The sequence below is a fragment of the Thalassotalea sp. PLHSN55 genome, assembly GCF_052030545.1.
Classification (GTDB): domain Bacteria; phylum Pseudomonadota; class Gammaproteobacteria; order Enterobacterales; family Alteromonadaceae; genus CANMXU01.
Genome location: NZ_JBPDIH010000003.1, coordinates 570610 through 628280, shown reverse-complemented (window position 1 = coordinate 628280; position 57671 = coordinate 570610). Strand labels below are relative to the sequence as shown.

Annotated in this window: 47 protein-coding genes (2 of these 47 only partly in view); 19 read left to right on the top strand and 28 right to left on the bottom strand. The window is 41.2% G+C overall.

Going from position 1 to position 57671, the window contains the following annotated elements; all coding sequences use genetic code 11:
• Positions 1 to 2248, bottom strand: the 5' portion of a protein-coding gene (locus ACRRSQ_RS08510; RefSeq protein ID WP_440875290.1) for a Tex family protein. Its footprint begins 80 nt before the window's first position; 2248 of the gene's 2328 nt are visible here — the first part of the coding sequence; it begins with the start codon at positions 2246 to 2248; its stop codon lies off the left edge, out of view.
• Positions 2249 to 2449: 201 nt separating this feature from the next.
• Here ACRRSQ_RS08510 and ACRRSQ_RS08505 point away from each other — a divergent pair, with 201 nt between their 5' ends.
• The 4 genes from ACRRSQ_RS08505 (at position 2450) to ACRRSQ_RS08490 (ending at position 6577) form a co-directional block, all read left to right on the top strand.
• Positions 2450 to 2911 (top strand): NfeD family protein, encoded by a 462-nt coding sequence (locus ACRRSQ_RS08505; protein WP_440875289.1) that lies wholly within the window; start codon positions 2450 to 2452, stop codon positions 2909 to 2911.
• Positions 2912 to 2978: 67 nt separating this feature from the next.
• Entirely contained in the window at positions 2979 to 3893 is a 915-nt protein-coding gene (locus ACRRSQ_RS08500; RefSeq protein WP_440875288.1) for an SPFH domain-containing protein, read from the top strand.
• Positions 3893 to 4825 (top strand): SPFH domain-containing protein, encoded by a 933-nt coding sequence (locus ACRRSQ_RS08495; RefSeq protein WP_440875287.1) that lies wholly within the window; start codon positions 3893 to 3895, stop codon positions 4823 to 4825. The genes ACRRSQ_RS08500 and ACRRSQ_RS08495 overlap by 1 nt, the downstream gene beginning before the upstream one ends.
• Before the next feature lie 261 nt (positions 4826 to 5086).
• Positions 5087 to 6577 (top strand): MFS transporter, encoded by a 1491-nt coding sequence (locus ACRRSQ_RS08490; RefSeq protein ID WP_440875286.1) that lies wholly within the window; start codon positions 5087 to 5089, stop codon positions 6575 to 6577.
• 312 nt (positions 6578 to 6889) lie between these two features.
• Here the strand turns inward: ACRRSQ_RS08490 and ACRRSQ_RS08485 are convergent, their stop codons facing one another.
• Entirely contained in the window at positions 6890 to 7912 is a 1023-nt protein-coding gene (locus tag ACRRSQ_RS08485; RefSeq protein WP_440875285.1) for a LacI family DNA-binding transcriptional regulator, read from the bottom strand.
• 394 nt (positions 7913 to 8306) lie between these two features.
• Here ACRRSQ_RS08485 and ACRRSQ_RS08480 point away from each other — a divergent pair, with 394 nt between their 5' ends.
• From ACRRSQ_RS08480 to ACRRSQ_RS08465, 4 genes are all read left to right on the top strand, one after another.
• Positions 8307 to 10808: a glycogen/starch/alpha-glucan phosphorylase gene (locus ACRRSQ_RS08480; protein ID WP_440875284.1), complete on the top strand. Its 2502-nt coding sequence runs from the start codon at positions 8307 to 8309 to the stop codon at positions 10806 to 10808.
• Positions 10809 to 10815: 7 nt separating this feature from the next.
• Positions 10816 to 12789, top strand: coding sequence for a 1,4-alpha-glucan branching protein GlgB (gene glgB / locus ACRRSQ_RS08475; protein ID WP_440875283.1), 1974 nt, complete (start codon positions 10816 to 10818; stop codon positions 12787 to 12789).
• A gap of 114 nt (positions 12790 to 12903) precedes the next feature.
• Entirely contained in the window at positions 12904 to 15075 is a 2172-nt protein-coding gene (gene malQ / locus ACRRSQ_RS08470; RefSeq protein WP_440875282.1) for a 4-alpha-glucanotransferase, read from the top strand.
• Positions 15076 to 15084: 9 nt separating this feature from the next.
• A complete protein-coding gene (locus ACRRSQ_RS08465; RefSeq protein WP_440875281.1) occupies positions 15085 to 16881 on the top strand; it encodes an alpha-amylase family glycosyl hydrolase in 1797 nt (598 codons plus the stop codon).
• A gap of 282 nt (positions 16882 to 17163) precedes the next feature.
• Here ACRRSQ_RS08465 and ACRRSQ_RS08460 read toward each other — a convergent pair whose 3' ends face one another.
• Positions 17164 to 20382: an amidohydrolase family protein gene (locus ACRRSQ_RS08460; RefSeq protein WP_440875280.1), complete on the bottom strand. Its 3219-nt coding sequence runs from the start codon at positions 20380 to 20382 to the stop codon at positions 17164 to 17166.
• Positions 20383 to 20979: 597 nt separating this feature from the next.
• Here ACRRSQ_RS08460 and plsB point away from each other — a divergent pair.
• Together plsB and ACRRSQ_RS08450 are read left to right on the top strand one after the other, a co-directional pair.
• On the top strand, positions 20980 to 23421 hold the full coding sequence (gene plsB / locus ACRRSQ_RS08455; RefSeq protein ID WP_440875279.1) for a glycerol-3-phosphate 1-O-acyltransferase PlsB: 2442 nt from the start codon (positions 20980 to 20982) through the stop codon (positions 23419 to 23421).
• Positions 23422 to 24023: 602 nt separating this feature from the next.
• On the top strand, positions 24024 to 26309 hold the full coding sequence (locus ACRRSQ_RS08450; protein ID WP_440875278.1) for a bifunctional diguanylate cyclase/phosphodiesterase: 2286 nt from the start codon (positions 24024 to 24026) through the stop codon (positions 26307 to 26309).
• Between the two features lie 91 nt (positions 26310 to 26400).
• Here the strand turns inward: ACRRSQ_RS08450 and ACRRSQ_RS08445 are convergent, their stop codons facing one another.
• Entirely contained in the window at positions 26401 to 27393 is a 993-nt protein-coding gene (locus ACRRSQ_RS08445; protein ID WP_440875277.1) for a GGDEF domain-containing protein, read from the bottom strand.
• Between the two features lie 227 nt (positions 27394 to 27620).
• On the opposite strand from ACRRSQ_RS08445, the gene ACRRSQ_RS08440 reads away from it, so the two are divergent.
• A complete protein-coding gene (locus ACRRSQ_RS08440; RefSeq protein WP_440875276.1) occupies positions 27621 to 30335 on the top strand; it encodes a patatin-like phospholipase family protein in 2715 nt (904 codons plus the stop codon).
• 53 nt (positions 30336 to 30388) lie between these two features.
• Positions 30389 to 32191, top strand: coding sequence for an oleate hydratase (locus ACRRSQ_RS08435; protein ID WP_440875275.1), 1803 nt, complete (start codon positions 30389 to 30391; stop codon positions 32189 to 32191).
• Positions 32192 to 32796: 605 nt separating this feature from the next.
• Here ACRRSQ_RS08435 and ACRRSQ_RS08430 read toward each other — a convergent pair.
• From ACRRSQ_RS08430 to ACRRSQ_RS08415, 4 genes are all read right to left on the bottom strand, one after another.
• Complete coding sequence (locus ACRRSQ_RS08430; RefSeq protein ID WP_440875274.1) at positions 32797 to 33264, bottom strand: hypothetical protein; 468 nt, start codon at positions 33262 to 33264, stop codon at positions 32797 to 32799.
• A gap of 103 nt (positions 33265 to 33367) precedes the next feature.
• Positions 33368 to 33835 carry a nuclear transport factor 2 family protein gene (locus ACRRSQ_RS08425; protein WP_440875273.1) on the bottom strand — a complete coding sequence of 156 codons (468 nt, stop codon included), beginning with the start codon at positions 33833 to 33835 and terminating at the stop codon, positions 33368 to 33370.
• A 228-nt stretch (positions 33836 to 34063) separates the two neighbouring features.
• Positions 34064 to 34921 carry a 4-hydroxybenzoate octaprenyltransferase gene (gene ubiA, locus ACRRSQ_RS08420; RefSeq protein WP_440875272.1) on the bottom strand — a complete coding sequence of 286 codons (858 nt, stop codon included), beginning with the start codon at positions 34919 to 34921 and terminating at the stop codon, positions 34064 to 34066.
• On the bottom strand, positions 34921 to 35496 hold the full coding sequence (locus ACRRSQ_RS08415; RefSeq protein WP_440875271.1) for a chorismate--pyruvate lyase family protein: 576 nt from the start codon (positions 35494 to 35496) through the stop codon (positions 34921 to 34923). The genes ubiA and ACRRSQ_RS08415 overlap by 1 nt, the downstream gene beginning before the upstream one ends.
• A 661-nt stretch (positions 35497 to 36157) precedes the next feature.
• On the opposite strand from ACRRSQ_RS08415, the gene ACRRSQ_RS08410 reads away from it, so the two are divergent.
• The gene (locus tag ACRRSQ_RS08410; RefSeq protein ID WP_440875270.1) at positions 36158 to 36547 is read left to right on the top strand and encodes a flagellar basal body-associated protein FliL; all 390 of its coding nucleotides are present in this window, start codon (positions 36158 to 36160) and stop codon (positions 36545 to 36547) included.
• Positions 36548 to 36567: 20 nt separating this feature from the next.
• On the opposite strand, the gene glpG is transcribed toward ACRRSQ_RS08410, so the two are convergent.
• The 5 genes from glpG to ACRRSQ_RS08385 form a co-directional block, all read right to left on the bottom strand.
• The gene (glpG, locus tag ACRRSQ_RS08405) at positions 36568 to 37434 is read right to left on the bottom strand and encodes a rhomboid family intramembrane serine protease GlpG (protein WP_440875269.1); all 867 of its coding nucleotides are present in this window, start codon (positions 37432 to 37434) and stop codon (positions 36568 to 36570) included.
• Between the two features lie 12 nt (positions 37435 to 37446).
• Positions 37447 to 37779 (bottom strand): thiosulfate sulfurtransferase GlpE, encoded by a 333-nt coding sequence (gene glpE, locus ACRRSQ_RS08400; RefSeq protein ID WP_440875268.1) that lies wholly within the window; start codon positions 37777 to 37779, stop codon positions 37447 to 37449.
• A gap of 45 nt (positions 37780 to 37824) precedes the next feature.
• Positions 37825 to 38850 carry an L-threonine 3-dehydrogenase gene (gene tdh / locus ACRRSQ_RS08395; RefSeq protein ID WP_440875267.1) on the bottom strand — a complete coding sequence of 342 codons (1026 nt, stop codon included), beginning with the start codon at positions 38848 to 38850 and terminating at the stop codon, positions 37825 to 37827.
• A 9-nt stretch (positions 38851 to 38859) separates the two neighbouring features.
• On the bottom strand, positions 38860 to 40053 hold the full coding sequence (locus ACRRSQ_RS08390) for a glycine C-acetyltransferase (protein WP_440875266.1): 1194 nt from the start codon (positions 40051 to 40053) through the stop codon (positions 38860 to 38862).
• A 185-nt stretch (positions 40054 to 40238) separates the two neighbouring features.
• Entirely contained in the window at positions 40239 to 41024 is a 786-nt protein-coding gene (locus tag ACRRSQ_RS08385) for a serine aminopeptidase domain-containing protein (RefSeq protein ID WP_440875265.1), read from the bottom strand.
• A 139-nt stretch (positions 41025 to 41163) separates the two neighbouring features.
• On the opposite strand from ACRRSQ_RS08385, the gene waaA reads away from it, so the two are divergent.
• Positions 41164 to 42465 carry a lipid IV(A) 3-deoxy-D-manno-octulosonic acid transferase gene (gene waaA, locus ACRRSQ_RS08380; RefSeq protein WP_440875264.1) on the top strand — a complete coding sequence of 434 codons (1302 nt, stop codon included), beginning with the start codon at positions 41164 to 41166 and terminating at the stop codon, positions 42463 to 42465.
• A gap of 16 nt (positions 42466 to 42481) precedes the next feature.
• Positions 42482 to 43225, top strand: coding sequence for a 3-deoxy-D-manno-octulosonic acid kinase (locus ACRRSQ_RS08375; protein ID WP_440875263.1), 744 nt, complete (start codon positions 42482 to 42484; stop codon positions 43223 to 43225).
• A 10-nt stretch (positions 43226 to 43235) separates the two neighbouring features.
• Here the strand turns inward: ACRRSQ_RS08375 and ACRRSQ_RS08370 are convergent, their stop codons facing one another.
• A complete protein-coding gene (locus ACRRSQ_RS08370; RefSeq protein ID WP_440875262.1) occupies positions 43236 to 43895 on the bottom strand; it encodes a TetR/AcrR family transcriptional regulator in 660 nt (219 codons plus the stop codon).
• Positions 43896 to 44065: 170 nt separating this feature from the next.
• Between ACRRSQ_RS08370 and coaD the strand changes: the two genes are divergently transcribed.
• A complete protein-coding gene (gene coaD / locus ACRRSQ_RS08365; protein ID WP_440875261.1) occupies positions 44066 to 44551 on the top strand; it encodes a pantetheine-phosphate adenylyltransferase in 486 nt (161 codons plus the stop codon).
• Between the two features lie 122 nt (positions 44552 to 44673).
• Here the strand turns inward: coaD and ACRRSQ_RS08360 are convergent, their stop codons facing one another.
• From ACRRSQ_RS08360 to radC, 11 genes are all read right to left on the bottom strand, one after another.
• A complete protein-coding gene (locus tag ACRRSQ_RS08360) occupies positions 44674 to 44895 on the bottom strand; it encodes a hypothetical protein (RefSeq protein ID WP_440875260.1) in 222 nt (73 codons plus the stop codon).
• A gap of 29 nt (positions 44896 to 44924) precedes the next feature.
• Positions 44925 to 45737, bottom strand: coding sequence for a hypothetical protein (locus ACRRSQ_RS08355; protein ID WP_440875259.1), 813 nt, complete (start codon positions 45735 to 45737; stop codon positions 44925 to 44927).
• A 213-nt stretch (positions 45738 to 45950) separates the two neighbouring features.
• Positions 45951 to 46766: a bifunctional DNA-formamidopyrimidine glycosylase/DNA-(apurinic or apyrimidinic site) lyase gene (gene mutM / locus ACRRSQ_RS08350; protein WP_440875258.1), complete on the bottom strand. Its 816-nt coding sequence runs from the start codon at positions 46764 to 46766 to the stop codon at positions 45951 to 45953.
• On the bottom strand, positions 46767 to 47645 hold the full coding sequence (locus tag ACRRSQ_RS08345) for an ATP-grasp domain-containing protein (protein ID WP_440875257.1): 879 nt from the start codon (positions 47643 to 47645) through the stop codon (positions 46767 to 46769).
• A 33-nt stretch (positions 47646 to 47678) separates the two neighbouring features.
• Positions 47679 to 48167: a hypothetical protein gene (locus tag ACRRSQ_RS08340; RefSeq protein WP_440875256.1), complete on the bottom strand. Its 489-nt coding sequence runs from the start codon at positions 48165 to 48167 to the stop codon at positions 47679 to 47681.
• 97 nt (positions 48168 to 48264) lie between these two features.
• Entirely contained in the window at positions 48265 to 48420 is a 156-nt protein-coding gene (rpmG, locus tag ACRRSQ_RS08335; protein WP_033078277.1) for a 50S ribosomal protein L33, read from the bottom strand.
• A gap of 9 nt (positions 48421 to 48429) precedes the next feature.
• Entirely contained in the window at positions 48430 to 48666 is a 237-nt protein-coding gene (gene rpmB, locus ACRRSQ_RS08330) for a 50S ribosomal protein L28 (protein WP_159822134.1), read from the bottom strand.
• 426 nt (positions 48667 to 49092) lie between these two features.
• Positions 49093 to 49566, bottom strand: coding sequence for a hypothetical protein (locus ACRRSQ_RS08325; RefSeq protein WP_440875255.1), 474 nt, complete (start codon positions 49564 to 49566; stop codon positions 49093 to 49095).
• Positions 49553 to 50221 carry an AAA family ATPase gene (locus ACRRSQ_RS08320; RefSeq protein WP_440875254.1) on the bottom strand — a complete coding sequence of 223 codons (669 nt, stop codon included), beginning with the start codon at positions 50219 to 50221 and terminating at the stop codon, positions 49553 to 49555. The genes ACRRSQ_RS08325 and ACRRSQ_RS08320 overlap by 14 nt, the downstream gene beginning before the upstream one ends.
• Positions 50222 to 50301: 80 nt before the next feature.
• On the bottom strand, positions 50302 to 50613 hold the full coding sequence (locus ACRRSQ_RS08315; RefSeq protein WP_440875253.1) for a PilZ domain-containing protein: 312 nt from the start codon (positions 50611 to 50613) through the stop codon (positions 50302 to 50304).
• 161 nt (positions 50614 to 50774) lie between these two features.
• Positions 50775 to 51449: a RadC family protein gene (radC, locus tag ACRRSQ_RS08310; protein ID WP_440875252.1), complete on the bottom strand. Its 675-nt coding sequence runs from the start codon at positions 51447 to 51449 to the stop codon at positions 50775 to 50777.
• 160 nt (positions 51450 to 51609) lie between these two features.
• Here radC and coaBC point away from each other — a divergent pair, with 160 nt between their 5' ends.
• The 3 genes from coaBC (at position 51610) to ACRRSQ_RS08295 (ending at position 54273) form a co-directional block, all read left to right on the top strand.
• Complete coding sequence (coaBC, locus tag ACRRSQ_RS08305) at positions 51610 to 52818, top strand: bifunctional phosphopantothenoylcysteine decarboxylase/phosphopantothenate--cysteine ligase CoaBC (protein WP_440875251.1); 1209 nt, start codon at positions 51610 to 51612, stop codon at positions 52816 to 52818.
• A 120-nt stretch (positions 52819 to 52938) separates the two neighbouring features.
• Positions 52939 to 53523 carry a nucleoid occlusion factor SlmA gene (slmA, locus tag ACRRSQ_RS08300; protein ID WP_440875250.1) on the top strand — a complete coding sequence of 195 codons (585 nt, stop codon included), beginning with the start codon at positions 52939 to 52941 and terminating at the stop codon, positions 53521 to 53523.
• 432 nt (positions 53524 to 53955) lie between these two features.
• Entirely contained in the window at positions 53956 to 54273 is a 318-nt protein-coding gene (locus ACRRSQ_RS08295; protein WP_440875249.1) for a hypothetical protein, read from the top strand.
• A gap of 69 nt (positions 54274 to 54342) precedes the next feature.
• Here ACRRSQ_RS08295 and flhA read toward each other — a convergent pair whose 3' ends face one another.
• The 3 genes in view from flhA to fliR are tightly spaced (at most 14 nt apart) and all read right to left on the bottom strand, a layout consistent with a single transcriptional unit that may run on beyond the window.
• On the bottom strand, positions 54343 to 56421 hold the full coding sequence (flhA, locus tag ACRRSQ_RS08290) for a flagellar biosynthesis protein FlhA (protein ID WP_440875248.1): 2079 nt from the start codon (positions 56419 to 56421) through the stop codon (positions 54343 to 54345).
• A gap of 14 nt (positions 56422 to 56435) precedes the next feature.
• Positions 56436 to 57563 carry a flagellar biosynthesis protein FlhB gene (flhB, locus tag ACRRSQ_RS08285; protein WP_440875247.1) on the bottom strand — a complete coding sequence of 376 codons (1128 nt, stop codon included), beginning with the start codon at positions 57561 to 57563 and terminating at the stop codon, positions 56436 to 56438.
• A protein-coding gene (gene fliR, locus ACRRSQ_RS08280) for a flagellar biosynthetic protein FliR (protein WP_440875246.1) crosses the window boundary here: on the bottom strand, positions 57564 to 57671 show its end. It continues 663 nt past the right edge of the window; the window shows 108 of its 771 coding nt (coding positions 664-771); its start codon lies off the right edge, out of view; its stop codon occupies positions 57564 to 57566.

Below are 57671 nucleotides of genomic sequence, written 5' to 3'. Positions count from 1 at the left end.
TTTTATGTTGCCCTTGATTATTTTTAGCGATAGGTTTTTTGTTCGCTGCAGGTTTTTGCTGGGCTTTGTTGGTATTGGGTTGCTCATCTAAACGCATGGTTAGGCTAATACGTTTACGCTCGGGTTCAACTTCTAATACTTTTACTTTAACCACTTCGCCGGTTTTAACCACTTTACGTGGGTCATCGACAAAACTATTGGTTAATGACGAAATATGTACCAAGCCGTCTTGGTGTACACCAATATCAACAAAGGCGCCAAAATTAGCGACGTTTGAAATTACGCCTTCTAATACCATGCCTACTTCAAGATCCGTTATTTTGTTAACACCTTCAGTAAAGGTCGCTGTTTTAAATTCTGGACGAGGATCTCGGCCCGGCTTGTCTAACTCTGCAATAATATCGGTTAGGGTAAGTTCGCCAACATCGTTGCTGATTAAGGCACTTTTATCGATTTTAGCTAATTGCTCACTACTACCAATCAGTGATGAAATATCAACAGACAATTGTTTGATGATTTGTTCAACCACAGGGTAAGATTCTGGATGAACACCTGATTGATCAAGCGGATTTTCGCCATTATTGATCCGTAAAAAGCCAGCGGCTTGTTCAAAAGCTTTAGGGCCAAGACGGGCAACCTTTTTTAACTGCTTACGGTTGCTGAAACTGCCATGTTCATCGCGATAATTAATGATGTTGGCCGCCATGGTTTTATTTAAGCCAGACACGCGTGTTAATAACGCCGCTGAGGCGCTGTTTAAGTCAACACCTACTGCGTTTACACAATCTTCAATAACATCATCAAGGGTTTTACTTAACTGACTTTGACTAACGTCGTGCTGATATTGACCAACGCCAATCGCTTTCGGATCTATTTTTACCAACTCTGCCAGCGGATCTTGTAGGCGACGGGCAATAGATACTGCGCCACGTATAGAAACATCTAATTCAGGAAATTCGTTAGCAGCAAGTTCAGAAGCGGAATAAACCGAGGCCCCTGCCTCACTGACAATCACTTTTGCTGGCGTTTTATGTTCAAGCTGTGTTTGTACTTCGGCCACAAGCTTATCGCTTTCGCGTGATGCGGTGCCGTTGCCAATCGCAATAAGTTCTACTTTATGTTGTTTGCATAAATTAACTAAGGTACGTACTGATTTGTCCCAATGGTTTTGCGGTGCGTGTGGAAAAATGGTTGCGGTTTGCAACAGCTTGCCGGTGGCATCAACAATGGCAATTTTACAACCGGTACGAAGACCGGGATCTAAGCCTAAGGTGGTTTTAGGGCCCGCGGGCGCAGCCATTAATAAGTCGCTTAAATTTGTTGAAAAAACTTTAATTGCTTCAGTTTCCGCTTCTTCGCGCAGCTTACCTAATAACTCAGTTTCAAGGGATACACTTAGCTTGGTTTTCCATGCTAAACGAACTACCTTGGTTAAATAGCTTGCGCCGGGTTGTTGCGCCAGTCTTAAGGTAAAGTGTTCTTTAATGATGTCTTCTGCTGAACAATAGCTGTTGTTGTCGCTGCTAGGGTCAACATTGATCGCTAACTGCAAAAAACCTTCATTTCTACCACGAAACATTGCTAATGCACGATGAGAAGGTACTTTGCTTAGTTTCTCACTGTGGTCAAAGTAATCGCGATACTTTGCGCCTTCTTTTTCTTTGCCCTTGGCAACCTTGCTGGTGAGATGTGCTTGTTTAAGCAGATGGCGACGCAGTTTTTGCAATAAGTTAGCTTGTTCGGCAAAGCGTTCAATTAATATTGAGCTGGCGCCATCAAGGGCGGCTTTTATGTCAGCGACATTTTTTTCGACATTAACAAACGCAGTCGCTTCTTCTTCGGGTGACAGCTGCCAATTATTAAAGAGCTTATCAGCCAGTGGCTCTAAACCTGCTTCAATGGCAATTTGCCCTTTAGTACGACGCTTAGGTTTGTACGGTAAATATAAATCTTCTAAGCGAGTTTTGTTATCTGCTTGCTCGATAGCTTTCGCTAGCGCTGGTGTTAACTTACCTTGTTGTTCGATGTTACTTAATACTAGCTGGCGACGGTCGTTCAATTCGCGCAAATAGGTTAATCGTTGCGCCAAGTGTCGTAAATGATTGTCGGTTAAGCCTTGGGTGACTTCTTTACGATATCGAGCAATAAACGGCACGGTAGCGCCGTCATCTAACAGCGTAATTGCGGCATTAATTTGGGTTGTGGTTACTTGCAATTCTTGTGCGATTTGCTCAGCAATTTGCGTCATAGGTCAAACATTCCAAAAGGTCATTGGGGAAACTGGCGCTAGTATAACCTCTATCTGCCAAAAAATGCAGATGGTGAGCTTAAGAGAATTGTAGCGAAAAAATTTTATGACATAATATGTCGACATTTGAAAATTTGCTGTTATATTAAATCTAAGCTGATAGTCATATTGGCTTGGTTAATCGTACTTACAGGAGGTTGTATGTCTTTATCAAATCCGGTCGCTATTTGGCTCACACTCGGCATTATATTGATGTGCGCAGAGCTGATTATTCCAGGCGGCATTGTCGTCTTTATTGGCTTAGGTGCGGTATTAACAGGTGTATTGTGGTTTTTAGGCATCACCACCACTTGGACAAGTGCTCTGGTCTTTTTCTTTATCGCGACCATGGTACTCGTGATGGCATTTCGCGGCGTTTCACAAAAGCTGGTTGGCGGCGATTCTCATATTGCCAATACCGATGAAAATTTAGATATTTATGGCAAAACGGCTCAAGTACTCGAAACCATCGGCCCAGGCGAGCATGTCGGTCGAATTGAATTTCAAGGCACACAATGGCCGGCCTTAGGTGATGGTCAAGAGATCCCTTCCGGTAGTGAAGTCACCATAGTGTGTCACGAGAATATTTCACTATTAGTTGAGCCTAAAAAGCACGTCAGCTAAGCGCTCCACTATTTCAACTTCATACTAATTTTAAAAATTACTCATTTATAAAAACAAGGAAAAACATATGGCATTTTTTACCATAGTTGCACTGTTTATCATGTTTATCGTGTATAAACTTTTGCTGGTTGTACCGATGCGCGAAGTCGCAGTGATTGAACGTTTAGGAAAATTCCGCGCGGTATTACAACCGGGATTTCACTTTCTTATTCCATTTTTTGATCGTGTTGCTTATGCACATGACACTCGTGAACAAGTACTTGATGTACCGCCGCAAAGTTGTATTTCAAAAGATAATATTCAAATTGAAGTAGACGGCTTGGTTTACATTAAAGTGATGGACGGCACCAAAGCCAGTTACGGCATTGAAGATTACCGTATTGCCAGTGTTAACTTAGCGCAAACAACAATGCGTAGTGAAATTGGTAAGCTGAATTTAAGCCAAACTTTTTCTGAGCGTGAAAAGCTCAATGAATCGATTGTGCGTGAAATTGATATCGCCTCTAATCCTTGGGGCATTAAAGTACTCCGTTACGAAATTAAAAATATTACCCCGTCAGAACATGTTGTTCATACCCTTGAAAAGCAAATGGAAGCCGAGCGTAGAAAACGTGCTGAAATTACCTTGGCGACTGCCGATAAAGCTGCGCGTATTAACCTTTCTGAAGGCGACCGCCAAGAGGCGATTAACTACTCTGAAGGTGAAAAAATTAAACGTATTAACGAAGCCAAAGGTAAGGCTAAAGAAATTGAAATTATTGCCAATGCCAAAGCGCAAGGCATGGCGCGTATTACTGAAGCGGTTAATATTAACGGCGGTTTAGATGCGATGAATATGCAATTAATGGAGCAGTTTATTAAGGAAATGGGCGGCATTTTAGCCAACTCAGACGTGTCAGTACTGCCAACAGAAATCGCCAAATTAGAAGGCTTTTTTAATGGCATGGAACAAGTGACAACTACAGTAAAAGGAGCGAAATAATGCCAATTGATTTAAATGAAGATATGTTTGTTTTAGGCGTATGGGGCATTATATTTATTATTTTTATCTATAATGTGTTTCGCTCTATTCGTCTTGTGCCGACTAAATCGGCCTATATTGTTGAGCGTTTAGGTAAATACCATTCAACCTTAGATGCTGGCTTTCATGCCTTAATCCCGTTTATCGACAAAGTTGCCTACATTCACGATTTAAAAGAAGAGTCGATCGACGTACCGCCGCAAGAGTGTTTTTCTTGTGACGAAGTCAATATTACCGTTGATGGCGTTATTTATATCTCAGTAGTTGATCCGGTTAAAGCAAGTTATGGCATTGTCGATTATCGATTTGCTGCCATGCAACTTGCGCAAACGACCACTCGTTCGGTTATCGGTACGTTAGAATTGGACCGTACCTTTGAAGAGCGCGACTTGATCAGTGCTAAGGTGGTAGACGTGCTCGATCAAGCGGGTGAAATATGGGGCATTCGTGTGCACCGTTATGAAATTAAAAACCTAGCGCCACCGTATACGGTGAAAAATGCGATGGAAATGCAAGTAAATGCCGAGCGTGAACGTCGTGCGGTTTTAGCCAAAAGTGAAGGTGACAAACAAGCGAAAATTAATCGTTCTGAAGGGGTGAAAATGGAAATGATCAACCTTTCAGAAGGTGAAATGCAGAAACAAATTAACGAAGCAGAAGGTAAAGCCGAAGAAATTCTCACCATCGCCAACGCGACTGCCGAGTCAATTGAAAAGCTGGCGGAGGTGATCAAAGCTCCCGGTGGTGAAAATGCGTTAAAAATGCAGCTAGGTGAACAATATGTACGCCAACTGCGCGGTCTAAATAAAGAATCGACTAAAATTGTACTGCCGGGCAATATGGCTGATTATAACCAATGGATCAATAACATAGGCATTAACAGTAAGGCATAGTTAAGCTGTATTAGTTTAGCCTCAATGGTAAAACTTCCTTAACAATAAAGCCTGAGCTTAGCTCAGGCTTTTTTTGTTAATATGGTAAGCAAACCAGTGAATACGTATGCAGCAACTTGTGATCATTCTCACCATATGAGTATGATGAAAGTGAAGACCGAGCCCCTATTGGTTTTCTTTGTTGTTTTTCCCTTAGCGAACAATGCAAAGCACACAACACCATTGTTGTGTGCCTTTTTTTTAAAATGATAAGAGTGACTTATGACGCACCACAAACCACAACTTAGTTTTTGGCAAATATGGAATGTAAGCTTTGGCTTTCTTGGCGTGCAATTTGGTTTTGCATTACAAAATGCGAATGTAAGCCGCATTCTGTCTGACTTAGGTGCAGACCTTCATTCACTTTCTCTTTTTTGGTTAGTTGCCCCAATTATGGGTTTGTTGATCCAGCCGATTGTTGGTTCTGCCTCTGATCGCACGTGGAATCGCTTTGGTCGCCGCAACCCTTATATTTTAATTGGTGCATTTTCAGCAACTATCGGTATGTTGCTAATGCCAAATGCACCATCGTTTGTCTTATTTCTTAGTCCGATGTTATTTGGCGCTATGATGCTTGCCTTAATGGACGCCTCGTTTAACATTGCCTTTCAACCGTTTCGCGCGTTAGTGTCAGACATGGTGCCCGACAAACAAATGAACTCGGGTTATGCCATTCAGTCGTTTCTCATTAATATTGGCGCTGTGGTTGGTTCAATTTTACCTTTTGTATTAACCAATGTTGTTGGCTTAGAAAACACTTCTAAAGCTGGCTCGATAGCGCCTTCTGTAGTTTGGGCATTTTATATTGGCGCAACGGTGTTACTAGGCTCGGTATTGTGGACGGTTTACCGCACCAAAGAATATGCACCAAAAGAATATTATCAATACAAAGGCATGGACGCAGAGCAAGTAGCACTTGAGCAAGCGCAAACTAAAAATGACAGCCTTTGGAAAAAACTATCGGCCTTTTTGGGGTTGATGAAAACTATGCCGCAAGTGATGAAGCGTTTAGCCTTGGTACAATTTTTCTCGTGGTTTGCGTTATTTATTATGTGGGTTTATACCATGCCGGCAATTGCTCAGCATATTTGGGGCATTGACGCTAAATGGTTTGATCCTACTTATTTAGCCAGTGTTGGCGGTGTTCCTGCCGACATAGCTGCTGCAAAAGGCGCTGCAGGTGATTGGGTCGGTATTTTATTTGCTGCTTACTCTTTATTTGCGGCGATATTCTCAGTATTTTTAGCAAAACTTGCCAATACCTTTGGTCGTAAATTGGTGTACGGCTTGTCATTACTGGCGGGTGGTTTTGGCTATTTAAGTTTTATGATGATAGGTCAAGGCGAACCGACCTTAGTGAATTTATTCATTACCGAAGTTACTGTGCCAGCGGGTGCGGTGTGGTTATTATTGCCGATGATAGGTATTGGTATCGCATGGTCTGCAATTTTGGCAATGCCTTATGCGATATTAGCCGGTTCACTTCCTGCTAATAAAACCGGTGTCTATATGGGCATATTTAACTTTACCATTGCCGCACCACAAATTGTTTCCGGTATTTTTGCTGGTTGGATTTTAAGTGCTGCTTTTCAAAACCAAGCGATTAATATTATTTTATTAGCGGGTACGTCGATGGTACTGGGTGGTTTGTCGGTCTATTTTGTTAAAGAAGATAATAGCTTGCCTGAAAGTAGCAAGGCAGTCGAAGCGTAAAGGTTATACCAAGCTGAGTGATTATTTAATAAAACTGGTATTAAAAGTCAGATACAAAAAAACGGTCGCACATTGCGACCGTTTTTTTGTAGAAATCTACTATTACCCAGCACCATGCTTTATAGCTTTTAACTTACCGCTTGCTACTTGTCTTTTTCACTTGCTACTTGTCTCTTGCTACTTATTTCTTCTAGCTTGCCACTTGTTTCTTACCGCTTTTCACTTGCAGCTTGCCATTTGTTTCTTACCGCTTTTCACTTGCAGCTTGCCACTTATTTCTTACCGCTTATAGCTTGCAGCTGCTTTCACAGCTTAACTACCGCAGGATTTTCTGATCACTAATTCTGTGGTCATTAATTTTGTTTCAGCTACTTCGCCGTTCACTAATTGCAGGAGTTTTTCTACCAATAATTCGCCGGCACGTAAGGTGTCTTGTTTGGCGGTGGTTAGTGGTGGAAAGGTATAACTGGCAATCGGAATATCGTCAAAGCCGATCACGGCAACATCTTCTGGTACGCGATAACCGTTATCCTGTAGTGCTCTCATAGCGCCTAAGGCAATTAAGTCACTTGCTCCCATTAAGGCATCGAATTTTTTACCTTGTTCGATTAATCTTAGTACCGCTTGGTAACCCGAGTCTTCGGTAGACACCGCATCAACCTGCAAACTTTTATCAACCACTAAGTGATGATTTTCTATCGCTTTGCAATGTCCTAAATAGCGATCTAAAAACTCAGGCGAACCGCTGGTTACGCCGCCAATAAAAGCAAAGTTTTTACGACCATTGTTGATCACATGTTCGGTAAGCTGGTAACCACCATGTAAGTTATTACAACCAACTGAGGTAACCGGTAGTTCTTTTACTTCGGCGCCCCAGCGGACAAAACACGTGTCTTGTTCAATCAGTTGAATGAGTTTTTCTTCATAGTCAGTGTAATCGCCGTAGCCTAATAAAATAATACCGTCGGCTTTACGGGTGTCTTCAAAGTCAGCATGCCAGTCGTCGCTCATTTGCTGAAAAGAGACTAATAAATCGTAGCCTTTATTAGCACATGCGCGGGTAATACTGCCTAGCATCGACATAAAAAATGGATTGATTAACGAGTCGTCATTGGTTGGGTCTTCGAACAGTAATAATGCCAAAGTACCACTTTGTTGAGTGCGTAAGCTGCTAGCATTTTTATCAACTTTATAGTTGAGCTCTTTTGCGATGGCTTGCACACGACGACGTGTTTCTTCGTTTACTAGCGGACTATTTCGCAAGGCGCGTGAAACGGTCGATTGCGAAACACCAGCCCGATAGGCAATGTCAAAAGATGTTTGTTTAGACTTCACATAAAACTCATTTATAGCAACTTCTTAGTTGATAGTAACCGAGGTCAATTCTTATGTACAACTTTTAATGTGTCTCAAGTTTGTACAGCAAAATTTTAACGAACAAATAACTTAGCTCGAATTTGGCGAAGTTGAATTTTAGTGACAAATCTCACCGATTTGCATACGTATGCATGGCAATTTAGCCCTTTTTACTACGATGCATACGTATGTAGAACATTGCCCTTAATACTGACATCGGCATAATTTAGTAAAGGATATATAACAAACAACTGTCATGAATTAGCAGTTGATAAAGCCAACGTGTTGGCAATAAAAGTTTTCGCAAGAAAAAGAAATTTACCGGTAATCAGGTTACCGAAAAACAAGAGTTAGAAGTCTCATGGTTACAAAAATGAAAAAACAAAATAAAGTTAGCGCAACCTCTCCTAGCAGCTCTGAGTTGAAAAAGCTCATCGAGCATCATTTGCAGTTTACCTTAGGTGACGGCTCTCATGTTGAAAACCACCAAGCCATGTGGAAAGCAACGTCGCTTGCGTTAAATGACATTATTGTTAAAAAGCTCGAAGCAACGAAACAGCAGCAACAAAAAGACGATCATAAAAGTGTTAACTACTTGTCACTTGAATATTTAATGGGTCGCCTGCTATCAAACAATTTACACAATTTGGGGTTGTATCAAAATACCGAACAAGCCTTAAAAGACATGGGTTATGAGTTAGCCGACTTATGCGAACAAGGTGCAGACCTTGCGCTAGGTAATGGCGGTTTAGGCCGACTAGCGGCATGTTTTTTAGACTCGCTAGCAACCTTAGATTACAACGCCATGGGTTATGGTATTCATTATCAACACGGCTTATTTGAGCAGTCGTTTGATAACGGTCGTCAAATCGAAGCTCCAGATATGTGGCGTGAATTTGGTAGCCCGTGGGAAGTGTGTCGTCCGCAGTCTAGCCAATTAGTGCCGCTTTATGGTCATGTTGAGCAAGTATTTCAAGCCGACGGCAGCAGTGAAATGGTGTGGCATGAAGGTAAACATTTAAAAGGTGTACCTTGGGATGTGCCAATTGTTGGCTACCACAGCGATACCGTTAATGTCTTACGTTTATGGGAATGTCGTGCTGATCACGCGCTTGATTGGGACTTATTCAATCAGGGTAATTATCTGCAAGCCCTCGATCAACAAGTACAAGCAGAAACCGTCTCTAAATTATTGTACCCCAATGACGAGCACCCTGCCGGTCAAGAATTACGTTTTATCCAGCAGTATTTTTTCTGTGCGTGTTCAATTAAAGACATTATTGCTCGATTTGAAATTAACCATGGCAAACTTGCGGAACTTGACAGTGAATTGTTTGCCTCCAAAGTGGCAATTCAATTAAACGATACTCACCCAACTATTGCCATTTTAGAATTGATGCGCGTTTTGGTCGATGAGCACCATTTTGCTTGGGACAATGCATGGGCGTTATGTCAGCAAGTGTTTGCGTATACCAACCATACGCTGTTACCAGAAGCGTTAGAAAAATGGTCGGTAGCGTTATTTGAGCGCGTATTACCACGCCATTTAACGATTTTGTACCGTATTAACGAAGCGTTTTTAAATGATGAAGTTTCAAAACAGTGGCCGGGCGATGATGAAATGCGTCGTAAACTGTCATTAATTGAAGAAGCTGATGAGCACAATGGTTATCAGCGTAAAGTTCGCATGGCGCACTTATGTGTTGTTACCGCTCATAAAGTGAATGGTGTTGCACAAATTCACTCTGATTTAGTGAAAAAAGATTTATTCCCAGAATTTCACCAGTTATGGCCAACCAAATTAACCAACGTCACCAATGGTATTACGCCACGTCGTTGGTTAAAAGCGTGTAACCCGCTGCTGGCTGATTTGCTTGATAAAAATATCAGTGGTGATTGGGCAAAAGAATTAACCTCGCTGTCTGCACTGGCGGCACAAGCTGATGATGCCAAATTCCAACAAGAATTCATGGCAATAAAGCGCAAAAACAAAGAAGTACTCACTGCTGAAATTAAAAAGTTAACTGGCGTGACCGTCAGCCCAGACGCAATTTTTGACGTGCAAATTAAACGCCTGCATGAATACAAACGCCAGCACTTAAACTTATTGCATATTTTAGCCTTGTACCGCCGTTTATTGGCAAATCCTGAATTGCCAATGCAGCCGCGCGTATTTATCTTCGGCGCTAAAGCCGCACCTGGCTATAAGTTGGCGAAAGAAATTATTTACGCCACCAATAAAATTGCTGAAAAAATTAACAACGACGCCCGTATTCAAGACAAGCTTAAAGTGGTGTTTTTACCTAACTATCGCGTCAGTCTTGCGGAAAAAATTATTCCAGCAGCAGATGTATCAGAGCAAATCTCAACTGCAGGTAAAGAAGCGTCGGGTACCGGTAATATGAAGCTCGCACTTAACGGCGCGGTAACGATTGGTACGCTTGACGGTGCCAATATCGAAATTGCCGAAGAAGTGGGCGACGACAATATCTTTATTTTTGGTTTAACCGTTGATGAAGTTAAAGCACTTAACGCTAATGGCTACGACTCGCATCAGTATTATCAAAACAATGAAGAAATTAAAGCGTGTTTAGATTGGTTAGATAGCGATTACTTTACTCCAGGTCATGCTGGTGAATTATCAGCGCTTAAAGAAAGCTTGTTAGCGGGCGGCGACCCATACAAAGTATTGGCTGATTTTCAGTCGTACTCTGACGCGCATCAAGCATTAGACCTTGCTTATCAGCAACCGAAAAAATGGGCGCGTATGGCGATACTCAATACAGCATTAATGGGTAAATTTAACTCAGATCGCTCGATTGAAGACTACGTTAATAATATTTGGCAGCTTAATGCTGGCCAAATAGCGAAGTAGTTACCACATGAGCCGCGCTAAACGCAACGACAAGCAGCTGGTATCAGCAACGCCTTTATTGAGCGTGGCTGATATTGGGCTGTTGAGTCAAGGTAAGCATACTAAGCCTTATCAGTGTTTGGGCGCGCATTTAACAAGTGCTGTAATTAACGGTAAAACGCAATCAGGTTGCACCTTTTCAGTGTGGGCGCCAAATGCCCGTTCGGTTGCTGTTATCGGCGACTTTAATCACTGGCAAGGTGAACAGCATTGTCTTAATAATATTGGCGATAGCGGCTATTGGTCGCTGTTTGTTGCCGGTGTTAAGCAAGGCGCGTTATATAAATTTCAAATTATCACACTACAAGGCGAGCAACTTGCTGATAAAGCAGATCCGTTTGCCGTGCAAATGCAGTATCGCCCAGATACCGCCAGTGTGGTTTCAAGCGAACCTGATTTTGCTTGGCAAGATCAAGCCTGGCTAGCAAAACGCGGTGAACGGAACCGTCGAGACGCAGCCATTTCAATTTACGAAGTGCATTTAGGCTCGTGGCGACGCGGCGCTGACAATGAATTTCTTAATTATCGCACCATTGCCGATCAGCTTATTCCTTACGTACTCGACATGGGTTTTACTCATATTCAGCTACTTCCCATTAGTGAACATCCATTTGATGGCTCATGGGGTTATCAGCCGGTCGGTTTATTTGCGCCTAGCGCAAGATTTGGTAATGCCAGCGACTTCCAATATTTTATCGACCAATGTCACCAAGCAGAAATTGGCGTTTTGATTGATTGGGTGCCGGGGCACTTTCCTAACGACGCCCATGGTTTAGTGCAATTTGATGGTAGTCATTTATATGAACACCACGATCTGCAAAAAGGCTTTCATCCAGACTGGAATACGTTGATTTATAACTATGAAAGTGTGCAAGTCACTAACTTTTTAAGAGCCAGTGCCATGCATTGGCTTGATCGCTTTCATGTCGACGGCATTCGCGTTGATGCGGTTGCCTCTATGTTGTATCTCGACTACAGCCGCGGTGATGGTCAATGGACGCCAAATATTCATGGCGGTCGTGAAAACCTTGAGGCAGTTGAGTTTTTACAGCACTTTAATGAAGAGCTGTATTTGAATTATCCCGGCACTTTTTCGGTGGCTGAAGAATCAACTTCATGGCCGGGTGTTTCTGCGCCAACGCATGCCGGTGGTTTAGGTTTTGGTTTTAAATGGAACATGGGCTGGATGAACGACAGTTTACGTTATATGCAGCGCGAAGCTGTGCATCGTCAACATCATCATCAAGAACTGACCTTTGGCTTAGTGTACGCCTTTAATGAAAACTTCGTTTTACCGTTAAGTCACGACGAAGTGGTGCATGGCAAAGGTTCGCTTATCGCCAAAATGCCGGGCGATGCATGGCAACAGTTTGCTAATTTGCGCGCTTATTTTGGTTTTATGTGGGCACATCCGGGCAAAAAACTACTCTTTATGGGCGGTGAATTTGCGCAAGGCAAAGAATGGAACCACGACCAAGAACTCGACTGGCATCAGCTTGATATTCATTGGCATAGCGGCGTGCAAAAAACGGTAAAAGCATTAAATAACCTTTATCGCACTACTCCAGCTTTGCATCAAAAAGACTGCCAAAGCGACGGGTTTTTATGGCTCGATCATCAAAATGCACAGCAATCAATTTATAGCTTTATTCGTTTTGGCGAGAGCGGCACCGAACCTGTCATTGTCATCTGTAATTTTACCGAACAATGCCATCATCATTTTGATATTGGCGTGCCAAGCACAGGAGACTATCACGAGATATTTAACTCTGACTTGCAAGCTTATGGCGGCAGTGATCAGCAAAATTTATCGACACTGAGTAGTCAAAATAAACCTTATCAAGGCCAGCCGCATCGATTAACGATTACCGTACCGCCGTTAAGTACCTTGATGTTTGCTTTAAAAGAAACAGATGGCAGGAAACACAAAGAAGAAAACTGATAGCTGAAAACCGATAGCAACATAACCAATTAGAAAATTAAACCAAAAATAGACATTAATAAATAATAAACGCGTGGCTACTAAGCAACGCAAAAAGCAAAGAGAAGAGATAACATGAATTTGATTGAAAAATTAGCAGAACTAGTAGGGTTTCATGCAAGCTACCTAGACTGCTTTGGCCGTGAAGTGTTCGCCAAAGATCAAGCTCGCCAGTCGTTATTAACTGCGATGGGTTATGATTTAAGCTGCGACAATGCATTGCAGGCCAGTATTAGAGATTTACAAGAAAGTTCATGGCGAAATCTATTGCCGCCGGTTCACATTGCGAAATTAGAGCAAAGTCAGCATCACATTTTAGTGAGTTTACCAAGCGAACCTGTAAAGAAAATTGACTGGCAAATTACCACCGAACATGGCGAACAAATTCATGGCAGCTCGTTCATTGCTGATTTAGTTGCCACTGAGCAAACCCATTTAGCCACGGCTGAGTTTACCAAGTACCAAATGCCATTACCTAGCCTTGCGCAAGGCTATCATCAGCTAACCGTGTCTTTTGGTAAGCAAACGGCAACTTGTCCGCTGATTTATGCACCACAAAAATGTTACCGCCCAGAGCAAGCGAGCAAAGAGAAAGTGTGGGGTTATGCCGCGCAACTTTATTCACTGCGCAGCGATAATAATTGGGGCATGGGTGATTTTGGCGATTTAAAAGCCTTAGTGAAAAAATCGGCAGAGCAGCAAGCGTCGGTTATTGGCTTAAATCCGTTGCATCCTTTGTATCAAAATAATCCGGCACATCGCAGCCCGTATTCACCGACAAGTCGTTGTTTTTTGAACACTATGTACATTGACGTTACGCAAGTGCCTAATTATCGCGATTGTCAAAAAGCACAAGAGTTAGTAGCGAGTGACGCATTTCAAGCGAAAGTGAATTTTGCTAAAACGACTGAGCTTATCGATTACCCTGCGGTAGCTGACGTTAAGTACCAAGTGCTCGAATTATTATTTACTGATTTTTCAAGCAATGCAAAAACTGAACTTGCGCAAGAATTTAGCGACTTTAAAGCCCAACAAGGTCAAGACTTACTTAAGCTAACCACTTTCGACGCGCTTTATGAACACTTTCGCTCACTCGATGAACATGCGTTTGGTTGGAGCGCATGGCCACAAGCGTACCAGCAACCGAACAGTGCTGCGGTAAAAGAGTTTCAACAAAGTCATCGTCAGCGCATTGATTATTTTGCGTTTTTACAATGGCTTGCGCATCGTCAACTATCCGATGTGCGTGATACGGCAAAAGCGCAAGGTATGCCAATTGGTTTATACTTAGATTTAGCTGTCGGTTGTGATGGTTCAGGTGTTGATGTTTGGTCAGATAAAGACGTCTATGTTGCTGGTGCTGCCGTTGGCGCGCCGCCTGATGCGATGAATGTTTTAGGTCAAGACTGGGGTTTAACGCCAATCAATCCAGTAGCGCTGCAAGAACAAGGGTTTTTACCTTTAGTTAAAGCGCTGCGTAGCAATATGCAATATGCAGGTGCATTACGCATTGACCACATTTTAGGTTTGATGCGTCAATATTGGGTTGCCCCGGGGATGGCAGCAGACGAAGGGGTTTATATTACCTTTCCGCTAGAAAGTATTTTACGTATTATTGCGCTTGAGTCGCAACGCAGTGAATGTGTCGTTATTGGTGAAGATTTAGGGACAGTGCCAGAAGGTTTTGGCGAGATCATGGAAAGTGCCGGTTTGCTTTCGTACAAAGTCTTGTTTTTTGAAACCTGGGAGTCGGGCTTATTTATGCGCCCAGAATTATATCCTGCCCAATCTATGGTGACAGTATCAACCCACGATTTACCGACTTTATCCGGTTGGTGGCAAGGTCGCGATTTACAATGGCGTCAGAATTTACATTTATACCCAGATAATGAAATGGGTCCAGCAGAGCGTAAAGCGCGTGTTGATGAGCGACAATGCCTATTGGCAGCGTTGACTGATCTCAATGTATTAGCACCAGAAGATGCGCCACAAGCTATGCCAGCAGTCGCCAACAGTGCGTTATCGCTTGCGGTACAAGAATATTTAGCGCTAGCGCCGAGCCATATTCAACTCATTCCATTAGAAGATGCACTTGAGATTAAAGAACAAGTTAATATTCCAGGCACGATTGACGAACACCCGAACTGGCGTCAAAAATTGCCGGTAAACTTAGCCGAATTATGGCAAACCTCTTCAGTTGAAAGTCTTGCACAATTAATGCAAAAAGCTCGACCACGTAACGTATAGGAAAACCAGATGACAACAACAATTAAAACCATCTCAACCTTCGCGACTAGTTTATTAGCCGGTGTACTGTTGTCAGCGTGTCATCCGGCTGAAACTGTCAGCTCTGCACCCGCTGTTGCTCAAGAAAAAACGCGCGCTAATGCGTCTGATTTACCACACTATTTAACGCGTGATATTCAAGATGAAATTTTCTACTTTGTGATGCCAGACCGCTTTTACAATGGCGACGAAAGTAACGATAACGGTTCAACTACCGAGCCTTTATCTGCAGGCGGTTTCGACCCAACACACAAAGGCTATTACCATGGTGGTGACCTAAACGGTTTACAGCAAAAATTGCCTTATTTAAAAGAGCTAGGCATTACCTCGATTTGGATGACGCCAATAATGCGTAACCAAGCGGTACAAGCAAACAGCGCGGGTTATCACGGGTATTGGATTTTAGATTTTACCGAAATTGACCCGCATTTAGGTAGCAATGCCGAGTTAAAAGCCTTTATTGATGCGGCCCACAAAGAAAACATTAAGATCTTTTTTGATATTATTACTAACCATACTGCTGATGTAATTAAGTACCCGGCATGTCATGGGGAAGATGGCTTACAGTGGTTAATGGAACAAGGTAGCGACTGTCCTTACAAAACTATTGCAGAAACGGAAGCTGGACAAGGTTATCAAGCTATTATTCCTAAAGGGCAAGAAAACGTGAAAACCCCTGCCTGGTTAAACGATCCAAAATATTATCACAATCAAGGTGATAGCTTTTGGGAAGGCGAAAGTGCCGTATATGGTGACTTCTCTGGCCTTGACGATGTTAATACCGATGACCCGTTTGTGGTTAAAGGCATGACCGATATTTTCAAAAATGTCATCAGTGAATTTAAACCTGACGGCTTTCGCATTGATACTGTTAAGCATGTCAATATGGAGTTTTGGCAAGAGTTTGCGCCGGCATTAGTAGAGCATGCAAAAAGTGAAGGCATTCCTCAGTTTTTCATGTTTGGTGAAGTGTACGACCCAAGTAGCGCTTTTCTTAGCCAGTTTACCACCGTTGGTAAAATGCAGTCGGTATTAGACTTTGGCTTTCAAAGTGCTGCCCAGCAAGCCTTGGTTGACCAAAAAGGCACAAATGTTTTAGCAGAGCTTTTTGCTAACGATAAAGATTATTTAGATGAAGACAGCAGCGCTGATCAGCTAGTCACCTTTGTTGGTAACCACGACATGGGCCGCTTTGCTCATATGCTACAAACAAGTGCGCATAATTATAGTGAAAGTGAGCAAGCTCAGCGCACATTATTAGCGCATGCGTTAATGTACTTTAGTCGCGGAATTCCGGTAATTTATTACGGCGCCGAGCAAGGTTTTGTTGGTGAAGGTGGCGATCAAGCGAGCCGCCAAGACATGATGCCGTCAAAAGTTAAAAGCTATAACGACAACTATTTATTAGCGACTGATAAAACCACAGCTGATGATAACTTTGATACTAGTCACTCGTTTTATAAAACCTTTGCCGACTTTGCTGATGTTTACATCAAAAATCACGCGTTAAGATACGGAAAAACCGAAACTTTATACGCACAAGACAGTGCCGGTATGTTTGCTTTTTCACGCACTAGCGAGCAGCAAAACATTGTTGTGGTATTAAACACGGCAACAACTGAGCAAAAGGTTGAACTCGACGTAAACGCTAAAGCAATCACCTCGCTTTACCAAAGCGAAAATAGCCAGCAAAACGCTCAACTTCAACAGAACAAATTAGCAGTAACTCTGCCAGCACTAAGCATTGCTGTGTATCAAATCGATTAGTACATAAGTAAGCGATAAAAAGAAAGGGGTCACCGATTTCGTTTTTGATTGTCGTAGTGAAAGCGGCAGGCTCCCTTCGACTGCTTCGTGCTTCCTTCGACAAGCTCAGGACGAACGGGTGGGTGGAAATAGAGCTAAACCTCCAAAATTTCCGTTCATGCTGAGCTTGTCGAAGTATAGGAAAATATTGAAATTTTTGATGAATCAAAAGGGGTCGGTGACAAACTTGTCACCGACCCCTTTTTAGTCTTTGTTGTACTGTTTTACGTAACGGTTCAGTATTTATTTTTCAAAATAGAACTTGGCGCGTTTGTTATCGTAGTTACCAATTTCATCCATGGTTTGTGCGTTGTATAAACGACCATTGACCATAGTATGAGTAACGCGATCAGATAAACGAATGTCTTTAGTAACATCGCCGTCAACCACGATCATATCCGCCAGTTTTCCTACCGTTAACGAGCCTAAGTCTTTGCTAAGGCCTAACGTTTCAGCTGGGTTCATGGTGGCGGTTCTAATGGCTTCAAGTGGTGTCATGCCACCTTGCGCCATCATCCACATTTCCCAATGCATCGCTAAACCTTCACGTTGGCCGTGGCCGCCCGAGTTAACTTTCACGCCAATATCATTCATTTCTTTCGCCACTTTGGCAACATTAATGTGGTTGTAATGATGATGTGGTGCTTTTGGTCTGCGCATTGAACGCGGGTCTAAAAATTCACTCGGTACATATTTGCTTAATCGTGGATGCTGCCAAACATTGGTGGTGTCGTACCAGAAATTTTCCCCAGATATACCGCCATAAGCAACGCCCATGGTTGGCGTGTAGGCCATGTCAGACTGCGACCATAACTGCTTAATATCGTCGTAAACTTTTGCTGTTGAAATAGAGTGCTCTAAGGTTGTGTGACCATCCACTATCATCGACAGGTTATGTTGTAGTAACGAGCCACCTTCTGGCACTACCATAATGCCCAATTCGCGTGACGCTTGAATGAATTGCTGGCGCTGATTACGACGTGGTTGGTTATAACTTTTGACACTAAATGCACCGGCAGCTTGTAAACGTTCAACGTGAAATTTAGCATCCTCTAAATTATCAACATGTGAGGTGTAACCCGGTACGGTTGCTCCGTATAAAATCGTGCCAGTTGAGAATAAACGTGCGCCAACAATTTTACCGGCTTTTTGCATTTCACTCGCGGCAAAAAATTCAGTGGTGTCGTTTGATGGATCGTGAATACTGGTAACACCTAAGGCTAAGCCTGCGTAGTTTTTCCAGTTTTGCTGAGGAATAATTTCATTACTGCCTTGCGGGCCATGAGCATGAGCATCAATTAAGCCCGGCATCAAGGTTTTACCCGTAATATCAATTACCTTGGCGTCTTCTGGAATAGTGATATCGCCTTTTGTGCCAACCGCGGTAATTTTATTGGCTTTAACAATAACCACACCGTTGTTGATCACGTTATCGCCTTCCATGGTGATCACTTTACCACCAACAAAGGCCACGGTGCCTGATGGAATATCAACTTTTCTCTCAAACGCCAGTGAGGTAACTTTTGGTTCAATTTTGTCGGCTTTGCTGTCGTCAGCTTTGTTTTCAATATCAAACAAGGTGGCGATTGATGCTTGGTAAAGGTTTGCGCCTAAGCTCCAATAAATTTCACTCGACTTACCATTCCAGTTAATGCCTTCGCCTGCTCTTACTGATAGTTGCTTAACAGGTAAGTTTTTAGCGCTTGGACCAATGTTAATCACATCACCCGTTTCAACTAGTGGCGTAACAAATACTTTAAAACGTTCGGCAAATGCTAAGCTTTTTCCGTCAGGGGATACGCGGTATTCGGTGGCAAATTTACCTTGATACAGTTTTTTGTCGTGTTGGCCGTCAATATCAATACGTGAAATGCTTGGGGTTTCACCACTGCGGATCACATAAATGCGATCGTTTCTGGCACCAAAATGCGGTTGTACGCCGCTTTCGGTGATAAGACTTGGCGTACCACCCTTGGCTGATACTTGATAAACACCTGGGTTTAAATCCCACTCTGGCGCCGTAATAAAGCCGCCTTGAGTTTTGCGATAAACAACGGTTTTTCCGTCAGGTGAGAAGCTCGGCTCTATGTATTTGCCCGGCTCTTTTAACAAGGCTTTGCCTTTACCGCCACGCGCTGAAACTACACGGATTTGGCCTTGTTTTTCATCGTTCCATGTGGCGTAAACGATTTTTTTACCGTCGCGTGAAAAGCTTGGGTTAAGTTCAAAATGGTCTTTTTGTTTGGTTAATCGACGCACTTTGCCATCAGGTAATGAACGGGTATAAATATGTCCCATCGACTCAAAAACGACACGCTTGCCGTCTGGCGATACTTTCACGTCGCGTAACATTTTAGTATCGAAACTTTGCTGATCTAAGTTTTGTTCAAAATGTAATGCCGTTTGAATTTGTTTAGTCGTTTTTACGTGAAAAGGAATATCGGTTTTTTTCTTGGTGGCTAAATCAAGTTTGTTGATTTTACCGTCAGCCCAAAATATTAAATTTTCACTGTCTGGCGTCCACGCCATTGTGGTGTATACACCGTGAATCGCCCATGTTTCTTGCATGTCGCGTTCAAGGTTTTCGTAAACTTTGGTTTCTTTACCGCTTTTTAAGTCGTACAAATACAGGTTTGATTGAAAATCGTCTCGCGAAATAAAGGCTAAATATTTGCCATCAGGCGATGGCGTTGGACGAATAGCGCCACCTTTACCTGAAATTACCACGTCAATTTCGCCAGTTTCTAGCTCAAGGCGCTTAATTTTATAAATGCCTTTTTCTGAATCTTTTGAATAATGGAAGGTTTTGCCAGGTGTTGCATCTTGTGAGAAATAAACATACTTGCCGTCATGCGAAAATGCGGGTTCGCCTAAATCTTTTTGCTCATTCGGGCGTTTGGTTAACATCACGCCGCTGCCACCGGTTTTATGATAAAGCCACACTTCACCAGCACCTAAAGAGCGAGAACCTGTGTAGTGCTTACGACCTACTAAGTAGTTACTGTCGGGCGACCATGCAGGGCTATTTAATAAACGAAAGGTTTCTGTGGTTACTGCTTTGGCATTGCTACCATCAACATTCATTATCCATAAGTTATCGCCGCCATTTTCATCAGAGGTATAGGCAATGTATTTACCGTCGGGGCTAAAACGTGGTTGCATTTGCCAAGCAATATCGGTCATTAATGCTGTGGCTTCGCCGCCACTTACCGGCATAGTGTAAATATCACCGAGTAAATCAAATACCAGAGTTTCGCCATCAGGGCTAATATCAACGTTCATCCATGTACCTTGGCGAACATCAATGGCGGCTTCGGTAAATTCACCTTGCGGCGCGTTTACCGACCATTTTGCCGGTTCTTCTGTGTTATCTGCGCTCGCTTTTGCAAATGCTGAGCTGGCAGGTAGCGTCATCAAGGTTGCTAAAACAACGCTTGATAAGGCTGAAAATTTTATTGGCATACTCGAGTACCTTATTAAAATAATGTGAGTGGTTGTTATCTAGATCGTATTGACCTTTGCGGTATAAATTTTGTTCGAATTAAACACGCTTTAGTAAATAAATCATAGAAGTGTAATAAAAGGTAGCCGTTTGCGATAAGTCGTAAAGATTGAGCGTGCGATAACTGTCAAGCAATGTTCACAAGGGGTATTGCAGCAAAGAAAAACAAGTCCTGTCATTTTTATCTCTATGGACGATATGTCTGGTTGAATATTCAGGCTTTGACTAGTTTGAGCGGATGATTGATTTTTAATAAATCCAAGCGGTGAAATAATGATCGCCAATAATATTTTTTAAGTGTGATTGGTTATAGCTTATCTGAAATTCAAGGAAAGCATCATCGCATGTTTTGTCGACAAGAAGTAGAAAAGGCTTGATGAGATTTAGAAAGATGGCAACTCCCTTACTTCGTACCTTCTTTTTTGTCATCGCCCCTGATTTTTTGTTCGATAAGTATTACCGTTCATGGTGAGCCTGTCGAACCACGACAAGCTTCCTTCGACAAGCTCAATACGAGCGGTTAGAATACCGGCATAAATAATTTTGATTAAATTCTTATGTTAGTACTACGTTCATTATTCTATATCTTGCTTAAATTTCCGGTTCGATTGTTGGTACGCTGCAAGGTTATTCCAGATAAATTGCAAGAGTCTATCGTTACTGATGATAAGCAACCTACGTTTTACGTAGTACGTCATCAATCAGCAAGCGACTTACTCGCACTGCAAGCAGTGTGTAAAAAAATGAACCTACCCGACCCGCTTTCTAAGGTCACCGTAGGCGATGAAGCCTTTCCGCGCATTTTTTGTTTAGAAAAACCGACGTCATTATTCTCTCGTCGTAAAGGGAGAAAAACAGTTGCTATTGAACAAGGCTTAGCGGTATTAGAGCAGCATAAAAAATACAATGACATTGACGCGCAGTTGATTCCGGTTAATTTAACCTGGGGACGCGCACCGACGAAAGAAAAAAATAATGCCAACGTAGGTACTATTTTGGCTGATCAAGAATCACCAACGTGGTTACGAAAATTTTTCATCGTTTTGTTTTTAGGGCGCAATACACTAATGCGTTTTAGTGAGCCGTTATCGTTTCGCTATATGGCCGACAAACATGGCAGCGATTTAGCGGGCGCGCAAAAAGTGATGCGTGTTGCACGTTTTCATTTTCATCGCCAAACAATTGCCGCAACGGGCCCTAGGTTGATGCATCGTCAGCAAATGTTTACCGCCCTACTTGCCAATCCATCAATAAAACGTTTATTAGCAGACGAAGCAAAAAGCAAAGGCATTTCTCCAGAGAAAGTGAAAAAACAAGCACTTGCCATTATGGATGAAATAGCCGGTGATTACCGCGACTCTATGGTACGTGTTGGCGAACGTATTTTGCATCGTTTATGGAAACGTTTATACAGCGGTTTGAAGATTAATAACGCCGACGTATTACGTAAAGTTGCCGAAGATGGCCACGAAATTATTTATGTACCTTGTCACCGCAGCCATATGGACTATTTGCTACTGACTTATGTTATTTATCATCAAGGATTAGTGACGCCGCGTATTGCTGCGGGCATTAATTTAAGCTTCTGGCCTGCAGGTCCTATTTTTAGAAAAGCCGGTGCGTTTTTTATACGTCGTACTTTTAAAGGTAATCGCCTTTATTCAACTATTTTTAGAGAATACTTAGGCCTACTATTTGAACGTGGTTATTCGGTTAAATACTATACCGAAGGTGGCCGCAGCCGCACTGGGCGTTTATTACCGCCTAAAACCGGTATGCTAGCCATGACCATTCAAAGTTTATTACGTGGCATAGATAGGCCGCTCACCTTAGTCCCTGTGTATATTGGTTATGAACATGTCATGGAAGTGGGCACCTATCGTAAAGAATTAAGTGGCAGCCAAAAGAAAAATGAGTCTATTTTAGGGGTCTTTAAAGCCATTAAAAATTTACGAAACTATGGTAACGGTTATATCAACTTTGGTGAGCCGATTAATATCAATCAGTTTCTCAATTGCAACGTACCTAACTGGAAGCAAGATATTGACCCTATCGACCCACAAAAACCAACGTGGTTAACCCCTAATGTAAATAAACTTGCTGATCAAGTGATGACCTCGGTTAACGAAGCCGCAGCCCTTAATGCCGTTGCCTTAATCGCCCTTATTTTGCATGCTTCTGAAAATAAAGCCTTACCGCAGGCAGAACTAGAAGCTGAGCTTGATTTTTTCTTGATGATCCAGCGACAAGCGCCATACAGTAAACAACTAACCGTACCTGAAGAGTCTGGTAAAGAACTACTTGCTCATGTTATTGCTTTGAAAAAAGTCACCGTAGACTCAGACAGCTTTGGCACCTTTATTTCACTTAGTCATTCGGCAGCGTTAGAAATGCGCTATTACCGCAATAATATTTTGCATACTTACGTGGTGCCGGCACTTGTTTGTCGTATTTTGTCGCGTAATGCTAAAGTGGCCGAAATTGACTTAGTCACACAAGTACAGCGCATTGTTGCATTGCTGAAAAATGATTTGTTTTTATGGCAAAACGCTGACGATATTGAAACACAAGTTAAACAAGTTACCGCAGCGTTAGCTGACCACGACTATGCCAAAATCAGTAAAGCAGGCTTTTGGTCTATTACCGACAATATGCAGCGTAAAGCTAATATTCGCTCTATGGGTGAATGTATTGACGAAACCATGCAACGTATCGCTATTATCAGCTCGTTAGTGTCTCGCCTTGCCCCTGTTGGTAAAGGCGCGCTTGAGGAAAAAGTGGTTGCTATAGCGAAACGTTTGTCGGTACTAAATAATATTGATGCACCTGAATTTATTGATAAAAAAGCGCAAGCGGGCTTAATTAATACCATGAAAGAACATGCCTATATCGGCGTTGATGAGCAAGGCTTATATGTTGCAAATTCAACCTTAGCCAATGTTAAAGATGTGGTCACTAATTTAGTCGACATTGAAGTATTACAAAGCATCGCACGCTGATTTTATTAGGGCTAGGTTCAGAATAAATTTGGGGTTAGCTTTTAAGCTATCCCCATAAGTAAGCTATTCTCATAAGTAATTTAGCCCTTATCATTTGTTTATTACAATTTTCTAAGTAAACATTCTGTGCCTTCTATTCGCGATTGTTAGTAATTTCGACGATTTTCCCCTTCCCTGTTTGCTCGGTTTTTCATCATAGCTGTTTGGCTGATGTTTTAAATTAGCATGCCGTACGTGCATTTTTGATATCTGCAGTCTAAGTTTTAGTCTTAAATTTTTAAACAACATCAACACACTCTTGCACCTAAGGGGATTTACCTCGTCTTTTCAATTTGACTAACACAGCATTTAAAAAATGTTGGTATATACTTAAAAGACCGTGTTGTTATGAAGATAACAAGGTTGAGCGAAGATAAATAATCGTATCGGCAGAAAATAGCGTGTTACCTTTTTTGCGTTTTTACAATTCACTTAGATATTCAGAATAATTAAATGTTATTGCAATTTTATTATTGAAAGGGAAGTCGTTTCGCTCACGAGACTCTATCAATAAATCACGCAATAACGTTACCTTCTTCTAGGTCGTGCTTTAAGGTTTTTTTATGACAGTGACAGATGGAAAATATATCGACCAGCAGCAAGAAATTGAGCAATTACGCTCTGAACTCGCATTAGCACGAAAAGGCAAAGAAGTCAGCACCCTAGAACTTTATAACAGTGAAGAGCGTTTTGCGTTGGCAATGCGTGGCGCTAGTGATGGTTTGTGGGATTGGAATTTAGAAACAGATGAGGTTTACTACTCGCCGCGTTGGAAGAGTATGCTGGGTTATAAAGAGCATGAGCTGGAAGATCAATTAAGTACATGGGCTGCTATGGTTCACCCAGATGACAAAGACTTTGTATTAGATAAAGCGCAAAAATTTTTATCCAACGAATCTGACTTTTTTGAAGTTGAAATGCGCATGCGACATAAAAAAGGGCATGACATTTTTGTTCGCTCGCGTGCATTTAAAGTTACTCGAGGTTCTAACAACGAAACCGTGCGTTTAATTGGTACACATGTTGATATTACCTGCCAAAAAAAAGCGGAATTATTCGATAAAAGGCATACTCACATTCTAGAAATGATCGCTAAAGGACAACCTGTTGGCGATATTTATAATGAAATTGCCTTAATGTATGAAGAGCGTCACCAAGGTTTACGTTGCTCAATGTTAGAGTTAAATGGCACTCAATTATTGCATGGCGGTGCGCCTAGTCTGCCTGATGAATATTGTAAAGCAGTTCACGGGCTTGAATATGGCCCTGAAATTGGCTCTTGTGGTACATCGACCTACACAGGTAAACGTGTACTGGTTGAAAATATTGCCACGGATCCTAAATGGAAAAACCTAAAAGCAATCGCGCTTCCTTATGGCATGCGAAGTTGTTGGTCTGAACCAATAAAAAGCTCTTCTGGTAAGGTCTTAGGGGCATTTGGTATGTATTACAATCATCCTGCATTGCCTAATGAAGAAGAGTCTAAAGATCTCATTTCAGCAGCGCGCCTTGCTGGTATTGTCATGGAGCGCGAACATAACCAAAAACGTATTCAAGATCTTGCTTATACTGACGAGTTAACACAGCTTTCTAGCCGCACGCATTTTTATTTAAATATTGATGATTTAATCAAAGTTTGTACGCGGAATAAACGTAAGTTTGGCTTGTTATATATTGATTTAGATAACTTTAAAAACGTTAATGACAGCTTAGGGCATGATATTGGTGACTTTTTACTTCAGATTGTCGCACAACGTTTGCAACAAACATGCCGTGAAATTGACTATATTGCAAGGCTTAGTGGTGACGAGTTTTGCATTGCGGTAAATGATGTTGAAAGTGAATACGACACTACTCACGTTGCACAGCGTTGCCTAGCATTAATATCTGAGCCAATTGAATTGGCTGGCAGGAAATTTACCCCTGCTTGTAGCATTGGCATCGCCCATTACCCAGAGAACGGTAATAGTTTACAAAAAATATTAAAAGCTGCTGATACTGCTTTATATGCAGCAAAAGAACTCGGTAAAAATCGATATGCATACTACAACAATGCGTTAACGAAAAAAGCTGAATATCGTTTTAAATTAGAACATGATTTACGGGAAGCAATAGAAAAGCAACAACTGACATTGGTTTACCAACCTAAAGTTGATATTTTAACGGGGAAAATTATTGGTGTTGAAGCGTTATCTCGGTGGAAAAACCCCGATCTTGGTCATATCGAGCCATGCGATTTTATATGTACGGCAGAGCAAATAGGCATGATAAAACCATTAACGGAATGGGTTTTATATACGGCTTGTCATCAAGCGATGTTATGGAAAAAAGCGGGCTTAGCTAGCCTAAGAATGGCCGTGAATATTTCTCCAAGCCATTTTCTTGATAACGACTTAATCCCCTTGGTTGAAAAAGTGATTGCTCAAACAGGAATTTTACCTGCCGATCTTGAATTAGAAGTTACCGAAGGCGTTGTACAAACCAAGCAAGAGAATCTGAAAATTTTTGAACAACTAAAAGCACTTGGTATATTACTAGCAATAGATGATTTTGGTGTCGGTTACTCTTCATTTGCATCACTTAAGCACCTCAATGTGGATTTTCTCAAAATTGATAAATATTTTATTGACGACATGATGGTTGATGAAAAATCAAAATTGTTAGTGAGCTCCATGATAGAAATGGCGCATAACCTCGAACATAAAGTGACTGCCGAGGGCGTTGAAAATGCTGAGCAGTTAGCAGTGCTTACGGCACTTGGTTGCGATACGGTGCAAGGTTATTATTTTGCTAAACCTGTTCCTGCCGAGCAGATTTCGCAATTATTAATTGAGAATTCACTTGGCTGAAAATAACCATAGTGTGACACTCAATTTGTGCGATTTTTATTATAGATTTTGGATGGAATGGCATGGTTAACTGTCATATTTTATGTCTGCTTTATACTGAACCAACTACAACTCTGTTGCGGCCATTATGTTTGGCTTTATATAAGTTCTGATCACACGTTTTCATCCATACTTGCCAGTCTTTCTCGACACCTATACCCGAGACACCAATGCTGACGGTAACCGTGCGATCGGGGATGATTGACAGATTTTCGATATCTTTTCTCATCTTTTCTGCGATCTCGGCACTTTCAGCTTCATTGCTATTACAGATCAAAATTAAAAACTCTTCACCGCCGGTTCTAAAGACTTTGTCTGATTCTCGAAAGTAGCCTTTTAAGAAGGCGCCTAATTGCACTAAAACATTATCGCCAACGTCGTGACCTAATTCGTCATTGATCTGCTTGAAAAAATCAATATCCATACCGATTAGCGTGAAAGCAGTGCCTGTTCTATCCGCTTGGTGAATGGCCTGTGTTAGTGAGTCTTGCAACGATGCTCTATTGTAAAGTCGTGTTAGCGGATCCGTATTAGCTTGTCGACATCGTGCATCATAGAGCTGAGTGATAACGCGAAGGAAGATGGCAGCATAAGCACTGACTAAAATTAGCGTGACGGTAAAGCGTGCGGCTTCATTGGCTTCAAGTAGGTTCCATGCTAGTGGAAGAATGCATACGATCAAGACAATATTTGATATCCATGCTTGGCGCTCAGAGATAACAAAATAAAATAATAATATGGTTGGATAACACCAATAAGTGCCACTGATGCCGACGGTATTGGTTAAGTAAAGTAGGAAAAAAGTCGAGAAAGGACTAAGCAATAAAAATGTATAAATCGGCTTATAGGTTTTTTTGTAGCAGCACCAACTACCTAAAAATAGCGCAAATGCAATGATCAAAGCACCTAAGCCTATTTGCCATTTACCTTGAGAGATATCATAAAGTGCAAAAGGTAAGATCAGGCTGCCGGCGGCGGTAAAAAGCCACAATGTCGATTTAAGTTGAAATTCTGTTTGTTCCGGCGAGATTAATTTATTCGGCATAAAAATTAACGCCTTACATCCTTGAATTGTGGCAATAGAATAATAATTATACGTAGGGTTGTCCAGAACTTAGAGCGCTTTTAAAGCAAGGGAAGTTGAAAAATCAAGCGATGAAAGTATAACCTTGAAAGTAGTTTTTACAGTAAGTGAATGATAGTCTTAACAATGTCTTATTATTTAGATACAAAATCATAATCAATAACCACTCCAAGGACTCAGGAACCGTTATGCCTCAGCTCGATAAAAGCACCGAACAATCTACTGCTATTCCTAACTTTGAACAAGAAGTCCTAAACAGCGAAATTCAAGAAATTCAAAAACGACGCCTGCTCAATAAAGCAGGAGAAGTGATTTGCCGCAATGATTTTGACTGTGTAGATGTTGAACAGTTTTTTGATGATAAAACGCAGCGTTCAGACGCACTTAATAACGCACTTGATGATTTATACAGCGAAGAAAACAATGCCGCTTGGGATAAATGGCAAGCTGAGCTAGACCCAAAAACTACCGCAAACGACCCTATTCGCAAAGGCTTTATCGGCGTAGCCTTCTCCGGCGGCGGCATCCGTTCAGCCACATTTAACTTAGGGGTATTGCAGGCATTAAACTCGATTGGCATCTTCAAATGTGTCGATTACTTATCTACGGTTTCAGGTGGTGGATATATCGGCTCTTGTGTGAGCGCCTTGTATGCCTCAATTGATCAACAAAGCCAACAAATTCAAGACACTAAAAAAGGCGATGGAAGCCAAAAAAATCAGCAAAAGAGCGCAGATAAATCGAGTGATGATGAGCAGTTAGACATAAATAATGACCCGAATAACCTAAGCGTATTTCCATTTGAACATAAACAAGGTGAGCGAGAATCAAGCGTATTTCGCTACCTTAGAAACCATGCTAACTACCTCGCCCCCGGAGGTTTTACTGACACTTTACGCATTCCTGCTATTTTACTTAGAGGCATTATCGTTAATTTCTTGGTTTTACTGCCTTATCTTCTTTTAGCAGCAATTTTAACTGTGTGGTTAATGCCCACGGCTAACCATATCGCGGGTACCGAAATGGTCAATATCTTTGGCCTGTTTGAACTCAGCAGTCGATTCATATTAACCAAATGCCTGATTGGCTTTTTTATCATGGTTATGGCGTTATTCCCGCTGTTTTGGCGCTTTATTGCCTTGAAAAACTCCCAGCGAAGCATGGCTGGCTGGAATCGAAGGGAAAAGATTGGCAAATTCATGTCGGGCTATGTTGTACTTACCGCGATTGTTGCTTTTATTGAACTACAGCCTATCGCTATAAAGTTCATTCATGACCTTGAAACAGAAACTTTTTCTAGTGCCAATATGAGCATGTTAAGCGGCACAATCAGCGCGTTATTAGCGATGTTCTCTAACCATTTACTCCCTAAAATGAACAAGTTTATTGGCGTGTTTTGGGTGTATGTTATTGGCGCGTTAGGATTTGCTACCATGTGGTTAGTGTATCTTGCCTTATGCAGTGCCGCTGTTGATTGGGATGTGGCAAGTCATGAGCTTGTGATTGATAACGCTAATCGTTTTTTTAACGACTATGAACGCCTGCAATTAATTATTATTGCCGCTATTGGTCTTATTATGCTCTATCAATGGCTTAAAAGACGATGCGCTTGTATTAACTTTCAAACCAGTATAGCTTTTACCTGTGCTTTTGCTATGTGTGGCGTGGCGGCATTTGGCTATCATCATTTTATTAATGAAATTCCTATTGCTAAGTTATCTACGGTTGATTTAACTGCCGAGAAGTTAGCGTTATTAGCGCATTATTCAACTATTGGTTTTCTTTTATGGTTGTATGGCCTTGTTTGTGTAGATGTTAACTTTACCAGCATTCACCGTTTTTACCGCGACAAGTTAAGCAATGCTTATATCATTGGCATGAAAAGGAAAAGTGGTAATAAACCTGCGGAGCATTCAAATGACGTTGTGCGCACAGAAGGCGTTAAACTTTCCCAGTTAAATTCATACCGTGCGCCATATCATCTTATCAATAGTTTACTTAATTTAGAGAAAACTACCGAGAGCCATCAAAATGGGCGTCGTGGTGATTTTTTTATTTTCAGTAAAAATTATATCGGTGGTGAAATCACCGGTTACTGCCCCACTAAAAAAATGGAAGCGGTAAGCCGCCATATTGATCTGGCTACCGCTATGGCCATTTCTGGTGCTGCGGCGGCACCAAACGCCGGAAAAGTTACGGTGAAGCCGTTAATATTTATCATGGCGATGCTTAATATTCGATTGAATTACTGGTTGGTGAACCCGGGCAATCTTAATGATAAAAATAGCCGGTTTTATAACTGCATACTGACCCGTGTTGGGCCCGCTTATTTATTTAGAGAACTCTTTGGTAAACCTGATGCTAAACACCACTTTGTTGACTTGTCTGACGGTGGGCATATTGAGAACTTAGGCGTTTATGAATTATTGCGTCGTCAATGTCGCTTGATTATTGCCGGTGATGGTGAAGCGGATAAACAACTGACTTTTCAAGGTTTGTCTGAGTTAATTCGCATGGCGCAAATCGACATGGGCATTAAAATTGAAATGCAGGGCTTAGATGAAATTCGCCGTGGTGAGCAGCATCATGCCATTGGCACCATTCATTATGGTGGCGGACGAATCGGCAAATTAATTTACCTTAAATCATCTTTACTCGGTGACAACAACTTACAAGCGACACTTGGCAAAGAGCAATACACAACATCTGCCGACCGAGATGATAACTCAATGTTCAACAATAATGCCTATATCGCGCATTATAAGGCCAATAATCCCGATTTTCCGCACCAATCTACCGCAGATCAGTTTTTTGATGAAGCACAGTTTGAGTGTTATCGCGCGTTAGGGTATCAAGTGGCGATGAGCTCGTTATCAAAGTCGTCTAATATCAAGCAAGAATAATAATTTTAGTCTCTTAATATAAAAAGCAAAAAAGTCTTAACAAGGAATTTTACATGACAGGTAATTTCAACAAGGTTATCGCCGCTAAAAAAGCAGGCATTGAAAATAAACGCGCTTATCTTGTCGGTGGTGGTATTGCATCGCTAGCGGCGGCAGCGTATTTGATCAGAGATGGCCATATGAAAGGCGATCAAATTACCATTTTAGAACAGCTTGATGTGAATGGCGGTTGTTTAGATGGCAGTGGTAATGCGATTGACGGCTACATTATGCGTGGTGGTCGAGAAATGGAGGCGCACTATGAGTGCACCTGGGATCTGTTCTCCTTCATTCCTGATCTTAAACGTAAAAATACCGATGAAACTTTGACTAACCCAAAACCGGAACTTGTTTCCGACCCTAATAGAACGGTGTTAAAACGCATTCGCGATGTAAACCAGTGGGATCCAAATTCGGCTAAATGTCGACTGATGAGTAACTGCGGTGAACCTGATCGCGACCCTTCATTAGGACTGTCAACACTGCATGTGCTTGAGCTGACTAAATTAACCTTAAAAACCGAAGAAGAATTAGGGGCAACAACCGTTAAAGAATTTTTTTCAGACTCTTATTTTGAAACTAATATGTGGTACTTCTGGACCTCAATGTTTGCGATGGAAACATGGCACTCGGTGGTTGAAATGCGACGTTACATGCAGCGTTTTATGCACTTAATGCCGACGATGAGCAAACTCGAAGATATTTTATTTACTACCTACAACCAATATGAATCTATGGTTTTGCCGCTGCAAATTTGGCTAAAAAATGAAGGTGTTAACTTCGACATGAAAACGCAAGTTAACGACTTAGATATCGATATCGTTAATGGTGAAAAAACGGTAACCGCTATTCACTTGCTACGCGGCACTGCACAAACGAAAGAAACCATCACTACAACAAGCGATGATCTGGTGTTTGTCACTAACGGCTCGATGACGGAAAATTCAAGCCTAGGTAATACCCATGAACCTGCCATTTTGAATCGTGAAGTTGGCGCTTGTTGGAATTTATGGAAAAATATCGCGGCTAAAGATCCGGCCTTTGGCAAGCCTGATGTTTTTTGCTCACAAGTCGATAAAAGTAAATTTCTCTCTTTTACCATTACCGCAACAGACTCACCCATTGCTGATTTATTAAAGCAGTTTACAGGCGTCGACCCATACTCACACCGAGGCGTCACTGGCGGTATTATGACCATTAAAGATTCTAGCTGGCTGATGAGTGCAACCTGTAATCGCCAGCCTCAGTATCGAAGTCAACCGGTGGGTGATTATCAACCTAAACATGACAAAGATGACCCAGACAAAAATGTATTGGCTATTTGGGTATACGGCTTATTCCCTGACAATATTGGTGATTATGTGCAAAAGAAAATGAGTGATTGCACCGGCGAAGAACTACTTACCGAACTACTTTATCATTGGGGCGCAAAAGATCAGATCGACGCTATTATGAAAACGGTGAAAGTTATTCCTTGTATGATGCCGTATATCACCAGTCAGTTTTTACCGCGCGTAAAAGGCGATCGTCCAGAGGTTGTGCCAGAAGGAAGTACCAATCTTGCATTTTTAGGCCAGTTTACTGAAATTCCTGATGATTGTGTTTTTACCGTTGAGTACTCGGTGCGCTCTGCCATTATGGCGGTGTACAAATTGTTGGGCATCACCGACAAATCTGTGCCAGATGTATACGATTCCAAAGACAATGTGAATACCATTATCAAAGCCAGTGAAACCATGTATAACGGCAGTATTCCCGGCGAGCATTTATTAAGCCATTTACTCAAAGGCACAAGTTTGAGTGGTTTGTTTAAATAACACTAGGTAGCAAATAATAGTGTAAAAGAGCTTAAAAGGGTCGGTGACATTGTGAAAAGTTGCGAATATCGCGATTTTGTTGCTTCTTTTTTGTCACCGACCCCGGTTTTCTTGTTTTCATCGCAAACTCCCTTTGACTGCTTCTCGCTTCCTTCGACAGGCTTCCTTCGACTGCTTCGCGCTCAGGACGAACGGGTTTGTGTAGTGCTGAGTTTAGATGAAATAATTTCCGTTCGTGCTGAGCTTGTCGAAGTATAGGAAATTATTGCTATTTTTTTTAATGAAAAAAGAGGGGCAAAAGCAAAGAGGCGGTCACATTTAGAAAAGTAGCCATCTCCGCATACGTAGTTCCTGCTTTTGTGTCATCGACCCGGTTTTCTTGTTTTCATCACAGGCTCCCTTCGACTGCTTTGCGCTTCCTTCGAGAGGCTTCCTTCGACTGCTTCGCGCTCAGGACGAACGGGTTTGTGTTGTGCTGCGTTTAATTGAAATAATTTCTGTTCGTGCTGAGCTTGTCGAAGTATAGGAAATTATTGATATTTTTCTTTTTTGTCACCGACTCTGGTTTTGTTAAATGACTCTTTTTGTGCAAGCGCCTTGTCTGTTTATTTTAATTTAAAGCTGTCGACTACCGACATTAATTGTTGCTTATTCGATTCCCAGTTCTGTTCGATATCTGTTGCGGTAACTAGGTAAACAAAATCACCAGATTTTACTGCTTTTGCGTACCAATGAAGATTTTGACCTTGTAAAGCACCTTTATACTCAAAAAAAGACGTATCACCTTCTTCTCGGCTCGCTATTTTTGTTATGCCCATTTGTTCAAATTGACCAAACGATAACGCCATGTATTCAGCCATAGTGCCAGGGTACGGCTGAATTTGAACATTTACATTGGCTGAAAAACCATTTTGAGCCGGCAATAACATTTGCAGAGGCTGACCTCCTGCGGCTGTCGCGGGTGCATCTAAACTATCAATGGTAAAACCTGCATTTGAAAAATCTAAAGTACCAGCCTGAGCTGATGTAAATGCTAATATCGATGAAAGGAGTAATCCTTGTAATGTTTTCATATCGTTTCCTGTAAAAATAACGCCCAATACTGAGCAAATAATTGTTTGGTTACGCATCAAAATAGAACGCTTATGTATCTTTAGAGCGCTTTTTAAGTGAGTTTTATTCGTGATATTTACGAATTACGGCGACCTTACCGTTCTCAATTTCTAAGACTTCCATTATGGTTTGAGAATATTCGATTGGTTGATTATTTTGAGGGTGAATACCTTTAGCGTATTTTTTATATCTGATAGCTATTGCAGAGTTGTTAAAGGTAAATACGTCTAATAACTCTGCTTGGTATTTTGTATGAGCCCCTAAATAAAAAGTCATGCCTTTTCGCATATCCTGTTTACCGCTAGGCAAGCGGGAGTCATCTGTAACCCAAGGTAAGTGAGAATGTCCAACATCGTCAGTTAATAATGCTAGATATGCTTCCAACTCTTTTGAGGTGGCGTGAGGTCGTTGGGTTGAAACCATTTTATCGAAATACAGGCTGGCAAACGCGTTAAGGTCTATTTTTGAATCATTTGCTAATATCGAATGAGAAAATAAAATAGTAAATAACAGTATTATAACGTTTTTCATAAAAACTCCTTTTAACATTTCCACAATTTTTTTTCTTGTTCTATTGTCTATCCTAAGGTTTTGGTTTTAGATTCTCAATGACTTCAGCACGAATAGACAAGGGGTCGGTGACATTTAAAAAAATTGCGAACCCCACTCACTTTTTTCCTCTTCTTTGTCACCGACCCCACTTTCATCACAATCTCACAACAAGTAGGGCTTTCGGCTATTTTTAAGAGAGTTTTGAAGTTATAGGTACTCTATAAAAATACCAATAAAGATGATCATGCCTACCCAGTGGTTGTGTAAAAAGGCTTTAAAACATGGGTCTCGTTCTCGACCTGCGATTAGTATTTGTTGGTAGGTGAATAAACCTGCCGCAATAACCAAACTAAGTTGATAAGGCCAGCCAAATGCTTGCAGTTCACCAACGGTCCACAATAAACCTAAGCTCAATAGTTGTAACAAGCCGATAATGCGTTTGTCGTGTTCGCCAAATAAAATTGCGGTAGATTTAACGCCAATTTTTATATCGTCGTCTCGGTCAACCATGGCGTACATGGTATCGTAAGCGACGGTCCATAATAGGTTTGCGGCAAATAATAACCAAGCGACTAACGGAATGTCGCCTTTGGCTTGGGCAAATGCCATGATCATGCCCCAGCTAAATGCCATGCCTAAAACAAATTGTGGCATATGCGTATAGCGCTTCATAAATGGATATAACATGGCAAGCGCGACGGCAATAAATGACAGCTGAATGGTAAAAATACTTAAGCTAAGCACTAATACCAAGGCACAGGCAATTAAAGTGAAAAACAACACTAAGGCTTCAGGTACGGTAATCGCACCTGAAACTAATGGTCTTGCGTTGGTGCGCTTAACCAAACCATCTACCTTTCTGTCGGCAAAGTCGTTAATGACACAACCTGCACTGCGCATAATAAATACGCCTAAGGTAAACACTACCAATAAATGCACACTTGGCCAGCCGTCTGCAGCTATCCATAGCGCCCAATAGGTCGGCCATAACAGTAAATAAGTACCAATGGGTTTGTCCATACGAGTAATTTGTATAATGGCTTGCCATTTATTTTGCAGTGTCATTATTGTTCGCTTGAGGTTGAATAGGCAAAGGCATTGGGCAGAAAAATTTCAGCGACCATAACAGGCTTTTGCGCAAGTACAAATACCGAGCGTCGTCCCCATAATGGCTTTTCAACATTTAAATCTAAATAGCGGCTTAAATCTGCGACGCTAGAGCTGCTATCAAAACTGGAAATTTCAATGCATTTACGGGTTAAATCGGGGTGATTAAACAAAACTTGTCCTAACGATTGCGTGCCTAAATGTGCTAACTGTTGCTGCTCGCCAGTTAAGCTGCTCAGTGGCATAAGACTGCGCGCAAACACTTGTGGAATATCGTCGCAATATAATAAGACTTCGCGCACTAATACTTGTTCGCCAGCGTCAATATCGTTATTGGCTTCTTCGGCCGAGCAAGGCTCGATGCTTTGTCCTAATACTTGAACCTTAAATTGCTGACAGTGTGTTTTTAACCGTGCGGTAAGAGAATTAGGATCAAGTAACCAATCAAGCAATGAAGCATCAACACTGCAGTGCTGTGGGTGTTGCCAATGGGTATTCATGGTGACTGGAAAAAGTGGGTGTTGCTGGCTCATGTAAAATCATAGGTTGTTTTAATCCGCTTTATGATACATGACTTTTATTGAAAATTTTTAATAAATTGACGCCTATTACGATTTTGTTTGTTGCTAGAGCGTGTTGACCTTTAGTGTATGTTTTTGCAGTGAATTGTTTGCCATTTATACAAGGCAGAGCGATTGTCGTGTAGTTATTCTACATAAATGAGTGATCACGCAGTAGAAATGGCAAACAAACGCTGTCCGAAGGATCCATTTAAACGCTTCCTGCTCTTTGTTACTAACTTTAGACGTACGACTCAAGGGATTGAGGAGGTAGGGCGACGTTTGGAACCAAAGCCGAGAGCCACTATGCCTTCAAGTTAGTGCCGCGATCAGAAAGCGTTTAAATTGGACAAAATCCATACCACAAAGATCAACACGCTCTAATTATTTTTCACAAAATGTGACTGTTTTTGATGCGCAGCATTTAGTGCTATTGTCGAGCTGTCGTTTGAATTTTGGCTGATTTGGCTCTAATTTATCAACAGCCCGTTTAAAAATAATCAGTTAAAACTACTTTAGAAAACCACTAAATTGTCGATATAAGAGCAGGTTTTAGTTATCAAATTTTGCCATTTCAGGTTATGATTAAGCCAGCTTTGGTTTTTTTCTTTACGTATTTAAGAGTATTTTTTCGATGATCAAAAAAATAACGTTAATCGTTTTATTCATCTTTTTATCACAAAGCAAAACGTCGCTAGCGGCCGATTACGCTTACTTTGGTTTTGAACCTGAGATCATTACCAATTACGTCGCCGTGAAAAAGAAAATGGGTTATGTGCGTTTAACGGTTGAGTTGATGATTGAAGATGCCAACAATTACGATGTTGTTGAACATCACTCGCCATTATTACGCGATGCCATTATCGATATTATTGGTCAGCAATCGGAAGCGAAAGTGAAATCAATTAATGGCCGTTATGAAATACAACGTTTGTGTGAAGAAAAAGTCAAAAGTTTATTAACCAAAGAAACTGGCCAACCATTGGTTAAAAAGCTGTTATTTACCCAATGGTTAGACAATTAATTTTTGCTATTACTACTTTCCTAGCGGTTATTTTGCGCTAACTGTAGCGTTGTTAGCCAAGCGAGCAAACAGCCGCTAACCAAGCCAAGTAAATGTGCAGTATTTGCCATATTTACTGGTAACAATTCAGCAAAGCCAAGCATCATCCACAACAATAAAATACCGACAATAGGTTTGGTAATGGTTAGCCCAACTTGTGGTCTTAGCCATTGCATCCACCAGACATAACCTACCAAGGCATATACCACGCCAGATAAGCCGCCAAAATTTGGCCCTGACACTAAATACTGGCCAACATTTGACACTATGGCTGAAAAAACAAAGATCAGTAGCAGGGTCTTAGCACCGAGTTTATTTTCTATATTGCCGCCAAGTTGCCACCACCACATGGTGTTAAAGACAATATGTAGCCAAGAAAAGTGAAAAATCGCGGGCCCTAAAATGCGCAGTGGCTCACTCAAAAAACTGCTCATGGAAAAGTGTGGGTAAAACTGCAAGGCATGAAACAAGCTATTGCCCCAACCTAACATGCTGGCAATAAACACCAACCAACAAGCACTAAAAATCACTAAAGTGACAATACCTGCATGGGCGAGAAATTGCTTTTTAAAACTCGTCAGTAATGACGGTGTGTGCTGAGTAACCTCGTTTACTTGCCCATGCTGCCATGCCGCTTGTTGATATTTTTCATGGTAAGGCTGCGCGATAAATTGCTCAAATTCATCTTTTGCTTGGTCAATTTTGTCGCTGTCACAATAAACAATGAATTCGCCGTCAATGGTTTCGGTTTTTGCTTCAATATTAATGCTTTGTAAATAGTCGGCAAAAATTAAGGCGATGTTGTGTTGCCCAACTTTTACCAGTGGCTGTAACGATATATTATTCATTGAAGCCGCCAATTACTTAGCGATATCGTTAGGGTAAAGCGCTTGCCATTGAGTAAAGCCACCGTCGAGCGAATAGACGTCGGTGAAGTCTTGGCTAATTAAAAATTGTGCAGCTTGCTGGCTAGAAATGCCATGATAACAACACACTACAGTTGGTGCGTCGAAATCTGCATCACGTAAAAAATCGCCAATCGAGTCGTTAGATAAATGGTTTGAATGTGGAATGCTGCCTTGTTCAAACGAGTTTGGATCACGAATGTCGACAACAACATATTTCCCTTGCTCTAGACTTTCGTGCAATTGTTCTACTGATAGGTGTTTAAAAGTTACTTCATTGTTTGACATTTAATCGCCCTGCATAGCGCCCTAGCTTTAGGGCGCATAATCGTTTTATTCCCAATTCAGGATAACTTTTCCTGATTGACCAGAACGCATAATATCAAATCCTTGTTGAAAATCATCCACAGAATAATGATGGGTAATAATTGGTGACAAATCTAAGCCAGATTGGATCAAACTTGCCATCTTGTACCAAGTTTCAAACATTTCTCTACCGTAAATGCCTTTAATGGTTAAGCCTTTAAAAATAACTTGGCTCCAGTCGATCGCCATATCGTTACCTGGAATACCTAACATGGCAATTTTTCCGCCGTTGTTCATATTCGCTAACATGTCGGTGAACGCCATCGGTACGCCAGACATTTCCATGCCAACGTCGAACCCTTCGGTCATACCTAGGTCTTTCATTACATCGGCTAAGTTTTCTTGGCTAACATTTACTGCGCGCGTTGCGCCCATTTTTCGGGCGAGATCAAGGCGGTATTCATTGACGTCGGTAACTACAACGTGACGAGCGCCAACATGTTTTGCTACCGCTGCTGCCATAATACCAATGGGACCAGCGCCGGTAATTAATACGTCTTCACCGACTAAATCAAAAGAAAGCGCGGTATGTACCGCATTGCCAAACGGGTCAAATATAGCGGCTAAATCATCTGAAATTTCATCAGGTAATTTAAAGGCGTTATAGGCGGGGATCACCAAGTATTCGGCGAAACTACCCGCACGATCAACGCCAACGCCAACCGTATTGCGACATAAATGCGTACGACCACCACGACAGTTTCGGCAATGACCACAGGTAATGTGCCCTTCACCTGATACCCGATCACCAATTTCAAAACCTTTAACTTCTTGACCAATGCCGACCACTTCACCGGCATATTCATGACCCACGACCATAGGTACTGGAATGGTTTTTTGCGCCCAGTCGTCCCAGTTATAAATATGAATATCGGTACCACAAATGGCGGTTTTTTTAATTTTGATCAGTAAGTCGTTATGACCTAATTCAGGCTTTTCAGTTTCTTGTAGCCAAATGCCCTCTTCGGCTTTTAATTTAACTAATGACTTCATGATAAACCTCTAAATTACGGCCATTTCTTTACCTATACGGGTAAAGGCTTCAATGGCGGTGTCTAGTTGCTCGCGTGTGTGTGCGGCTGAAATTTGAGTACGAATACGTGCTTGGCCTTTTGGCACAACCGGAAATGAGAACCCGATCACATAAATACCTTCAGCTAATAATCGATTCGCCATTTCGCTTGCCACTTTGGCATCGCCTAACATAACTGGCACAATAGCGTGATCGGCACCGGCACAAGTAAAACCTGCCGCTTCCATATTGCTGCGGAAATAACTGGCGTTATCTTTTAATGTTTTGCGTAAGTTGCCGCCATCAGCTAATAACTCAAGTACTTTGATTGACGCGTTTACAATGGCTGGTGCTAGTGAGTTTGAAAATAAATACGGACGTGAACGTTGGCGTAACCATTCAACCACTTCTTTTTTCGCAGCAGTATAACCGCCTGATGCGCCGCCCATGGCTTTACCTAAGGTGCCGGTAATAATATCAATGCGATCGATTACGCCACAGTGCTCGTGCGAGCCACGACCTTGTTCACCAACAAATCCAACGGCGTGAGAATCATCAACCATGACCAGTGCATTGTATTTGTCTGCTAAGTCACAAATGCCTTTAAGGTTGGCGATGACGCCGTCCATTGAAAATACGCCGTCGGTGGCGATAAGTTTGGTTTTTGCGCCTGCTTCATCAGCGGCAATTAAACATTTTTCTAATTCAGCCATATCGTTGTTGGCATAACGGAAACGTTTGGCTTTACATAAACGTACGCCATCGATAATAGAGGCGTGGTTTAGTGCGTCGCTGATAATGGCGTCTTCTGGGCCTAATAACGTTTCAAATAAGCCAGCGTTGGCGTCAAAACATGAAGAGTACAAAATAGTATCTTCCATGCCTAAAAATTCACTTAAACCTTGCTCTAAGGTTTTATGAATATCTTGCGTACCGCAAATAAAACGCACCGACGCCATGCCAAAACCATGCTCGTCTAAGCCTTGTTTTGCCGCGGCAATTAATGCCGGATGATTGGCTAAACCAAGGTAGTTATTGGCACAAAAGTTAACGACTTTGTCGCCAGAGTTAACATCAATTTGTGCTTGTTGTGCACTTGTGATCACACGCTCGGCTTTGTATAAGCCTTCGTTTTTAATTTCTTCGATTTGTGAACGAATATTTTGATAAAAGTTTGACGACATAATCACCTCGTTGGCAGTGAAAGTATAAAATCAAGTGATGTTTTAAATATCAATATTCATCACTTTCCTAGAATTATATCTGTATTAAAGCAGAATTTTCGCATATTGTACGCAAATATCCGATTAGGTACACAGTGTTTTATAAAACCTAGTTAAAAAGTGTACAGTTTAACTTCCAGTTAGCTTTACTGTCGTCCATCTAGCGATTTAGTTTTTAACCAAATGGCAATGTCTTGCGCTATTTCAGGGTAACGTCGCAAAATAGAATAAGCAGAACGGTCACCTTTAATGGATTGAAATTTCGAATTTTTATCACCATTCCACTTAAACAGTTCATCAGCAGTATTGTAACTGTCGGTACTGTGGGTTGAGGCGATAAAGTAAACTGGAAAGTCGAGTAAATTTTTATAACGCTCTTTATCCATTTCACTCATTTGTGGCGTGAGCGCAACTAAGGCATTTATACGCATTCTTTCGGCTAACGCCACAGCTTGTTCAATGGCGCAATCTATTGCGATCACCGAAATTCCCCGATTTTTACTAATTTTGTCAGCCAAATATTGATGAGCGGCAAAAACATCGCCATTCCAAAACATGGTAATTTTCATCATTTCAGCTTGATAGCCAATAATATCTTGCGCTTGTTGTTTAATGCTTCGTTGTGAAAATTTTTCGCTAACACTAGCGCCGTAGCCGCGATAATCAAGTGCTAAAGCGTGCATGTTATGTTGTGCTAAGGTCTTGCCCAAATCAGTGAATACTTGGCGCGAATTGCTACAACCGTGTAATAACAGCACCCCTGCACTTTTGCTGTCGCCAGCAAAATAATCTGCCATTAATGGGAAATTATCTTTAGTGGGAATGGTGACTTCTTGTGGGTCAAGCGCAATGGTTAGTGTTTGTTGAGCGTGCAACGTAAACGATGAAACTGAAACCAAAATGGTGATGACTAATAACATCAAACCTTGCATAGCGACATATTTCCTTAGTGACAAATCTTTGGGCTAAATTTTGTGCTTAATTAATGACCTTAACACGAATTACGCGAAGTTTTTATTAATCTGTTGAGCTTTGCTATACTCGCGATACTCTAATTACGTGCGTACTGCTGTGAAATCATTTCTCTGTTTATTACTTTATCGGCTTATTATTTTTCTTTTGCTGCCCGTGGTATTACTGCTACTGATAGTGCGCTCGAAAAATAACCCGTTATACCGACAAAGATTAGCAGAGCGATTGGGCTTTTTACCAAAACATTTTCAAAAAGGCGGTATTGTTGTGCATGCCGCAAGTGTTGGTGAAGTATTAGCGCTAAAACCTTTTGTTGAAAAGCTACTGGTGGCTATTCCTGAACTGCCGGTCACCTTCACCACTTTTACCCCAACTGGCTCTGCACAGGTTGAAAAACTTTTCGGACAGCGGGTGCAGCATTGTTATTTTCCTCTCGATATTTATTTTTGCAGTAAGTGGTTTTTAAAGGCATTAGCGCCTAAAGCTATGGTGTTTATGGAAACTGAGTTGTGGCCCAATACCATCGCTCTTGCCAAACAACAGCAGTGTCGTTTATTGCTCGTTAATGGTCGCTTGTCGGCTCATTCAATTAAAAGCTATCAAAAACTGGCTTGGTTAATTACACCTGCGGTGCAAAGCTTCGATTATATTTATACTCAAAGCCAAGAGAATTTAGACAACTATTTAGCCTTAGGCGCTAAGCCATTAGCCAGTTCAGTTTCAGGTAATTTGAAATATGATCTAAGCGTTAACGATGAGGTACTGAATAAACAAATGGAGCTGAGTCAGTTTTTGCCGTTTGATCGTAAATTGTGGATGATTGCCAGTACACACAGCGGTGATGAAAAAATTGCGTTGGCAGCGCATCAGCAGTTGTTAAAACAGTATCCGGATTTATTGTTAGTGATTGTGCCTCGTCACCCTGAACGTTTTGAACAAGTGGTTAAACTGGCGAAAAATCAACATTTTTCAGTTGGCCAACGAAGCTTAAAACAAAGCGTGACTAGCGATGATCAAGTTTGGGTATTAGACTCGCTTGGGGAATTAATGGCGATGTTTTCGTTAGCGTCTATTGTGGTCATGGGCGGCAGTTTTTCCACTATTGGCGGCCATAACCCGTTAGAGCCAGCGCTGTTTAAAAAACCGATTATAGTCGGTAGCGACATGAGCAACTTTAATGAAATTATGCAGCAGTTAACGCAAGTTGACGGCATTATTGCGCTTAACAATGAGCAGAGCGCAATTGAGCAATTAGTGAGTCATGTTAGTGCGTTAATTGAAAATGAACACCGTGGTGTAACACTTGGTCAAAATGCTTATCAGGTGATCACCGCAAATCAGGGCGCAAGCGATAAAAGTGTTGAAAAATTACAACATTTAGTCAACTCAGCGGTTATTTAAAAGTGATGGTTTTATTTTGACAACAGACAAAAATACAGCGACTAGCCCTATTATTCACACTAAGCACAATAACGTCTTTTGTCTGCATAATCAGCAGCTCATTGAACATTTTGAGCCTGAAATGTTATCTAGCCAATACTGGTTAGCTAAGCAGCAAGTTGTTGGCCAAGCCCATGGTCGAGGCATCACCTATTTTATTGAAACCGCCCAACAAAATCAGTGGGTATTGCGTCATTATTACCGTGGTGGTTTGATCGGTAAGCTTATTAACGACAGTTATTTTTTTAGCTCGCTTGCGGCTACTCGTGCCTTTGCAGAGTTTAATTTATTAACCTTAATGCACGATAAAGGACTGCCAGCGCCTAAACCTGTTGCCTGTCGTGTGGTAAAAAACGGGTTAACTTATCAAGCCGATTTACTGAGCTCACGTATTGAAAACGCACAAGACTTGGTTGGCGTGTTGTCTAAGCAAAGCTTGTCAGCCGAGCAATGGCAAAATGTTGGGCAGGTTATCGCAAGTTTTCACCAACAAGGCATTTACCACCATGATTTGAACGCGCACAATATTCTGCTCGATAGCCAAGATAAAGTTTGGTTAATCGATTTTGATCGTGGTGAGCAACGTAACGTTGATATTAAGTGGCAACAAGCAAATTTAGCACGCTTGTTGCGCTCATTTGAGAAAGAACATGGGAAAATTGCCAATTTTCATTGGCAAAAGAGTCACTGGCAACAGTTAATGGCTGGTTATAATCGCTAAGCTTTAGCGTTTAAGACTTCTGTTCTAACGCCGCTTTAAAACGCTCGCGGTACATTTCACGGGCTTTTAAAAATTCAGGTAAGGCTTGTTCGGTTGCATATGGGTGAATGATCACCAAAATTTTCAATACGCCTTCGTAAAACACCGAGTCATTAATTTCGACTTTACTGGTTTGTGTTTGATAAAAGCTTAGCCAGAATGTATTCACAAGACGCAAAATACTGACAATATCGGGTAAGTCTTCATCTTGGAAATCAACCATACCGGCTGCGCGAAGCGATAGTAATAACTCACTTACACGGTCAGCAATGCATTTTTGTACTTCGACGTACTTTTCGCGCAAACTTGGGTTTTTGGCGAGTAAAACAGGTAAATTGCTGTAGAAAAAACGAAACTTCATCATCGCCTGAAATACCGCATCCATGTATAAAATAATGGCATCTAGGGGTTTAACATCAGGAGAGACAACAGGGAAAATATCAAGCAGTAAGCTGCGAGCATATTCTTCATAAATCGACAAAATAATGTCTTCTTTATTGCGAAAATGGTAATACAAATTACCCGGGCTAATACCTAAGTGGGCAGCAATATGATTGGTAGTGACATTTCGCTCTCCTTGCTCATTAAATAATGAAATACTAGCATGGATTATTTTATCACGGGTTTTCATATACTGTCGTTCTTCCCAGTTAAAAAATGAATTCAACCATCATACTATCAAAAAACGGCAAAAATAAAGTATTTTGAGTAAATACTTTAATAAAATTGCCTTTCTTTGTTGTTATTTTACAAACTGGCAATTTACAATAATGGCCACTTTATACTGAATAAGTTAACCACATGAGCGTTAAAGCAATTTATCCGGGCACTTTTGACCCAGTTACCAATGGTCATAGCGATCTAATCGAACGTGCCAGTCGTTTATTTAATGAAGTGATTGTTGGCGTAGCGGCAAGTCCAAGTAAAAAGCCTTTGTTTGATTTGCAAAAGCGCGTTGCTATGATCGAAGAAGTTACTAAAGATTTAGACAATGTTAGCGTGGTGGGCTTTAGTGGTTTGTTGGTGGATTTTGCTAAGAATAATCAGGCGAATGTCTTAATTCGGGGTTTACGCGCGGTGTCAGACTTTGAGTATGAGTTTCAGTTGGCGAATATGAATCGCCGTTTATCACCCGATTTAGAAAGTGTATTTTTAACACCTGCCGAAGAAAATTCCTTTATCTCATCGACGTTAGTGAAAGAAGTCGCGATTCACCAAGGCGATGTTAGCCAATTTGTTCATCCGTTTGTAAAAACAGAATTAATTGCGGCAATTAAAACCCGTTAGTTTGGTTAAGCATTGTATTGATAGACTATTAATTTATAGCTACTTTCTTTTTAAAAAATATAGACCTAGTACTTAAGGTAATACTAGGTCTATTGATTAATAGATATCAAACAAAAATAATATTACTTATTAGCAAGCATTATTTTTTTACTAACCCCGATATAATAAAAGCAGATAAGTACATTAACAATTGGTATTATCCCCAGAACAGATGCAACCACTAAGTTTCTTTGCTTATCTTTTGCAAGCATAAAGCAAATTATAGAAACAACTACCATTTCTATTACTATAAAGGCAGAAAAAAAAGAAATTTCACCTTGACGAATCATTTCAAATAAATTCATACAATTTACCTACTATTAAATTGATAATACTATTGAGAGTCATTAACCGTAATGTAACAAACATAACCTGGGGGGCATGTACCACCGCCAGAAGTATTAAAAGAAACCTCTATTCCATATGTAAGTGCAGCATTCACAAATTCATCCATCGCGGCTTGATCATTGAAAATATAGCCACCTGAAATTTCAGTCCCTGCATCGGGAATTCTATTATTATCTATCGAAGCAGAATTATCTAAATAAGTAAACTTAGCAACAGCATTAGCAAGCATAGGAGCTGACATGATAATTTGACTACCATCTGAAAATGTAAACTGTATCTCTATACCAGCCAGTGGTGAAAAAAGAATACTTCCAAAGGATGATGCTGTCCACGTACTCCAATACTTAAAAGAGTGATTTTCTTCAAACCAGGCATCAAATAAATCCCGATTAGCAGGAACTTGAGCAATATCCCATGCTGACTTAAAACCAGAATCGGCAGGAACGTCTATAGCTTTCCTAGACAACACATATAATTGAGATTCACTTAAAGCGGAAAATTCAGCTTGTGCATAAGCATTAACAGGTATCGATACTATATTAATTCCTGAACTTTTTTCACCTTCATCTCCTTTACCGCCAGGTGATACATAAAAGCCATAATTAACGTTGTCTTGTATATTTCCAACAAAGATATTCCCAGAAAATTTGTTGGAAGATTTTAAAACATTGGAAGCTGTATTAACTGCTTGCATATAGGTTTCGCATGAATTGCATACCAAAAGCTTTGCTGCATAGCTAGAATTTATGTTAAAAAGGTTGACCATAAATATAAGTGAAACTAAAAATAATTTTACCATTTATCTTCCTTGAAATAATTGAAAAATATATTGGAAGGATAGATTAGATAGCTTAATTCATCCTTGACCAAAGCTAGATTACAAAATTAGAGAAGTTACGTAACAAAGTAAAATTATAGCTAAAATCTATGATATTTATTTGTAAAGAATTTAGTACGGTTCAAGTGAAAAAGTGGAAAACAGGAAGTTTAATGATAATTTTTACTGGTAACTTTAATTATTTTGACAGTTAGGGCAAAATACCGAGCTGCGATTGCTTTGCCTTACTTCCTCTAATATCGTTTCACAGGCCAAACATTTTTTTCCTGCTCGACCATAAACCTGTAATTTTTGCGCAAAATACCCCGGACGACCGTCTGCTTGGGTAAAATCTTTTAAGGTGGTACCGCCCTGCTTTATCGCATCGCTAAGTACTTGCTTAATGATAGCGGTAAGCTGCTCGAAGCGTTTTTTTGAAATCGTGCCGGTAAGCGCTGTTGGCAAGATGCCTGCTTTAAATAATGCTTCGTTGGCATAAATATTCCCGACGCCAACAACCACCTGATTATTCATTAAAAAAGTTTTAATTGGCACTTTGCGGTTCTTGGCTTTGGCAAATAAATAGTCAGCGTTAAACTCGTCGGTTAATGGCTCAGGACCAAGTTTGGCCAGCAAGCCTTGTTCGTCGATATGCTCAGGGAAAAACAATACCGCACCAAAACGGCGTGGATCGTTTAAGCGCAATGCTTTGTTGTTCTCAAGCACTAAATCAAAGTGGTCATGCTTAGCCACTGCTGTATTTTTATCAATCACTCGAATGGTGCCCGACATGCCCAAGTGTATTAGCAAGGTGCCGGTTTGTAGGCGCAATAACAAATATTTTGAACGTCGCTCTACCGATTCAACCGTTTGCCCAACTAAAGTGCTTACCTCTTCAGGAATGAGCCACCTAAGCTGGCGATTACGTACCGTTACCTTGGCAACTTTTTGCTTAAGTACATGAGGGCTAATGCCTAATCGACATACTTCGACTTCTGGTAATTCAGGCATTTATAATTGCTCCATGCGCTTAACAAACGCTTGCGCGAAACGCTGTGGTGACGCTGGATCCATATTAAAATATAGCGACGGCTCAATAAGCTCCGCTTCCATTAAAACAAAGCTGTTTTGGTAACGAACAAAGTCTACCCTGGCATACAGTGGCATGCCGTTGGTTTGTTCAATCGCCGACATAGCGTTTTCAGCACAGCGGGTTAATTGCGCTTCTGGCGTGATGGTTTTTAACGTGCCACCGTGTTCTTCTTGTACACGAAAATCATTGTTTTTTGGGGTTTTCAAAATGGCATGACTGTACTGACCATTAAAATAAAACAACGAATATTCACCCTCTTTAAGAATATTTTCAATAAAAGGCTGCGCCATAAAGTCTGTGCTATTAAACACCTTGTTTAATTCTGGCAGCTTTGATTGATAACTTTCTTTTTTCAGCCAGTAGGTATTGTCGGCATTGGCGCTGATGCGAGGTTTTAAAATAAGTTGTTCTACACCAAAATGCTTAAAGTACTGACTAAGATCTTGTTCATTAAACGTTTCTGGCCATAACGTTGGCACAATAGCGACGTTGTTTGCTGCAAGTGCTTTTAAATAAGACTTATCAATATTCCAAGCGACTGTCGCTAAGTTGTTTTCTAAATGTGCTGATGACTGCTCGATATTTTTTAATACTTCAAGAAATGCCGGTGCATCGTCTTGATAGTCCCAAGGCGAGCGAATAATGACCGCCTGGTAATCATTCCAGTTTACCGTGCTATCACGCCATGAAACCATGCTTGCTTGCCAGCCGAGTTGCGCAAGCGGTGCGATAATAAGTTCATCATAGGCTTCAAAGTCATCTAAGCAGTCCATGGTTAATATTGCGCATTTATTCATCAGAGATCCTAAAAAATATGGTGAGTCGAGATGTTATTCAAAAAAGATGTTGGCAGGCAACAGTTGTTGGTCGATAACTTTCGGTAATTGTAGCCAAATATCTTGGTTATGGTGATAAACAAGCAATACTTGCTCAGTTAAATATAAACTATAGACAAGCGGTGCTTGTTCGCCGGCCAGTTCAATGGTGACTCTAGTGGCATTTTCAGCAATGACCACTGGCGCTGTTGCTAGCGGTACGCCGCTATTTTGTTGCCAAGCCAGTACCATTTGCTCTATCGCTTGTTCACTGAGCTTTTCCGGCGTTGCTCGCCATGATTTGCCAATGCGTTCAATAAGAAACTCTTGGTTTACCGCTAAGGTGAGAATATGTTGTTGCTCTGTCAGCAGGGCGATTTCACTGGCAGACGCATTATCTTGGGCAGTGTTAGATGTGTCTTGGCTGTTCAGGTTGATCAGTAGAATCATGCCCATAACCGAAAAGATAATGACATTGTTCCATGCTGCTTTTGAAAGTTTCATGACCGCGGTACTGGTTAAAATAATGAATAGCGCTATGATACGAAATTTTAGGCAATAAAAAACCCGGTAAAGACCGGGTTTTTACAAAAGCTATCAATTACTTGATTTTAGCTTCTTTATAAATCACGTGTTTACGTGCTTTAGGATCAAACTTTTTGATTTCCATTTTCTCTGGCATGGTCTTTTTATTCTTATCAGTAGTATAAAAATGACCTGTACCAGCGCTAGAAACTAAACGAATTTTATCACGCATGATGATTCCTTAAACTTTTTCGCCACGGGCACGAATGTCAGTTAAAACTGCATCAATACCTTTTTTATCGATAATACGCATTCCTTTCGGAGTTAAACGTAATTTAACGAAACGGTTTTCACTCTCAACCCAAAAACGGTGAGATTGAAGGTTAGGTAAGAAACGACGACGAGTCGCGTTTCTTGCGTGAGAACGGTTGTTCCCTACGACTGGTTTTTTGCCTGTTACTTGGCAAACTTTAGACATGTGAGTCACTCCAAAATTAATTTCAGCTCGAGCTATATTTCCCCAAGACCGTCGCCTCGGGATCCTGAAAAAGGTGGCATATTATAGTGAAAGTGAAAAGCTAATGCTAGTCTTTATCATATTTATCGCTAAAGTCTTTGCAAAAATATTTAATATCAATAGGTTATCAAGCCAAAAACGAACAAAACATGTGCTTTTTTGCAACTTTTTACGCCGATTTAATGGTCACATTGGCGGATCCTCGTGCAGTTTGCCTGTCACTAGGGATAATTTTTGTCTGATTATTCGCCACTGCGTAGCTTGAAATAGCGACTTAAGTGATAGGTAACGGTGCAAATTTTATCTATTTTGAGGGAAATAAAAAGCCATTACGGATAACTGTAATGGCTTTAATAGCAATTTATTGCGTAATTTTCACGTTGCGAACTAATCTAGTTTATCATCGAGCGATTGTTTTAGCTGTTCAACTTTTTCTTGGTCGTCTAATTCATTAATTAAAATACGGACAATGTGCGATTTAGCTAAGCCCGTTTCGTTGGCTAAAAATTGCAGCTGGGCAATCACTTCTTCGCTTAGGGTAAATGTGGCATGTCGAAATGGCTTTTTCTTGTTTGGATCGCGAGGTTTAGCTGGCGATTTTTTGATCTTAGTGACTTTTTTCGAGCTGATCTTTTTATTACTTGCCTTGATGCCTAAGCGCTCTTGCTCGGCGCGTCGTTCCACTAATGCACGAGCGCCTTCTATTGCTTTGGCTAAGTCGTGTTGTTTGGCAACGTCACTACTGACAATTTCAGGTGAGCCTTTGGCGTAGTTTTCTGAATCTGAAATGAATTCATCGACAGTAAATTTTTTCTTTTTACCTTTATCGTCAGACGATTTTTTTAAATCAGTTAAACTCATGCGAATTGTCCGGTTTCATGGCCAATAATTCTTCAGCAATTGCGATCATTTCCAGTGCCGCTTTACCTTCTGGCTCTATTTCAATTACCGATGAACCTTGCTCTTCGCTATCATCATAAACGTTTCTGTTGTATGTAACCGCATTTAACACGTTAATACCAAATGAACTACAGACTTCTTTTGCTTCAATAATGCGCCCTGCTTGATTAGGTAATGACGGACACTGAGTAATAACAAACGATGCTAACATTTTGGGATTCACCATTTTACAGGTGCTGAGCATGTCTTCCATATGAGGAACAGTTTTTAAATCGCGACGTTTCGGTCTTAGCGGAATAAGTACATGATCGGCAACCGACATCGCGGCACGTAAAGCGAGGTTATCTTGACCGCCACAATCAACTATTACGTAGTCATAATGTTGATTAAGGCTAAGTAAATCGTTGCGAATCTTTCCGTAAAGCTGAATACAGTTAATTGCCGGTAACGATGGGTCACCATTTCTCGCTTGTATCCAGTCAGAGGTAGTGCGTTGTGGGTCACAATCAACCATCAATACAATTGCATTTTTTTTGCTAGCAAAAAAGACAGCTAAGTTTTGGGCGAGGCAACTTTTACCGCTACCACCTTTTTCGCCACCAACTAATATCATCATGTTGTTAATTCCTTCTACTACTCAATTTAGGGTCAACGTTGTTTATAGCAAGTGCTATCAGTATAGTTGAAATATTAATACTAATCGCGATCGACTAATACTAAGGCAATTTCAAACCAGCCACTGTCTTGTTGTATACAACGCAGTACTTTGCCATCTAGCGTTTGGCTTTTGGCTGCGGCTTGCTTAAATACCACAGTTACCGCGGTATTTGCGTCTATTGCTTGGTCGCAATCTAGTCTCAAACCGCCACGAGAGAAGTCTAAACAGGCAATTTTTTTCTGCCGCTGATTGCCATTGCTGTCGGTCCAAACGATATCGACTAACTCTTTTTCCATATCAATGCGAAACGATTTTCTACGTTCAGTTTCATCTATACTACTGTTTGTCATTAGATAATCCTTTTAGGTTCGGTAACACAACAATGGTTAAGGTAAAGTGTGTTTATCTGTAAAACTAACTGTCATTTTGTGTTCTTGCAACTTTTTTAGCGTGAAAAGCCATCTTTTGCTTAGCTAATCAAGACTTACTTGATAACCATTGTTTTACATTGTCAGCTTAATTCGCCGTGTTCAGCAAAAGAATAACACTGGTGACCAGCAACAATTATGTGATCGAGTACACGAATATCAATCAGTTGTAATGCTTTGGTTAAGCGTTGGGTAATTTGTTGATCGGCAATGCTCGACTCCGCTACTCCTGACGGGTGGTTATGGGTGAGAATAACGGCAGCTGCGTGGTGCTCGAGTGCTTTTTCGATAACGATACGTGGATAAACAGCAGCGGCGTCTATGGTGCCAAAAAATAAACGCTCAAAGTGTAGGACTTGATGTTGGTTATCGAGCAGCAACACCGCAAATACTTCGCGTGTTTCATTTCGCAGTTCACTGATCAAATAGTTTTTGGTTGCTTGTGATGAAGTTAATGCACAACCTTGTTGCATCTCTTCAGACAGGTATCGTTTAGACATTTCTAAACAGGCTTGTAGTTGCACATATTTAGCAAGGCCAATGCCGTGTTGTTGGCAAAATGTTTGTTGATTGGCGCGATAAATACCAGCAATGCTACCAAAGTTACTTAGCAACTCTCTGGCAAGCTCTACCACGTTTAAGCCTTTCACTCCGGTACGCAGAAAAATGGCTAATAATTCAGCATCGCTTAGGCTTTGTGCGCCTAGCGTTAGTAGTTTTTCACGTGGGCGTTCGCCACTTGGCCAGTCTTTTAACATAGTCACATCCTTGTGTGGTTTTTATTGATTTAAAATTTGCATTCTCGCAAACGCGTTGCAATTTATTTGCAATATATCAATTGTCCGAATACCTGATCAGGTTTAATCCCCTAAACAATAATGGTATCTTATCGGCAAATATTATTAAGATTAGCAGTTTATGCAGATTCTTCAGGACAAAAATATTGTTCTTGGTATTACCGGGGGCATCGCCGCATATAAAACCCCAGAATTAGTCCGTCGTTTAAAAGATCATGGCGCCAATGTGCGTGTTGTGATGACCGAAGGTGCCAAAGCGTTTATTACGCCATTAACCTTGCAGGCAGTTTCGGCTAACGCGGTATCTGACAGCTTACTCGACCCACAAGCAGAATTAGCGATGGGACATATTGAGTTAGCCAAATGGGCTGATTTACTGTTAATTGCTCCAACCACCGCCGATGTTATTGCCAAACTTGCCGCAGGGCTAGCCAACGATTTGTTAAGCACTTTATGCTTAGCAACGGCTGCACCTATTGTTGTATGCCCGGCAATGAATCAACAAATGTGGCATGCAAAAGCGACTCAAGCCAATATTAATACTATTGCCGCACGCGATATAACCCTTTGGGGGCCCGCCGAAGGTGAGCAAGCTTGTGGTGATATTGGTAAAGGTCGAATGCTTGAAGTTGACGATATTGTCAGTAAAACCTGCGAGTTTTTCTCGGTTAAAAGTTTAGCTAACCAACATTGGGTGATCACCGCAGGGCCTACCCGAGAAGCAATTGATCCGGTACGTTATATTTCTAACCATAGCTCAGGTAAAATGGGTTATGCTATTGCACAGGCCGCGCTGAATGCTGGTGCTAAAGTGACATTAATTAGCGGCCCTGTTGGCATTACTGCGCCAAGTGCTTGTCAGCTAATTAACGTAGAAAGTGCAGTGCAAATGCATCAACAAGCGATGAAAATGGCAGAGTCTGCAACCGTGTTTATTGCCTGCGCGGCGGTTGCTGATTATCGAGTTGAGAATATTGCCGAGCAGAAAATTAAAAAACAAGCTGGCCAAGACTCAATGAAAATTAATTTGGTGAAAAACCCCGATATTGTTGCCGATGTCGCGCAATTGGCAAATAAGCCGTTTACGGTTGGTTTTGCCGCAGAAACCCAAGATGTTGAGCAATATGCGCTTGGTAAATTACGCAACAAAAACTTAGACATGATCGCTGCCAATGATGTCTCTAAAGCTGGTCAAGGCTTTAATAGCTCAGATAATGCCATTACCGTTTTTACTGCCGATGATAAACATGACATTGCTTTAGCCAGCAAACATGAAGTGGCTAAGCAGTTGGTGGCGTTCATTGAGGCAAAAGCTGAGCTAAAAAGTTAAACAATAAACTCAAAATCAAATAGATTTGAGATAAATAAAATAAAAATACTTTGCACTAAATTTTCACTATAAACACGAGTTCGCAAAGTCACGTACACCCTAAACACGAGAACAACATTTATGACGGCCACAGCAAAGCCTAATCGCAAACAACAAATTTTGGAATGTTTAGCACTCATGCTAGAAACTAGCCCGGGGCAACGAATTACTACTGCTAAATTAGCAGCAGAAGTTGGTGTATCTGAGGCGGCGCTTTATCGTCACTTTCCATCGAAAGCTCGCATGTTTGAAGGCTTAATTGAGTTTATTGAAGAGTCTATTTTCTCACGTATCAATTTAATTTTAACCGATCACAAAGAAGCGATTACTCGTTGCCATCATATTTTGCATGTTTTGCTCGTCTTTGCAGAGCGTAACCCTGGCATGTGTCGTATTTTATCTGGTGATGCCTTAATGGGTGAAAATGAGCGTTTACGCGCTAGAATTCACCAGTTTTTTGAAAAACTCGAATCGCAATTTAAGCAGGTATTGCGTGAGCGAAAATTGCGTGAAGGTAAAAATTTCACCATTAATGAACAAGCACTAGCCAATATCTTAGTGTCTTATTCGGAAGGTAAAATTAGCCAATACGTGCGTTCAGGCTTTAGTAAAAAGCCAAGCGAAAGCTTTGCCGACCAATGGCAGTTTTTAATGGCTGGTAAATAGCACAGAAAAATAAATTTAAGAACAAAGCTTGAGTCTAATCACTCAAGCTTTTTTTTAGGAAAAAATTAGCTGTTTACATACTTGATGCGTCAGTTGAGCGATCAATTTTCCTGAATATTTAATATTTTTATTCTTTTGGTCGATAGTAATAAGTAACCTCATTAAGAGTAATGGTTTGGCAAAAGTTACATCACCTTTCTCCTACTTAGCCAGCTAACCGTTAGTAATGGTTGGTAAAAGTGTCGTACAAGACATCGCAAATTTTTGATAATTGCACACCGTCACAATGATCACTTTTAATCGTATATATCAGGGGAAACACTGGCCGAAGCGTTTCTAGTTTGTATATTTGCATGACAAAATATTCAAGCTGTTGCCAAGCAAGTGGATGGCTTAGCATAACAATTATAATGCCGTTAGGGATGAATTCGTTTGACAGTTAATCGTGAAAATAAGGGCAGAGCGCTTTCTCCTCAAGAAAGCCAACATAAGCAATTGCATAAAGCTATGCTCTACCTTATCTTGCTCGATTTTGTCCTCATTTTATTTTGCTATCTACAATTAACGTCTATTTCGTTAATGGGCGGCAGTATTCTGAGCTTTTTTATGGTGGTTTATAATACGTTGGTGGGGCGAATTGTGCTGCAATTTACCCGTCGAGGTAACGACGGTTATATTCTTTATCCGATGATTTTTTGCTATCTCATGCTGACTATATTTATCATCACCTTTTTTGTTATTCAACAATGATATGCGCTTGAACCTACTTCCTTGTAGGTTCATCAATACCTTTGCGTACAGATTTTACGACTAATCGATTTACCCTAGCGTACCGACAACATCAACTTGAATATGTTCAGGTACTTCGTTGTACGACAAAATAGACAAGCCCTTGGCAAACGAGCGCGCGTAGCGGGCGAGTAATGGTCTAAGTTGTGGCACCACTAACAATACCGCGGGATGACCTTCTTGTTGCAGCTTTTCTTTTACGCTTGGCATACGCTGTTGCAATTGACTTAATAAGGTGGGATCGATAGGGAAGCTGTCGAGCGAGACTTTGCTTTCTTGTTGCGATTGCTGCAAGGCGGCTAACAGGGTTTGCTCTAAACTATCAGCTAAGGTAAAGGTGGTTAACGAGGTGCGATCGCCAATGGCTTGTTCAACAATAATGCGTTTAAGGGTGCAGCGTACATCCGCGCAAAGTAAAATCGGATCTTTAGTGGTTTCAGCGGAATCCACTAAAGTGGTGACAATATTAGTGAGATCAACCAAAGGTATTTTTTCACGTAATAATTGACGAAAGACTTTTAGTTGTTCGCTACTGGTCAGTGCTTTGTCAAAGTGTTCGGCTAGGCTAGGTGAAATCGCTTTTAAGCGCGAAATTAGCGCTTCGTTTTCAATAAAACTGTAGATGTCGGCCAAGTTGTCGAGCATGACTTTACTGACATGGGTCGCAATTACCGTTGGGCAATCAACCACGGAATACCCTAAATTCAACGCTTTTGCTTTGTGTTCGATAGTGATCCACACCGACTCCATGTTGTAAGCGGGATCTCGTACAATTTCACCGTCGAGGGTGCCAAATACTTCCCCCGATTTAATCGCTAATAAATGGTCTTTTTTAACAAAACCGGTTGCCACTTTTGCGCCACTGAGTTTTATACTGTATTCATTGGCTTTTAGGGTTAAGTTATCTTTGATGCGCACTTCAGGCAGTAAAAAGCCCATCTTCTCTGATAAGGTTTTACGTACCCCTTTAATGCGTGCGATAAGTTCAGCGTCTTTTGTGTGATCAACCATAGAAACTAGCTGGTAACCCAACTCTACCGATAAGGTATCAACAATCGGCAAATCGTCCCATTTTAGTGGGCTAGGATTTTTAACTAACTCCGCGACCATTTCTTCGGCTTGTTCTAATGGAGCATCGAGCTTTTGTCGTTTTTGCTGTTGCCAGCCACCAAAGGCGAGTGCTGCTGAAAATGATAAAAACGCTAAGGTTGGCATACCCGGCACTAAGCCTAAAATCAGCATAATAATGGCGGCGGTATAAATGGTTTTTGGCGTGGCGAGCAATTGTTTGCCAATTTGATTAGAGATATCGCCGTCATCACCATCGTTAATGCGAGTAACAATAATCGCTGCTGCGGTTGCTAGTAATAGTGATGGAATTTGCGCAACTAAACCGTCACCTATGGTTAATAACGCAAAACGCTCGAATGCATCGCCTGCGTCAAGCCCATGCTGAAATACGCCTATGGTTAAACCACCTAACAGGTTGATCATTAGAATAAGTAAACTGGCAACCGCATCACCGCGAACAAACTTCGAAGCGCCGTCCATCGCACCATAAAAATCTGACTCGGCGGAAACATCAGCACGACGTTTTTTAGCTTGTTGTTGATCGATTGCACCTGCGTTTAAGTCGGCATCAATCGCCATTTGTTTACCGGGTAGGGCGTCTAAAGTAAAGCGTGCCGCAACTTCAGAAATACGCTCGCCACCTTTGGTGATCACGACAAAGTTAATGATCATCAAAATAACAAAAACCACCATACCAACAACGTAATTGCCGCCGATCACCACTTCACCAAATGCTTGAATTACTTTACCGGCAACATCGCCACCTTCGTGACCATTTAAAAGCACAATACGAGTAGAGGCGATATTGAGCGTTAAGCGCATTAATGTTGCGATTAACAACACCGTGGGAAATACCGAAAAATCTAACGGCCTTTTTGTTGATACTGCTACCAACAATACAATGACCGATAGCACAATATTGAAGGTAAATAAGCTATCGAGTAACCAAGCAGGCAAGGGCAGTATTACCATTGCCAAAATGGCCAGTAGTAAAATCGGGATGCTAATATAGCTGCTTCTTAAAATGTTCCAGTTCACGTTTACCTCTACAATTAACGTTTTAATGAGTCAGGGATGGAAAAAGTTGGCATTGCTTGCGGTTTTTGGCCGCGGCCATCTCGATAGGCTTTAAGTTTCATAATATGAGTTAGTACATAGGCGACTGCGGTATACAGTGCGCCCGGTATTTCTTGTTCAACTTGGGTGGAATAATAAACCGCGCGGGTTAACTCGGGCGATGCCACCACTTCAACCTGATGTTTTTTTGCCAATTCTTTAATGCGGGCAGCCATGTTATCAACGCCTTTTGCCACCACGAATGGCGCACTTGCGCGGCTGGCTTGATATTTTATTGCCACAGCGTAATGGGTCGGGTTAACCAAAACCACATCGGCATTGGGCACTTGTTGCTCGAGTCTTGATTCGCTTAATTGGCGCTGAATTTGTTTAATGCGTTGTTTTATCTCAGGACGACCTTCGGCATTTTTATGCTCTTCTTTGACTTCTTGCTTGGTCATTTTGAGTTTTTTCAACATGGCAAAACGTTGATAGGGAATATCAATCAGGGCAACCGTGATCAGTGAACTGCCCATAATGATAAAAGCCAAGGAAACGATTTTAAGCCCTTTTTCAATCGCTTCAACAAACGGCATTTGCGCCATTAGAAACAGTTCATGCCAGTAATAATGCAAAATGATGAATAAGGTGGCGGTGATCAAACTAATTTTAAGTATCGACTTGATCAGCTCAACCAAAGCTTCGCTTGAAACCATGCGCTTTAAGCCCTTTAACGGATTAAGTTTGCTTAATTTAGGCTGCACCGCCTTTAAGGCAAAGACATAACCGCCGGGGATCAAACTAAGAAATAATAACAGCAGGTTTAAAAAGGCGATGAATGGCACGATCACCATTAACATATCAATAATGGCCTGAGTGAAATATTGCGCCATTACTCCGGTTTCTCGAGTCGCGTAGCGATCTAACTGAAATTGCCGCGTGGTTAATTTGGTTAGCATTTCGCTAAATTTTGGCGCGAACCATAAAAATGCAATGCCGCCCATTAATAACAAGCCGGCGGTGTTAAGCTCTTTGGAACGGGCTAATTGTCCTTCTTTCCTCGCTTTATCTATTTTTTGTTGCGAGGCATTTTCAGTTTTTTCTTGGCTGCTGTTTTCTGACATTTACCCTCCGATAATGGCGCGCATTTGCGCCAACACATAAACGGTAAAGTCTAAAAACCGACTCGGAATGGCACTAAATACTAGGCTTAAACAAATTAGCCCCATCAT

Excerpts from the sequence above, each read along its gene's own strand:
- ACRRSQ_RS08425 (WP_440875273.1), bottom strand. The coding sequence starts at position 33,835 with ATGAAAAACGTTATAATACTGTTATTTACTATTTTATTTTCTCATTCG.
- ACRRSQ_RS08390 (WP_440875266.1), bottom strand. The coding sequence starts at position 40,053 with ATGTCGTCAAACTTTTATCAAAATATTCGTTCACAAATCGAAGAAATT.
- plsB (WP_440875279.1), top strand. The coding sequence starts at position 20,980 with ATGTTAGTACTACGTTCATTATTCTATATCTTGCTTAAATTTCCGGTT.
- radC (WP_440875252.1), bottom strand. The coding sequence starts at position 51,449 with ATGTTAAAAGACTGGCCAAGTGGCGAACGCCCACGTGAAAAACTACTA.
- rpmB (WP_159822134.1), bottom strand. The coding sequence starts at position 48,666 with ATGTCTAAAGTTTGCCAAGTAACAGGCAAAAAACCAGTCGTAGGGAAC.
- ACRRSQ_RS08320 (WP_440875254.1), bottom strand. The coding sequence starts at position 50,221 with ATGATGATATTAGTTGGTGGCGAAAAAGGTGGTAGCGGTAAAAGTTGC.
- ACRRSQ_RS08440 (WP_440875276.1), top strand. The coding sequence starts at position 27,621 with ATGCCTCAGCTCGATAAAAGCACCGAACAATCTACTGCTATTCCTAAC.
- tdh (WP_440875267.1), bottom strand. The coding sequence starts at position 38,850 with ATGAAGTCATTAGTTAAATTAAAAGCCGAAGAGGGCATTTGGCTACAA.
- ACRRSQ_RS08345 (WP_440875257.1), bottom strand. The coding sequence starts at position 47,645 with ATGAATAAATGCGCAATATTAACCATGGACTGCTTAGATGACTTTGAA.
- ACRRSQ_RS08500 (WP_440875288.1), top strand. The coding sequence starts at position 2,979 with ATGGCATTTTTTACCATAGTTGCACTGTTTATCATGTTTATCGTGTAT.
- rpmG (WP_033078277.1), bottom strand. The coding sequence starts at position 48,420 with ATGCGTGATAAAATTCGTTTAGTTTCTAGCGCTGGTACAGGTCATTTT.
- ACRRSQ_RS08360 (WP_440875260.1), bottom strand. The coding sequence starts at position 44,895 with ATGAATTTATTTGAAATGATTCGTCAAGGTGAAATTTCTTTTTTTTCT.
- malQ (WP_440875282.1), top strand. The coding sequence starts at position 12,904 with ATGAATTTGATTGAAAAATTAGCAGAACTAGTAGGGTTTCATGCAAGC.
- ACRRSQ_RS08370 (WP_440875262.1), bottom strand. The coding sequence starts at position 43,895 with ATGAAAACCCGTGATAAAATAATCCATGCTAGTATTTCATTATTTAAT.
- ACRRSQ_RS08450 (WP_440875278.1), top strand. The coding sequence starts at position 24,024 with ATGACAGTGACAGATGGAAAATATATCGACCAGCAGCAAGAAATTGAG.
- ACRRSQ_RS08465 (WP_440875281.1), top strand. The coding sequence starts at position 15,085 with ATGACAACAACAATTAAAACCATCTCAACCTTCGCGACTAGTTTATTA.
- mutM (WP_440875258.1), bottom strand. The coding sequence starts at position 46,766 with ATGCCTGAATTACCAGAAGTCGAAGTATGTCGATTAGGCATTAGCCCT.
- coaD (WP_440875261.1), top strand. The coding sequence starts at position 44,066 with ATGAGCGTTAAAGCAATTTATCCGGGCACTTTTGACCCAGTTACCAAT.
- glpG (WP_440875269.1), bottom strand. The coding sequence starts at position 37,434 with ATGAATAATATATCGTTACAGCCACTGGTAAAAGTTGGGCAACACAAC.
- ACRRSQ_RS08415 (WP_440875271.1), bottom strand. The coding sequence starts at position 35,496 with ATGAGCCAGCAACACCCACTTTTTCCAGTCACCATGAATACCCATTGG.
- ACRRSQ_RS08495 (WP_440875287.1), top strand. The coding sequence starts at position 3,893 with ATGCCAATTGATTTAAATGAAGATATGTTTGTTTTAGGCGTATGGGGC.
- ACRRSQ_RS08340 (WP_440875256.1), bottom strand. The coding sequence starts at position 48,167 with ATGAAACTTTCAAAAGCAGCATGGAACAATGTCATTATCTTTTCGGTT.
- glpE (WP_440875268.1), bottom strand. The coding sequence starts at position 37,779 with ATGTCAAACAATGAAGTAACTTTTAAACACCTATCAGTAGAACAATTG.
- ACRRSQ_RS08435 (WP_440875275.1), top strand. The coding sequence starts at position 30,389 with ATGACAGGTAATTTCAACAAGGTTATCGCCGCTAAAAAAGCAGGCATT.
- ACRRSQ_RS08315 (WP_440875253.1), bottom strand. The coding sequence starts at position 50,613 with ATGACAAACAGTAGTATAGATGAAACTGAACGTAGAAAATCGTTTCGC.
- ACRRSQ_RS08385 (WP_440875265.1), bottom strand. The coding sequence starts at position 41,024 with ATGCAAGGTTTGATGTTATTAGTCATCACCATTTTGGTTTCAGTTTCA.
- ACRRSQ_RS08445 (WP_440875277.1), bottom strand. The coding sequence starts at position 27,393 with ATGCCGAATAAATTAATCTCGCCGGAACAAACAGAATTTCAACTTAAA.
- ACRRSQ_RS08505 (WP_440875289.1), top strand. The coding sequence starts at position 2,450 with ATGTCTTTATCAAATCCGGTCGCTATTTGGCTCACACTCGGCATTATA.
- ACRRSQ_RS08355 (WP_440875259.1), bottom strand. The coding sequence starts at position 45,737 with ATGGTAAAATTATTTTTAGTTTCACTTATATTTATGGTCAACCTTTTT.
- ACRRSQ_RS08460 (WP_440875280.1), bottom strand. The coding sequence starts at position 20,382 with ATGCCAATAAAATTTTCAGCCTTATCAAGCGTTGTTTTAGCAACCTTG.
- ACRRSQ_RS08430 (WP_440875274.1), bottom strand. The coding sequence starts at position 33,264 with ATGAAAACATTACAAGGATTACTCCTTTCATCGATATTAGCATTTACA.
- slmA (WP_440875250.1), top strand. The coding sequence starts at position 52,939 with ATGACGGCCACAGCAAAGCCTAATCGCAAACAACAAATTTTGGAATGT.
- ACRRSQ_RS08490 (WP_440875286.1), top strand. The coding sequence starts at position 5,087 with ATGACGCACCACAAACCACAACTTAGTTTTTGGCAAATATGGAATGTA.
- ACRRSQ_RS08480 (WP_440875284.1), top strand. The coding sequence starts at position 8,307 with ATGAAAAAACAAAATAAAGTTAGCGCAACCTCTCCTAGCAGCTCTGAG.
- ACRRSQ_RS08325 (WP_440875255.1), bottom strand. The coding sequence starts at position 49,566 with ATGAGTTTAACTGATTTAAAAAAATCGTCTGACGATAAAGGTAAAAAG.
- coaBC (WP_440875251.1), top strand. The coding sequence starts at position 51,610 with ATGCAGATTCTTCAGGACAAAAATATTGTTCTTGGTATTACCGGGGGC.
- ubiA (WP_440875272.1), bottom strand. The coding sequence starts at position 34,921 with ATGACACTGCAAAATAAATGGCAAGCCATTATACAAATTACTCGTATG.
- ACRRSQ_RS08410 (WP_440875270.1), top strand. The coding sequence starts at position 36,158 with ATGATCAAAAAAATAACGTTAATCGTTTTATTCATCTTTTTATCACAA.
- glgB (WP_440875283.1), top strand. The coding sequence starts at position 10,816 with ATGAGCCGCGCTAAACGCAACGACAAGCAGCTGGTATCAGCAACGCCT.
- flhB (WP_440875247.1), bottom strand. The coding sequence starts at position 57,563 with ATGTCAGAAAACAGCAGCCAAGAAAAAACTGAAAATGCCTCGCAACAA.